56 protein-coding genes and 3 pseudogenes (1 of these 59 running past the window's edge) are annotated in these 57,671 nt (G+C 46.0%); 19 read left to right on the top strand and 40 right to left on the bottom strand.

The genetic code is table 11. From position 1 onward, the window contains the following. On the bottom strand, positions 1-91 hold the 5' end (the start) of the coding sequence (locus tag F0231_RS02505) for an amidohydrolase family protein (protein ID WP_171758136.1). 1,328 nt of this gene lie to the left of the window's left edge; 91 of the gene's 1,419 nt are visible here — the first part of the coding sequence; its start codon is at positions 89-91; the stop codon falls past the left edge of the window. Positions 92-407: 316 nt separating this feature from the next. Here F0231_RS02505 and F0231_RS02500 point away from each other — a divergent pair, with 316 nt between their 5' ends. Both F0231_RS02500 and F0231_RS02495 read left to right on the top strand, forming a co-directional pair. Continuing rightward, positions 408-1,340 carry a helix-turn-helix transcriptional regulator gene (locus tag F0231_RS02500; RefSeq protein WP_171758135.1) on the top strand — a complete coding sequence of 311 codons (933 nt, stop codon included), beginning with the start codon at positions 408-410 and terminating at the stop codon, positions 1,338-1,340. 92 nt (positions 1,341-1,432) lie between these two features. After that, positions 1,433-2,659 carry a dipeptidase gene (locus F0231_RS02495; RefSeq protein WP_171758134.1) on the top strand — a complete coding sequence of 409 codons (1,227 nt, stop codon included), beginning with the start codon at positions 1,433-1,435 and terminating at the stop codon, positions 2,657-2,659. Positions 2,660-2,768: 109 nt separating this feature from the next. On the opposite strand, the gene phnR is transcribed toward F0231_RS02495, so the two are convergent. Together phnR and F0231_RS02485 are read right to left on the bottom strand one after the other, a co-directional pair. Next, positions 2,769-3,473, bottom strand: a complete 705-nt coding sequence (phnR, locus tag F0231_RS02490) for a phosphonate utilization transcriptional regulator PhnR (protein ID WP_171758133.1) — start codon at positions 3,471-3,473, stop codon at positions 2,769-2,771. A 9-nt stretch (positions 3,474-3,482) separates the two neighbouring features. Then, a pseudogene (locus F0231_RS02485) lies at positions 3,483-3,791 on the bottom strand (ABC transporter permease subunit); the annotation flags it as partial. 45 nt (positions 3,792-3,836) lie between these two features. Here F0231_RS02485 and F0231_RS02480 point away from each other — a divergent pair. Then, positions 3,837-4,025: pseudogene (locus F0231_RS02480) on the top strand (HAD-IA family hydrolase); the annotation flags it as partial. 87 nt (positions 4,026-4,112) lie between these two features. Here the strand turns inward: F0231_RS02480 and F0231_RS02475 are convergent. From F0231_RS02475 to F0231_RS02460, 4 genes are all read right to left on the bottom strand, one after another. Then, positions 4,113-5,222 (bottom strand): glycosyltransferase, encoded by a 1,110-nt coding sequence (locus F0231_RS02475; protein WP_171758132.1) that lies wholly within the window; start codon positions 5,220-5,222, stop codon positions 4,113-4,115. 125 nt (positions 5,223-5,347) lie between these two features. Then, on the bottom strand, positions 5,348-6,175 hold the full coding sequence (locus F0231_RS02470; RefSeq protein ID WP_171758131.1) for a hypothetical protein: 828 nt from the start codon (positions 6,173-6,175) through the stop codon (positions 5,348-5,350). Next, positions 6,175-7,044: an ABC transporter ATP-binding protein gene (locus F0231_RS02465; protein WP_171758130.1), complete on the bottom strand. Its 870-nt coding sequence runs from the start codon at positions 7,042-7,044 to the stop codon at positions 6,175-6,177. The genes F0231_RS02470 and F0231_RS02465 overlap by 1 nt, the downstream gene beginning before the upstream one ends. Next, positions 7,044-7,412, bottom strand: a complete 369-nt coding sequence (locus F0231_RS02460; RefSeq protein ID WP_171758129.1) for a GntR family transcriptional regulator — start codon at positions 7,410-7,412, stop codon at positions 7,044-7,046. Before F0231_RS02460 ends, F0231_RS02465 begins: the two co-directional genes overlap by 1 nt. Before the next feature lie 202 nt (positions 7,413-7,614). Between F0231_RS02460 and F0231_RS02455 the strand changes: the two genes are divergently transcribed. Continuing rightward, positions 7,615-9,603: a U32 family peptidase gene (locus F0231_RS02455; protein ID WP_171758128.1), complete on the top strand. Its 1,989-nt coding sequence runs from the start codon at positions 7,615-7,617 to the stop codon at positions 9,601-9,603. A gap of 86 nt (positions 9,604-9,689) precedes the next feature. Here F0231_RS02455 and F0231_RS02450 read toward each other — a convergent pair whose 3' ends face one another. The 3 genes from F0231_RS02450 to F0231_RS02440 form a co-directional block, all read right to left on the bottom strand. Next, positions 9,690-11,039 (bottom strand): TldD/PmbA family protein, encoded by a 1,350-nt coding sequence (locus tag F0231_RS02450; protein WP_171758127.1) that lies wholly within the window; start codon positions 11,037-11,039, stop codon positions 9,690-9,692. Next, on the bottom strand, positions 11,039-12,424 hold the full coding sequence (locus tag F0231_RS02445) for a TldD/PmbA family protein (RefSeq protein WP_171758126.1): 1,386 nt from the start codon (positions 12,422-12,424) through the stop codon (positions 11,039-11,041). Before F0231_RS02445 ends, F0231_RS02450 begins: the two co-directional genes overlap by 1 nt. Positions 12,425-12,598: 174 nt before the next feature. Continuing rightward, positions 12,599-13,147 carry a dihydrofolate reductase family protein gene (locus F0231_RS02440; protein ID WP_171758125.1) on the bottom strand — a complete coding sequence of 183 codons (549 nt, stop codon included), beginning with the start codon at positions 13,145-13,147 and terminating at the stop codon, positions 12,599-12,601. A gap of 134 nt (positions 13,148-13,281) precedes the next feature. On the opposite strand from F0231_RS02440, the gene F0231_RS02435 reads away from it, so the two are divergent. Further along, positions 13,282-13,851 (top strand): TetR/AcrR family transcriptional regulator, encoded by a 570-nt coding sequence (locus F0231_RS02435; RefSeq protein WP_171758124.1) that lies wholly within the window; start codon positions 13,282-13,284, stop codon positions 13,849-13,851. On the opposite strand, the gene F0231_RS02430 is transcribed toward F0231_RS02435, so the two are convergent. The 8 genes from F0231_RS02430 to F0231_RS02395 all read right to left on the bottom strand — a co-directional run bounded on the left by F0231_RS02430 (position 13,852) and on the right by F0231_RS02395 (position 22,457). Beyond that, on the bottom strand, positions 13,852-14,853 hold the full coding sequence (locus F0231_RS02430; protein WP_171758123.1) for a metal-dependent hydrolase: 1,002 nt from the start codon (positions 14,851-14,853) through the stop codon (positions 13,852-13,854). A 95-nt stretch (positions 14,854-14,948) separates the two neighbouring features. Beyond that, entirely contained in the window at positions 14,949-15,551 is a 603-nt protein-coding gene (gene trmY / locus F0231_RS02425; protein WP_171758122.1) for a tRNA (pseudouridine(54)-N(1))-methyltransferase TrmY, read from the bottom strand. Positions 15,552-15,727: 176 nt separating this feature from the next. Further along, positions 15,728-17,551, bottom strand: a complete 1,824-nt coding sequence (locus F0231_RS02420) for a bifunctional sugar phosphate isomerase/epimerase/4-hydroxyphenylpyruvate dioxygenase family protein (protein ID WP_171758121.1) — start codon at positions 17,549-17,551, stop codon at positions 15,728-15,730. A gap of 11 nt (positions 17,552-17,562) precedes the next feature. Further along, positions 17,563-18,633: a Gfo/Idh/MocA family protein gene (locus tag F0231_RS02415; protein ID WP_171758120.1), complete on the bottom strand. Its 1,071-nt coding sequence runs from the start codon at positions 18,631-18,633 to the stop codon at positions 17,563-17,565. A 43-nt stretch (positions 18,634-18,676) separates the two neighbouring features. Next, positions 18,677-19,606 carry an AEC family transporter gene (locus tag F0231_RS02410; RefSeq protein ID WP_171758119.1) on the bottom strand — a complete coding sequence of 310 codons (930 nt, stop codon included), beginning with the start codon at positions 19,604-19,606 and terminating at the stop codon, positions 18,677-18,679. Between the two features lie 9 nt (positions 19,607-19,615). Continuing rightward, the gene (locus F0231_RS02405) at positions 19,616-20,881 is read right to left on the bottom strand and encodes a TRAP transporter large permease (RefSeq protein ID WP_171758118.1); all 1,266 of its coding nucleotides are present in this window, start codon (positions 20,879-20,881) and stop codon (positions 19,616-19,618) included. 9 nt (positions 20,882-20,890) lie between these two features. Then, positions 20,891-21,391, bottom strand: coding sequence for a TRAP transporter small permease (locus F0231_RS02400; RefSeq protein WP_171758117.1), 501 nt, complete (start codon positions 21,389-21,391; stop codon positions 20,891-20,893). Between the two features lie 61 nt (positions 21,392-21,452). Further along, a complete protein-coding gene (locus tag F0231_RS02395) occupies positions 21,453-22,457 on the bottom strand; it encodes a DctP family TRAP transporter solute-binding subunit (protein WP_171758116.1) in 1,005 nt (334 codons plus the stop codon). A 424-nt stretch (positions 22,458-22,881) separates the two neighbouring features. Here F0231_RS02395 and F0231_RS02390 point away from each other — a divergent pair, with 424 nt between their 5' ends. From F0231_RS02390 to F0231_RS02370, 5 genes are all read left to right on the top strand, one after another. Then, the gene (locus tag F0231_RS02390) at positions 22,882-24,099 is read left to right on the top strand and encodes a LysR family transcriptional regulator (protein ID WP_171758115.1); all 1,218 of its coding nucleotides are present in this window, start codon (positions 22,882-22,884) and stop codon (positions 24,097-24,099) included. A gap of 118 nt (positions 24,100-24,217) precedes the next feature. Continuing rightward, positions 24,218-25,141 carry a DUF1932 domain-containing protein gene (locus F0231_RS02385; RefSeq protein WP_253825709.1) on the top strand — a complete coding sequence of 308 codons (924 nt, stop codon included), beginning with the start codon at positions 24,218-24,220 and terminating at the stop codon, positions 25,139-25,141. A 30-nt stretch (positions 25,142-25,171) separates the two neighbouring features. Next, complete coding sequence (locus F0231_RS02380) at positions 25,172-26,125, top strand: Gfo/Idh/MocA family oxidoreductase (RefSeq protein WP_171758114.1); 954 nt, start codon at positions 25,172-25,174, stop codon at positions 26,123-26,125. An 11-nt stretch (positions 26,126-26,136) separates the two neighbouring features. Next, positions 26,137-27,141, top strand: coding sequence for an aldo/keto reductase (locus F0231_RS02375; protein WP_171758113.1), 1,005 nt, complete (start codon positions 26,137-26,139; stop codon positions 27,139-27,141). Positions 27,142-27,205: 64 nt separating this feature from the next. Then, the gene (locus F0231_RS02370; protein ID WP_171758112.1) at positions 27,206-27,940 is read left to right on the top strand and encodes a PIG-L deacetylase family protein; all 735 of its coding nucleotides are present in this window, start codon (positions 27,206-27,208) and stop codon (positions 27,938-27,940) included. 104 nt (positions 27,941-28,044) lie between these two features. Here F0231_RS02370 and F0231_RS02365 read toward each other — a convergent pair whose 3' ends face one another. The 7 genes from F0231_RS02365 to F0231_RS02335 form a co-directional block, all read right to left on the bottom strand. Then, complete coding sequence (locus tag F0231_RS02365) at positions 28,045-28,824, bottom strand: helix-turn-helix transcriptional regulator (RefSeq protein ID WP_171758111.1); 780 nt, start codon at positions 28,822-28,824, stop codon at positions 28,045-28,047. Positions 28,825-28,844: 20 nt separating this feature from the next. After that, on the bottom strand, positions 28,845-29,378 hold the full coding sequence (locus F0231_RS02360) for a YbhB/YbcL family Raf kinase inhibitor-like protein (RefSeq protein ID WP_171758110.1): 534 nt from the start codon (positions 29,376-29,378) through the stop codon (positions 28,845-28,847). Between the two features lie 199 nt (positions 29,379-29,577). Beyond that, complete coding sequence (locus tag F0231_RS02355) at positions 29,578-30,417, bottom strand: class III extradiol dioxygenase family protein (RefSeq protein ID WP_171758109.1); 840 nt, start codon at positions 30,415-30,417, stop codon at positions 29,578-29,580. A gap of 2 nt (positions 30,418-30,419) precedes the next feature. Next, a complete protein-coding gene (locus tag F0231_RS02350) occupies positions 30,420-30,770 on the bottom strand; it encodes a protocatechuate 4,5-dioxygenase subunit alpha (protein WP_105058664.1) in 351 nt (116 codons plus the stop codon). Between the two features lies 1 nt (position 30,771). Beyond that, the gene (locus F0231_RS02345) at positions 30,772-31,650 is read right to left on the bottom strand and encodes an amidohydrolase family protein (protein ID WP_171758108.1); all 879 of its coding nucleotides are present in this window, start codon (positions 31,648-31,650) and stop codon (positions 30,772-30,774) included. 27 nt (positions 31,651-31,677) lie between these two features. Next, the gene (locus F0231_RS02340) at positions 31,678-32,742 is read right to left on the bottom strand and encodes a 4-oxalomesaconate tautomerase (RefSeq protein ID WP_171758107.1); all 1,065 of its coding nucleotides are present in this window, start codon (positions 32,740-32,742) and stop codon (positions 31,678-31,680) included. Next, positions 32,735-33,412 (bottom strand): 4-carboxy-4-hydroxy-2-oxoadipate aldolase/oxaloacetate decarboxylase, encoded by a 678-nt coding sequence (locus F0231_RS02335; protein ID WP_171758106.1) that lies wholly within the window; start codon positions 33,410-33,412, stop codon positions 32,735-32,737. The genes F0231_RS02340 and F0231_RS02335 overlap by 8 nt, the downstream gene beginning before the upstream one ends. 324 nt (positions 33,413-33,736) lie before the next feature. Here F0231_RS02335 and F0231_RS02330 point away from each other — a divergent pair, with 324 nt between their 5' ends. Continuing rightward, entirely contained in the window at positions 33,737-34,576 is an 840-nt protein-coding gene (locus tag F0231_RS02330; protein ID WP_171758105.1) for a shikimate dehydrogenase, read from the top strand. Positions 34,577-34,589: 13 nt separating this feature from the next. Then, positions 34,590-35,033, top strand: coding sequence for a type II 3-dehydroquinate dehydratase (gene aroQ / locus F0231_RS02325; protein ID WP_171758104.1), 444 nt, complete (start codon positions 34,590-34,592; stop codon positions 35,031-35,033). Between the two features lie 86 nt (positions 35,034-35,119). Here aroQ and F0231_RS02320 read toward each other — a convergent pair whose 3' ends face one another. The 5 genes from F0231_RS02320 to F0231_RS02300 form a co-directional block, all read right to left on the bottom strand. Then, positions 35,120-36,367 (bottom strand): DEAD/DEAH box helicase, encoded by a 1,248-nt coding sequence (locus F0231_RS02320; RefSeq protein WP_171758103.1) that lies wholly within the window; start codon positions 36,365-36,367, stop codon positions 35,120-35,122. 129 nt (positions 36,368-36,496) lie between these two features. Then, positions 36,497-36,811, bottom strand: a complete 315-nt coding sequence (locus F0231_RS02315) for a hypothetical protein (protein ID WP_171758102.1) — start codon at positions 36,809-36,811, stop codon at positions 36,497-36,499. A gap of 17 nt (positions 36,812-36,828) precedes the next feature. Next, complete coding sequence (locus F0231_RS02310) at positions 36,829-37,110, bottom strand: hypothetical protein (RefSeq protein ID WP_171758101.1); 282 nt, start codon at positions 37,108-37,110, stop codon at positions 36,829-36,831. Between the two features lie 358 nt (positions 37,111-37,468). After that, complete coding sequence (locus tag F0231_RS02305; RefSeq protein WP_171758100.1) at positions 37,469-38,083, bottom strand: TetR family transcriptional regulator C-terminal domain-containing protein; 615 nt, start codon at positions 38,081-38,083, stop codon at positions 37,469-37,471. Between the two features lie 79 nt (positions 38,084-38,162). Further along, positions 38,163-38,954 carry an MBL fold metallo-hydrolase gene (locus tag F0231_RS02300; protein WP_171758099.1) on the bottom strand — a complete coding sequence of 264 codons (792 nt, stop codon included), beginning with the start codon at positions 38,952-38,954 and terminating at the stop codon, positions 38,163-38,165. A 103-nt stretch (positions 38,955-39,057) separates the two neighbouring features. On the opposite strand from F0231_RS02300, the gene F0231_RS21200 reads away from it, so the two are divergent. After that, on the top strand, positions 39,058-40,026 hold the full coding sequence (locus F0231_RS21200; protein ID WP_171758098.1) for a helix-turn-helix domain-containing protein: 969 nt from the start codon (positions 39,058-39,060) through the stop codon (positions 40,024-40,026). 12 nt (positions 40,027-40,038) lie between these two features. On the opposite strand, the gene F0231_RS02290 is transcribed toward F0231_RS21200, so the two are convergent. The 7 genes from F0231_RS02290 to gcl all read right to left on the bottom strand — a co-directional run bounded on the left by F0231_RS02290 (position 40,039) and on the right by gcl (position 49,649). After that, complete coding sequence (locus tag F0231_RS02290; protein WP_171758097.1) at positions 40,039-41,694, bottom strand: amidohydrolase; 1,656 nt, start codon at positions 41,692-41,694, stop codon at positions 40,039-40,041. A 206-nt stretch (positions 41,695-41,900) separates the two neighbouring features. Then, the gene (locus tag F0231_RS02285; RefSeq protein WP_171758096.1) at positions 41,901-43,037 is read right to left on the bottom strand and encodes a glycerate kinase; all 1,137 of its coding nucleotides are present in this window, start codon (positions 43,035-43,037) and stop codon (positions 41,901-41,903) included. Positions 43,038-43,059: 22 nt separating this feature from the next. After that, a complete protein-coding gene (locus F0231_RS02280) occupies positions 43,060-44,412 on the bottom strand; it encodes a GntP family permease (protein WP_171758095.1) in 1,353 nt (450 codons plus the stop codon). 176 nt (positions 44,413-44,588) lie between these two features. Then, positions 44,589-45,734 carry a sugar diacid recognition domain-containing protein gene (locus F0231_RS02275; protein ID WP_171758094.1) on the bottom strand — a complete coding sequence of 382 codons (1,146 nt, stop codon included), beginning with the start codon at positions 45,732-45,734 and terminating at the stop codon, positions 44,589-44,591. A gap of 392 nt (positions 45,735-46,126) precedes the next feature. Next, positions 46,127-47,026 carry a 2-hydroxy-3-oxopropionate reductase gene (locus F0231_RS02270; RefSeq protein ID WP_171758408.1) on the bottom strand — a complete coding sequence of 300 codons (900 nt, stop codon included), beginning with the start codon at positions 47,024-47,026 and terminating at the stop codon, positions 46,127-46,129. 46 nt (positions 47,027-47,072) lie between these two features. After that, the gene (hyi, locus tag F0231_RS02265) at positions 47,073-47,849 is read right to left on the bottom strand and encodes a hydroxypyruvate isomerase (RefSeq protein ID WP_171758093.1); all 777 of its coding nucleotides are present in this window, start codon (positions 47,847-47,849) and stop codon (positions 47,073-47,075) included. Positions 47,850-47,873: 24 nt separating this feature from the next. Further along, on the bottom strand, positions 47,874-49,649 hold the full coding sequence (gcl, locus tag F0231_RS02260) for a glyoxylate carboligase (protein ID WP_171758092.1): 1,776 nt from the start codon (positions 49,647-49,649) through the stop codon (positions 47,874-47,876). 313 nt (positions 49,650-49,962) lie between these two features. Here gcl and aceB point away from each other — a divergent pair, with 313 nt between their 5' ends. Continuing rightward, positions 49,963-51,591, top strand: coding sequence for a malate synthase A (aceB, locus tag F0231_RS02255; RefSeq protein WP_171758091.1), 1,629 nt, complete (start codon positions 49,963-49,965; stop codon positions 51,589-51,591). Between the two features lie 50 nt (positions 51,592-51,641). After that, the gene (locus tag F0231_RS02250; protein WP_171758090.1) at positions 51,642-52,079 is read left to right on the top strand and encodes a heme-binding protein; all 438 of its coding nucleotides are present in this window, start codon (positions 51,642-51,644) and stop codon (positions 52,077-52,079) included. 89 nt (positions 52,080-52,168) lie between these two features. Here F0231_RS02250 and F0231_RS02245 read toward each other — a convergent pair whose 3' ends face one another. Beyond that, a complete protein-coding gene (locus tag F0231_RS02245) occupies positions 52,169-52,651 on the bottom strand; it encodes a MarR family winged helix-turn-helix transcriptional regulator (protein WP_171758089.1) in 483 nt (160 codons plus the stop codon). Between the two features lie 120 nt (positions 52,652-52,771). Between F0231_RS02245 and F0231_RS02240 the strand changes: the two genes are divergently transcribed. The 4 genes and pseudogenes from F0231_RS02240 to F0231_RS21195 form a co-directional block, all read left to right on the top strand. Continuing rightward, positions 52,772-53,671 (top strand): DMT family transporter, encoded by a 900-nt coding sequence (locus tag F0231_RS02240; RefSeq protein WP_171758088.1) that lies wholly within the window; start codon positions 52,772-52,774, stop codon positions 53,669-53,671. Between the two features lie 405 nt (positions 53,672-54,076). Continuing rightward, on the top strand, positions 54,077-55,453 hold the full coding sequence (locus F0231_RS02235) for an amidohydrolase family protein (protein WP_171758087.1): 1,377 nt from the start codon (positions 54,077-54,079) through the stop codon (positions 55,451-55,453). 85 nt (positions 55,454-55,538) lie between these two features. Beyond that, positions 55,539-56,171 carry a DUF3299 domain-containing protein gene (locus tag F0231_RS02230; RefSeq protein WP_171758086.1) on the top strand — a complete coding sequence of 211 codons (633 nt, stop codon included), beginning with the start codon at positions 55,539-55,541 and terminating at the stop codon, positions 56,169-56,171. Positions 56,172-56,334: 163 nt separating this feature from the next. Then, positions 56,335-56,520, top strand: a pseudogene (locus F0231_RS21195) (hypothetical protein); the annotation flags it as partial. Positions 56,521-56,841: 321 nt separating this feature from the next. Here F0231_RS21195 and F0231_RS21100 read toward each other — a convergent pair. Then, positions 56,842-56,964: a hypothetical protein gene (locus F0231_RS21100; RefSeq protein WP_301337893.1), complete on the bottom strand. Its 123-nt coding sequence runs from the start codon at positions 56,962-56,964 to the stop codon at positions 56,842-56,844. A 127-nt stretch (positions 56,965-57,091) separates the two neighbouring features. Continuing rightward, complete coding sequence (locus F0231_RS02225) at positions 57,092-57,418, bottom strand: hypothetical protein (protein WP_171758085.1); 327 nt, start codon at positions 57,416-57,418, stop codon at positions 57,092-57,094. Positions 57,419-57,671 lie beyond the last annotated feature (253 nt).

Below are 57,671 nucleotides of genomic sequence, written 5' to 3'. Positions count from 1 at the left end.
TTGGTGCCGATGACTCAACAGGCGCAGGCGCTGCAAATGAGTATGCACTTACCATAGCTAGTGATGCTGCAATCAGTGTTTTCTTGAACATATAAATACTCTCTTAGTTAGTGGTGATACCCTGAAATCTGAGGTCATATTACCCACCAACTCAAAAGAGGAATTGCCATTTGGTGACACAAAGATCATCTGTCCGTTTTAGGCGCGTTGACGTGTTTTCAGTCCTCTAAATGGGACTCACAGATCCCTTTCCGAAAAACGACACATCACTTTCATTTTGTTGAGCCACTACTCAAACTCGAACCCATATTCATTCTGATGGTATACCTTTCTAGCTTTAAAATGACGCGCACAACGACTACAGTGTGAGCGTTGTTATTTATTCACACTCAGTAGGAGCAGTGAGATTGATCGCACTCATCAACAAATATGCCGCCATCACCTTTATTGATCAGTTAAATAAAGAAGTCACCGATGCTTGGTCACTGGTGCGTGAGGCCCATGTTCCTATCTATTTGGACACGAGCACAGCGCAGTTCACCTCTTTCGCTGCCTTCATAAGGCTACTTGAGCAAACCCAACGTAGGCTGCCTGCATCCAAATTTATTGCGCTTTTACAGTTGTCAGCGCATCAGTTTGTAGAGCAGTTAGTGTCCGATAACCGTGAAGCGCCCTCTCTACAGCAACTCACCGATGCCATCCCAGTCGAATCGATTATCGCCATAAAAAACGTCGACACCTACTCAGTGGAATTGGCGATGCCATTGCAAAATGAGCTTCAATTCTTAGCAGAGCTTTATTTGCTGGTTACGACGCATTGCTATTGCATCGCGTTAAACTCTCGCTTAACTGCCCCCGTGAGATATCACCTACAACACCCAGATGCGCTCGACTTTGAACAGCTTCAAATCAGCAACCATACTCCACAATATTTAGGTCAGCAGCGCTCAGCCCTTTTCTACAAAGAGGCGATTTATCCTGAAACCAGCGCCACGGCTAAATTCGACTGTGCAGCTCTGAGCTTTTGCGAACAACTAAGCGCCGTACTTGAAGGCTATATCGGGCGAGAAGACCTCTCCATAGAACAGATCAGCGAAATCATCGGCATCAACCAACGCACGATTCAACGACGATTAAAAAGCGAAGGATGTACATTCAGAAAGCTCAAAGAAACACTCAATTTTGCTTTCGCTAAGCGTGTGATGGTGCAACGAAATGCCTCAATCTCAGATGTCGCGGAACACCTTGGCTATGCCGATACCTCTCAATTTATTCGCGCGTTCAAAAAGTCAGAAAACATCACTCCTCTCCAATGGCTTAAAAAGGCTCAACAAGCTTAAGGACACTCCATGTACCAATTGTCGCAAAATGCACATTTAAGCCAATTCAAATCGATATATTTGCACTCGTAAACTAATTTGAGGGTCAACACATGAAAAAGCTTCTTATCGCAACCTTAATCTCTGCCGCAACGTTCGGGGTTCACGCATCAATTGAAACGAAAGATTGGCACGAATCTGCGTCAGATGAAGCGAAAAAATACGTAGCAAGCAACATTGTGCTCGACTTCTATGCACCACCAAGCGGCGTAGGATTTACCAAAGATTCACAGGTTGCCGCCTACATCGACCTTGCGAATCAACGCGGTATTACCGGCGCATCCGTGACTCTTGCTGCTCCGCATACACCCAATCTACTGGCTTTCAAATCTGAGCACGGGAAATGGACTAAAGCCTCATCATCAGCAAAAACACCAATTCGTTACGTCAAAAAAGTCGAAGACTTTAAGCTCGCTCATGACAACGGTGAATACGCGATTATGTGGGCAAGCCAAACAACCATGCCCTTAGAGGGAGATGCTGCAAATGTCGCGGTCATGGCTGAGTATGGCGTCAAAACCATGCAGCTGACTTACAATGAAACAGAGTTGACGGGTTCTGGTGTTATCTCGATGATCAATGGTGATACCAGTGGTTTGACGGACTTCGGTAAAGAAGTGATAGATGAAATGGTAAAACACGGTATCACCGTCGATCTGTCTCACACTTCTCACTATACAACCAAAGACATTACTGACTACATGCAAATGCATCATGCTGGTGTACCTGTTATCTACTCTCACTCGCCAATCGCGTCGACTTACAATTGTGAACCACATGAGACTCTCACAGAGACAGAGCAGCGCATGGCTAAGCAAAACCTTAAAAAAGGTGACCCAAATTACCGACTGGCGGCATGTTATCGCTTGCTCTCGGATGAACAAGCAAAAACCGTTTCAGATATGGGTGGTGTTGTCGCAGTCACCGCTACAGAATGGATGATGGATGGGGTTTGGCCTGAAGACATCACGCCGAAACAGTTTGCTGAAATGATTGATGGTGCGATTGAAGTCGTTGGCATCGACCACGTTGGTATCGCAACCGATGATATGATGACCACAGCACAAGTGGTTCCTTTTAGTATCGCGAATCCCGATAAGTATGCCGATAACGGTTACATGATTGATGCATTCAATCGAGGCGCTACAGGATCCGCTGAGTTATCAAAGCACATGGCAGGAGTTGTCGACAATCTTTGGGCTATGGGCTACTCAAACGACGATTTGGCAAAACTCTTCGGTGGAAACCTAATGCGTGTTTACGGCCAAACTTGGAAGTAATCGCCCATCACTGATGGTAAACATGAAGCACTACCTCTATCGATAGAGGTAGTGCTTATCTGGCGCAAAGGCCCCATCATGGAGCCTTTAGATTGAAGAAAATCAGTGATTAGCGGACAAGTTCAGCAACCGATTCAATGCTGATCGCATCGTGTCGCCAATATTCGATATCACAATCAATAAGATCGCCGTGCTGATTGTAATTAATACGCTCAACAACCATCGCTGGCGTTCCCGATGTCGCACGCAGTGCTTGCGCCATCTCACCTAATAAAGTGCTGGTAGAAATACGATAGCGAATTTTTTGATAAACCACACCGTAATGCTCGCGATAGATGTCCGTCAGTGAATTCGACAGATCATGACCAAGCAAATTAGGAAACAATTCCGGGCGAACATAATTGGTCACAAACACCACAGGGCGGTCTTCGAGATAACGGACTCGATCAACGCGGTAAACATCAGAGAAAGGCTGTAGCTCTAGAAGGCGGGAAGCCTGTTTGTTCGCCAGTATGCTTTTTGCTGCGACCAACTCTGTCTTCGGTGTACGATTTTGCGCTTTCGCCATATTGGGGAAATTCAACGTTTGGGCCGGGTCATAACGCAGCGGTTCAGGCGAAATAAACCAACCTCGGCGATCTTCACGGTAGATACGGCCTTCAGCTTCAAGCAGTGATAAGGCTTCGCGTAGGGTCACGCGAGTCGTATCGAAAGACTCTGCCAATTTGCGCTCCGCTGGCAGCTTCTGTCGTGGTGACAGCATTCCCGATTCAATCTGTTCAACAATCGAGTCTTTAATTTTTACGTACTGCACGAAGTGTCCTTATCTTTTACGCCAAGCTTGAGTGCGATTTTCCAACCACTTACCGAAAGTCATCTGTACCATTTTTGCCATTGCGGCAGCGATCACAATCATCAAAGCCATGGCCGCAGCAGCGCCCGTTTGACGAGCATCATCCATATTCTGGATAGAGTCGGAAGCTGGGCTAGTATCGGTTGAATAAAGGAATACTACCGCAGAAGTGGTGGTCAATGCATTAACAAACAAATAGGTCGCGATGTCTAAAATGGCTGGCAGACATACGGGTAATGTCACTTTAAAGAACAACTCATATTGAGGAAGCTTTAGCGATATTCGAAGAAGCCATCGACGCTATCTACACGGCGTTTATGCCTCTACAAACCAGACTATGTTGTTGCAATGGATGACCTACCACAAGGTGGTCGCCCAGTACCATTTATGGCACTGAAAAACGCAATTGAGCTAAACGTAACTGACGTTAACGCATGTATCAAAGTGGATGACGCCGCACCGGGCATCGATGAAGGTCATAACGCCGGTATCTGGAATGTTGGTCTATTGCTCATAAAAAAGGGAAGTCACATGACTTCCCTTTCTCTAACATCTAAAAATAGTTGGCTATTTGAGCGCAGGCATACTGACTTAACCCCGTTAACTAACAAAAACTTTATCGATGGCAAAAATGAGATTGTTTGTAATTCTCTTATGAGTATTAGAATCGAGATTCGCGCCTTTCAATATCTCTTTCCAAACTTTAATCGACTGAGTATACCTTCCGGTGTAGTAACAACTCAGTGCATATTGATCCATCAAACCATACTCGTAAATGGAGCTTTCCAAGAATAACAAGAACTTAGAACGGTCAATATCAGTGTATTTTTCTAGCAATTCATAAGCGGCATTGTAGTCGCCCGAATTGGTATAAATACAACTTAAATCATACTGCGCTTCAGCCCTTTGAGGACATGTATCAATAGCGAGTTGAAAAAACTGTTTCGCTTTATTGATATCATTTTGATTTAAGTAGAGTCGAGCAACCCTCAAGTATGAGATATACACTTCCTCAAACCATCCCCCCATCGACGCTCTTTTCAAATAATGTTCTATAGCCTCTGGTGTCTGTCCTGAGTCTTTATATGACTGAGCCAAATAAAACTGTGAACGAGCGCAATCTGGTGACACGGCTAACTCTTGCTGTAACAGCGCTATATCATCTAAATATTTCTGACCACTCACTCTTCTTGAACTGTCAGATCCCATCAGATAATAAGCACTATCGGTATCAATAGTCCCCATTTCAACAGAACCTACTGACAAATACTCGTGGGTATAACCGATATACTCGACCTTTAAGTCTCGCTTGAATAATCGGTTGATTCGGTACTCCAAGCCACCATGTTTGCTCGTTATGTAATAGGCTGAATGTTTGAGGTCTCTATGATTGATCTTACCCTTCATTTGGTCATCTGCATCAATCGTCAAAATGTATTTGGCATTACTCAACTCTTTCGCTAGAGCTACCGCTTCATTTCTGTTGTGGGCAAAGTTTTTCCATTCTCGAGAAATGACTTGGCCTTTTTTACCCGCTTTCTTCATAAAACGGGTAATTTTCTCGATGGTGTCATCCGTTGACCCCGTATCAACAATGACAAACTCAGAGATTGACTCTAAAGTGGAGTTTAAACATCGTTCAATGATTGCACTCTCATTTTTGACAATCATCGTCAGACAGATGCCGCTGTTTTCAACTTGTTCCTTCATAACTAAACCCAACTTTAACGATTAGCTTATAGATTCACTCAAATATAGAACATCATACCATATAATAAAAAGCCACCTAATACTAGGTGGCTGTGATTAATTTATAGATAAGGAACTTGATGAGTTTAATCAGCGCTCTTCGATAACCTCAAGCTGACCAATAAGCCTAGCGCGCCAATGAGTGCATAAACGACTAGGTTCACCACACCAGCATTAGAAAATGCGGTCATTGGGTTGTGTGCAGTGAGAAGTTCTAGCGGAAGCAAGAAGACTGCGTTTAGAAACTCATTTAGCCACGATGTACCAATCAAGCTTTTAACCACGAGTTGAGCGACAAACATGGTCACCAAAATGACTAACAATGGCGAGTTCACTTTTTGTGATACGGCCAAAGAGAGCGTCGCAAACGGCAACAGTGCCAACCCGATTAACCACATGCGCCCAACAAACTCGAACCAGTGCGTAATGATGTAGAAGAACGACTCGCCGGTATCAAACAGTGGGAATGCATCCCCCACAACGAAGTTGATAAGCCACATCATAAAGTCTGCGCTAAATACGAGTATCGAACAAATCACTGGCACGACAAGCAGACCAAAACAGAGCTTAACGAGATGAATCTGAATATCCGTTACTGGCATACTGCGCCAAAACATCAGACTGCCTTCTTGGCGCTCTTTGCGTAATGTTTTAGGGAAATATAGTCCCGTTAACATCATCGAAAGCAGGCCAACAAAGCCAAACACTAAACCACTCAACTGTTTGCCTAGCGCAAAGCTCGACTCATAACCATCGCTGTAAGTGAGTTCATAAGTCACATTGCTTTGAATGGTGCTGTTCATGCTAATGCTGAACAGCAACACAAGGCCACAAACCAAAAGCGCCAGTGGGATTCGAGTGATCATCTTATGCTCCAACCACTCTTTCTCTAGCATATAAATATTGGCATTCATTACGCGGCTCCTTTCTGTAGCGCCAAGAAAAGATCGGCAAGTTTTACATTGTAAATTCGTTCCACGTCATCCACCTGCTCGGCTTGCTCTGCACGCAGCAACCAACGCGTGGTGCCCAATGCTTTCTCACTCGACAGTGGGTTTAATGCCGAGATTTTCTCATCTTGATCGTGGTTGGTTTCGACAATCACGTATTCTTGCTCTATGTCGCTCATCGCGGACTGCAGCACTGCCTTGCCTTGTTTTAAAATCAGCACATCAGTCAGCAGGTGCTCAATCTCTGATACTTCATGACTGGCAATAATCAAAGCACGCTCTCCATCATGGAACCACTCCAACAAGTGACGATAAAACGTATCGCGATAAACCAAATCAAGCCCTAACGTAGGTTCATCGAGCACCAATACCTTGGTATCTGTCGAGATAACAATCGCCAAATGAAGCTGTACTTTCATCCCCTTAGAGAGGGACTTAATTTTACTGCGAGGCTTGATGTCTGTTTTATCTAGCACCGCTCGCGCTTTATCGATATCGAAACTAGGGTGAACGCCTGACGTGTAGCGAAGCAGCTGCTGAACACTCATCCAGTCAGGGAGTACGTTCACATCCGAGATATAAGAGAGGTGCTCCATCACTTTGGCGCGCTGCGAGACTGGTTCTAAACCCAGCACTTCAATGTCGCCTTGATAATCGTGTGCGCCAAGCAAACTTTTAATCAACGTCGATTTGCCAGCACCATTGTGGCCAAGCAGCCCTAAAACTTGCCCTGCTTTTAGCTCAAAGCTGATGTTGTGTAGCGCTTCTCGCTCGCCTTTGGTTTTATTCGAGTACTGTTTTGAGACTCGATTGACTGTCATTAATGCACTCATTACTTGCCTTTTACCTGTTGCTTCAGCTGCTCGATAAACTCCTCAAGAGAGATATCCAACTGCTGCAATTTGTTTGCGATTGATGGGATTTGTTGCTCAATAAACTCGATTTTTTGGCTGGCTTTTAACTGTGCCAACGCCCCTTGTGCGACAAACATACCCTGACCGCGTCTTTTTTCGATCAGCGCTTCATCCACCAATAGTTGATAACCTTTCATCACGGTTAAGTGGTTGATCTTTAGGTCCGCTGCGACGGTTCTTACCGATGGCAGCGCCTCTCCTTCTTGCCAAACCCCTTGCAGAATTTGCTCGATGATGCGATCCGCCAGCTGGCGAAAGATGGGCTGTGAATCATTCCAATCTGTCATCAATCTACACTCTGTGAACATAACTAGTGATATACATAGGTATAACACTAAACTTTTTATCAATGATTGCAAGTGGTTCGTCAGCGAATGTTTCGCTGCTGATAAATTGATACAGATTAATAAAGCATTAACTTGTGTCACATCACAGTTCTGAAACCCGTAAGATACGTGCCTATCCACGATATCGAGTAAGAGAACAACAGTGACACGCGATCAATTTGAGTTATTAGCGCCAGGTGGCGATTTGGATTCCATCAAAGCTGCCATTGCAGCAGGAGCTGACGCTATCTACTGCGGGCTTGACCGTTTTAATGCGAGAAACCGAGCGACAAACCTCACCCTAGATAACTTAAATGGCGTTCTTGAACTTGCGCATCAGCATGACTGCAAAATTTTCCTTACTCTTAACGTATTGATTCTAGAGAGCGAAATCCCAGCGATTGTTCGTTTACTTAGCCAGCTTAATACCACCAATATCGATGGCGTTATTGTGCAAGACCTTGGGCTCGCTTATATCTTAAAGCACCACTTCCCAAGCCTAGATGTTCACGCTTCAACTCAGTTGAATACGCATAATGAGGGGCAAATTTTGCTGCTCAACCAACTTACGGCGAGTCGCGTCAATCTTTCACGAGAGCTGAACATCAATGAGATCAAACACCTCGCTCAGTTTGGTAAGCAACATGGCGTGTTAATGGAAGTGTTTGTCCATGGTTCTTACTGTATTGGGTTCTCGGGTATCTGCTATATCAGCTCAGCGCGGAATGGTGCATCGGGTAACCGAGGCCGTTGTAGTCAGCCATGTCGCGAGCAGTACGAGACCACACAAACTGGCAGCCAATACCCACTTAACATGAAAGACAACTCAGCGTTTGGTGACCTAGAAGCACTCGTTGATGCAGGGGTGTATTCGCTGAAAGTGGAAGGGCGAATCAAAAAATCGCACTACGTCTACACCGTCGTTGATAACTGGCGTAAGCAGATTGACCGATTCTGTGACGGGGTCAAATTATCCGATGATACTCGCGAGCTCTACAAGGTTTTTAACCGCGACTTCTCTAACGCCTTCTTAAAAGGTGAGTTTGGTAAAGCGATGTACATTGATAACCCTCGCGATCATGCCGTCAAACACTTCTCCAAGATTTACCAATGCACCAGCAGTGAACAAATTCAGCAGGTGAAGAAAAAGCTCTACGATGACAAGACCAATATCATTGAGACTGTCGCAGAAAAAACCGCTCAAATGGAAGTTCACTCATCTCAAGACAAGGGCGCTAGCTTGAAAGGGGCGATTGATGTACCAACATTATCGCCGCTCGTAGAGCCAGAGGCGCCAAGTGAAACTCGTTTATCGGTACTCATCTCTTCAATTGAAGATCTTGCACTGAGTCAGCGTGATGACGTCGATGTTTACTACCAATTGCCGATGGGTTTAGATGCCGAGTGTGACCATTTGATTGAGCTATTCCACCAGCACCAAGAGTTACTGCCCTTCTTCCCTGCGATTTTAATTGGCGACGATTTTTCCGCGGCTAAGCGCTTTCTTGAAGCGACAAAACCACGCAAGCTGATCACCAATAACTCAGGCGTAGGCATGATTGCACAAGAACTCGGTTTGGATTGGGTTGCTGGGCCGCAGATGAACATCGCCAACTCTTACGCCCTAAAATGTTTAGATGAAGAGTTTTCAGCCGCTGGTGCATTTATCTCTAATGAGATCAACATTAAGCAGATGCGTCATATTAAGCGACCTCAAGCGATGAAACTGTTCTACAGTATTTATCACCCAAACACCTTGCTCACAAGCCGTCAGTGTCTATTTCAACAGACCGAAGGCTGCCGTAAGATTAAGGTCAATAAAGGGTGCTTGAAGCGTTGCGAAAAGCGTACTTCAATCATCAATTTGAAAGATAACCCATATGTGATTCAAAAGCATAAGGGCAGCCACAACGCGATCTACAGCGAACACAACGTATTGAACTTGGACGTTCTGACAGATCTTCCTAACCTGTTTACCGATGTTATGGTCGATTTACGTGATATTCAGACTGAAACCCGAGTCAGCCTTGGGAAGAGTGAGCTGATAGATACCTTTTTAACATTGCTTAGCGAGTGCGATGAACCAAATATTGAAGCACTGCACTCAGCAATAAGACCGACAACCAACGCCCAATATGCCAAAGGCGTGTAATCCAGCCACCAAGAACAGAATTTAGATGTAAAAAAGCCAGTATGACGTTAATCATACTGGCTTCTTAGTTTGGTTTTTCGGTTAGATTAAGCTGACTTACCACCAATGCTCAATCGAGCAAAACGTACATCGGGTGCGAAGAAAGTACGGCTATCGTTGCTCAATTGAACGTCACCGACAGCGTCTACCTCTTGCAGCATCTTGTAGAAGTTGCCCGCCACCGTAATACCACGAACCGGTTGAATACGCTCGCCATTTCGGCACAAGAACCCACTGGCGCCAAATGAGAAGTCTCCGCTAACCGCATCAGCGCCTGAGTGAACACCTTGTAGCTCAACAAGCTCTAGGTACTCGCCCGCTTTTACCTCTGATGCGCTACTTAAACCAGTTGCAATCACTTTGTGGTTTGCCGATACGTCTAAGCTGGATTTCGCACCGCGCGACGCACTGGCTGTCGACGCCGTTCCGAAGTAACTCGCAGTTTGGCTATTGTGCAGCAGCGTGTTCAACTGCCCATTAGCGATAAGCACATTGTCTTGAGTTGCAAAGCCCTCGCTATCAAAACCTGCAATAGCCATACCCTTTGGCATGTACGCCGCATCGGTAAAGGTCAGTAATTCGCTAGCCACAGATTGACCTAACTTGTTACCTAGAGGCGTGATGCCCTTCATTGCACTGACACCCGAGAACGCACTGCCAAAGGCACTAAACAGGCTACTTAACGCGTTGATATGGAAGATGGCAGAGTAGTTTCCTGTCGCCACCGGCGCACCCTCTAGCAAGTCGCGAGCTAGGTTGTAGCCAGACTCAATACAATCGGCCGAATTTAGCTCTGCAAAGCGACGACCAAGAGACATTTTTCCTGCCATCGACTGCTTACCGTCTTTCTCGAACAAGGTATACGCATAACAGTGGAACGAACGTTCAAAGTGCTGACACAGCGAACCTTGGGTATTGGCAATGATCAGCTGACTCTCGCCATCACCATAACCATTGTAAGGTGAGCTTGATGCATGAGGCAGTGACACAACCCCTTGCTCCAGCGCCAAAGAGAGTTCGATTTTTTCATCAACCGACGTGGTATCTTCTTGCGCGATTTCAGCAACATCAGTGGTGATCTGGCTGTTCACGCAGCTGATGGTTTGATGCTCATCTTGTTTGGAAAAACGCGCACTTTGCAGCGCATTGGTGAGCATCAAATCTAAACTCGCAGATTCCAGCGATTCAGAGTAACTGGTCGCCACACGTGCGTCTTTGACAACACGCACACCTAAGACTTGGTTTGAGCTGACTTTGTATTCGTCTAACTGACCTTGGTTCGCCTTGAGTGAAAAGCTGCTGTTACGGTTTACGATCACATCCGCTTCTGCGCCTTGGCGTTTCGCTTCGGCCAGAACATAGTCAACGGCATTGAGAAGTTGTTTATCTTGGCTCATTAGTTACCGCCCCCTACCAGAATGTTATCGACTTTTAGTGTTGGTTGACCAACCGTTGTCGGTACTGACCCACTCACAGAACCACACATTCCCGGAGCCAGCGCCATGTCTTTACCCACCATGCTGATCTCTTTCAGCACTTTTGGCCCTCTGCTGATCAACGTTGCCGTTTTCAGTGGTTTGGTGATTTTGCCATTTTCAATCAGATAGGCTTCACGAACGGCGAAGTTGAACTCCCCTGTTCCTGGTTGTACTGAGCCACCACCCATCTTCTTAGCGTAAATACCACGTTCGATGCCCGCTAGCATATCATCCAAAGAGTGTTCACCCTCTTCGATAAAGGTATTGCGCATACGCGATGTTGGCGCAAACTTGTAGTTCTGACGACGGCCTGAGCCAGTAGGTTGGTAGCCCGTCTTCAGGCCACCCATTCTATCGACCATAAAGCTGGTGAGTTGGCCATCTTTGATCAGCTGAGTTCGCTGAGTTGGCATGCCTTCATCATCCACATGAATCGAGCCCCATTCGTTAGTCATCGTCCCATCGTCTACTGCATTTACCGCAGAATGAGCAATCATCTCGCCCATTTTGTCGTGGAAGACAGACGCTTTCTTAGCAACCGATGTCGTTTCTAACAGGTGACCACACGCTTCGTGGAAAATAACGCCACCAAAACCATTACCAATCACCACAGGCATTTCACCCGATGGACACGCATCCGCACCCAGTTTTATCAATGCCTGCTCTGCGATAGTTTGCCCCAAATGTTTAGCGTCAATTTGCTCACTAAATTCCCATCCAGCTAGCGCGCCTGGGCTTTCGGAACCTGAAGATTGTTCATTGCCTTTTTGTGCAACAGCATTACCTGCTACGCGAATGTAGTGACGAGTGTCGTCAACATGTAAACCGTCTGAGTTAAAAATGGTCACCTGCTGCTCGCGTTGCAAAACACTGCCAATGAACTGGCTGATGTATTCACTTTCAGCGCGCGCTGCTTCGTCAGCTTTCAGTAGCAAAGCAATCTTCGAATCTAGGTTGGCATCTTGACTTAGTGGCTGACGACAACCGTGTTGAATAGGATAGCGGTTGAGATTCAACGATCCTGCGGATGCAATTTGCTCACGCTTGTCTTTGGCTGCGAGTAGTGACGTCACTCGTTTCAATTCAGGCTCATCGGTGCTGTTGGTGTACCCATAAAGCACCTTATGACCAAAGAACAGACGAATGCCAATACCAAAGTCGATACCCGAGTTGACCTTATCAACCTCGCCAGATGCTATCTGAACGGTATTGGTTTGATGGTGCTCTACGAATAGCTCTGCGAAATCCGCCCCTAGAAATAGGGCATGATCAATCACCGCTTTCGCCGTTGCAGAATTAAGCATGAAGTCTCCTTGCTTGTTGTTCGTCCGGGCCTTTTCCCCTTTCAAGTTAAGCGCAAATAGAGAGCGTTTGCGAAAACCAAGGATCAATTTTGGGGAAAGGCGATTGATTTAACTCTACCACTTTTCGCCACTCAAGGTTGCGCATTATTCCGCAGCAACGAAGGAACTTAATCCTTAGTAGACAACGTCATAGCTCATCTGGGTAAAATCATTCGCAAATGCAGTCGCCTTAGCATTGGCAAGCTTCACCGATTTATTCAGATTCGCGAATAGAGGAATGCCGTCGCCAAGTAGAACAGGTGCGTAAGAGATGGTGATTTCATTCAGAAGCTCTAAGTTGATAAACGTTTGAACCGTCGCCCCACCATCAATATAGGCATATTTATGGCCTTCGCTTTCCAGCTTCGCTACCAGTGCGTGAATATCTCCAGAGTAAAGTTCGATTTTGCCCTGCATATTGTCTGGGGCAGTCGTCAGCGTATTGCTCAAGACAATGATTCTTAGATCACCATAAGGCCACTGCTCAGGGGTAAGGTTCATCTGAGAGATCACCTGCATGGTAGAGCGACCCATGATCATACAATCCACACTTTCAACGTAGCTCTGCCAACCAGCATCAACCTCTACTTCTGGTTTTCCTGCGCTGTGTAGCCAATCAAGCCCGTTATCTTTTGTCGCAATGTATCCGTCTAAACTCGTCGCAATATGCACTGAACACTTCATCGTTTTACTCTCTTTTTTGGTGGCCTAGAGACCTAAAGTTAGCGCCTTATTTCATCCATTACTTGGCATTGAATCCGTTGTGAATTAAAATATTCTACACTGTAGAATTAATTGAAGTTTAGCGAGGAGATTGAATGTCTGTCAATCAGAAAAAGCGAGGGCGACCAAAAGGATCAGGTAACCAACTGAGCGCTATCACTATTTTAGACATGGCAAAATCAATAATGAAAGCAGAGGGAAAGATCCCGAGTATTCGTAAACTCGCGACTAACCTGAATGTGGACGCCATGGCGATCTACTACTACTTCGAGAACAAAAACAGACTGCTCGAAGCGATCACTACTTCGCTTGTGGAAGATATCTACCAGCCGGTCACGAGTGAAGATTGGAGACTAGAGCTGCGTAAGCTGTGCATTAGCTATCTGAATTTACACTGTGAATACCCAGGCTTGCTAGACACCATGTTGAAGATGGATGTTCATAGCCCTGCCGCGGTTTTTAACGATAAATTTAAACATGTCGTCTCTACTTTGAATTTAAATGAAGAAGATACCTTTAATGGTGTCAGCCTGTTGGCCGACTATCTGCATGGGTACGCGCTGGCACTCAGTTGCAATAGTGACCGCGAAACACTCAATCTCGATATGATTGAAGGGCCACTCGAACTGTATTGCCTGGCCCTGAAGAGTAAAGCTAATAGATGATTAGCGCCCAAGTAACATATCAAAAAACTGCTGCCTAGATTGTGGCGAATTATCTCTGTGTGTATGGTACTCAACGTGTGATGTTTCACTCGCCGATGGGCTAAGTCGAATGCTCCACAGAGGGTCAATTTGATTGGGGATCATAGAGTAACGCACATCCATGATTCGCTGCTTGTCTTCCAAACCTTGAGCTAAAAAGTCGCTCGAGAAGTGGCGAAAACGTTCAATATCTTGAGCTTGCTGCGAATCGAGGTCGAGCCAAGGAAAATCACGACTCACATCTAACTTGGCAATCGACTCGCCAGGATAGACCATTATTGCGCTTCCAGCTCTTACGGCATCGATGTAGAAGCTCTGTTCAGTCTCATACACCACCTTCCAAAGCAACACGTTGGCGAACGTGGGTTTAGCGAACAGCCTAATCGGCTCATGCTGCCTTTCTTCTGCTAACTGCCAACCCGCTTGCAAAGCTCTGTCTCGTTGAACTGAGCCTAATACAAGATAAGCGAGAGCCCAAACCAATGCGACACGAGATAGCCAAGGCTTACGCTTTATGGTTGCAAATAGAAGCAAGACTAAGATAGGAATGGTAAAAGCAGGGTCGACAACCGAGATAGAGTTCCATGCATAGCGGTTGTCGCTCAGCGGCCAGAGAAGTTGCGTGCCATAACTGGTGCAAGCATCAAGCAGTCCATGTGTACCAAAGCCAAGCGCGCAATATAGCCAGCTCTGCTTAAATGGCAGTCCGCAACGTTTGCCGAAAAGTGGATGCAACATTAGAGCACAGAGTAAACTGCCAAATGGAATAAAGAGTAAGGAGTGGGTGAATTGTCGGTGGAATTGTAATAACAGCAGCGGGTCAGTTGAGGAGCGAATCAATACATCTAAGTCAGGAGTCATTGCGGCCAAAAGCCCCAACCCACCAGCCACAATCATGTGAGGCTTTTTCCCCACCGATTGCGGCACTGCAGCCCCAAGCAATCCCTGTGTTATTGGATCCATTCACCACTCGCTCTAATCAAATCGGAGAAATTCTCGCTCTTTTGAGATTAGAAGTGAGTGGTTTACTTTTCAATAAAGGAAAGAGGCGACGAGAACTAAAACCCGCGTCGGTCAAACTCATTATGGATCAACACAATACATTGAGAAGCGAATAGCATTTGAGGGCCAAGGCTTATCTTTTGCGTGCCTAAACGCTTAAGGCTATTCCAACTCTTTTTCGGCATTGGGATGTGGTCAGTTAAGATAAAGCATGGATTACCGACAAACGGTTCTTCATTGATATCTGTGCCTTTTTTGTCCAGCATGTAAAGCGTGTAGTCTTCTGCCAAACGCTGAACCAACTTTTCAAAGCTGATGGTTTCAACACTTAACCCTTCGCTAACCTGACGGCTCTCTTCTTTCTTCATGCCGACTGAATGCTCAAGACCTTTTGCAATTAGAGCAATCAACGCCGATTCATGGAAACCGCCAATATTGCGCAGGTGAGAGGATTCAAAACAGAGCGTGCGTGAAAAGTCAGACGTGCTTTCAATGACCAAATAGACCGTCACATCATCTCGGTGAGATTGAGCAGTGAAGATCGCATTCATCAGCACATGAGCAAGAATTTCAGAGTGAGCGTCGGCACCCACTCCCGCCACGAAAGTTTTAGGGTCTGTGGAAGCAGCGCGAGCACGGACAACAAAGGCTTTATTCATAAGTAACCATTAGCAAGAAAATTACCCGCTATAATAACGATGTTCCGCGCCCTGTCTATTTGTTGTTGCGATTTGCTGGCTTAGATTTACTCAGTTTTATCACACCGAGTAAATCTTATGAAGCCATCAAGGACTTATGCTCGCTCAATCGCCTTAGGAAAAGGCTGAGAAGCAGATTAATCTCGATAAGATTGTGAAGCTAAGCGAATAAAGGCATTGGTTTCACCGTATTTCTTATACTCGCCCACTCGCTGTACCACTTCAAAGAACAGGCCATTGACTTCCTTGGTATAGAAGTGGAAAAACGCGCCCGTATCATCTTCAGTGTAAAGAATGTTGTTTTGCTTAAGCTGCTCAATTGACTCATCTTCTAAATCGAACTGCGCCTGAATATCGAGATAGTAGTTGTTCGGGATCTTCAGCTGATAAATAGGCGATAGGTTCGCCGCCGCTTTGAAGATATCACGACACTCAATCGCAATCTGGTTGATGCTCGCACCGTTTGAGTCATTTAAGAATCGCTGAGCAGAAGTACGTTTAGCACTGGTGCTGTTAAGCGCGATCTTAATGTTCTCGTTCGGGCTTTTGATCGTGCGACTGGTGATCAAACCGTTGATATCAGGCAGATCAAAGCTCTCTTCAGGTACAAAACCAAAGATCGATTTGTAGAAGAACATGTTAGAAAGCAAAGTCTCTGGCGACACCACCTGACCAATGTGGTCAATACGAATTAAGTTGCCATCCAAAGCTGGAGTTTGCTCCACAGGCTTAAAGTCCACATCGTAAAACTTATCCGCTTGGTTCTCATCCAAAAGGTGAATCATCAAATTACTTGAGCTTTTCAAGGTTGGAATATCAAGCTCATTTTCTTGGCGCGCTTGGAAAATCGCTGGACTGTTGTAGCGTTTTGCTAATTCAACTAAGCGGTCAGAATCTTTTGTTAACACACCCAATGCACAGACCGACTCACCATGCCCATCAAGGTAGGTTTTCGCATTGCTGTTTTTTTCATAGTTAAAGACAAAGTTGATGTCACCGAGTTGGTAAAGGTCAACGTTCTTACTTTTATGACTATGAGTCTTGCTAAAGCCCAGTGACTCGATCACATCAGAAAACGGATTGTCTTCACGCTCTTTAACCGCAAATTCGATGAAGCTCAAATCGGACACGCTAGGTACTTCAAATAGGTTATTGGTTTGGTCTTCCAACCATTTTAGTGAACGAACACCATCGACCGCTTTCTCTCTCGGAGAAGACGAACGGAACTCATCATTAAAGACTTCATGTGATAGATAATCATCGTAGCCTTTGTCTTTCAGAGTCTTAACGAAATCAATCACCGGGAAATCACCCTGACCAGGGAAGCAACGGTAGTGACGGCTATACTGCAAAATATCCATCTGCATTTTTGGTGCGTCAGCCACTTGAACAAGCGCAATTTTGTCCACTGGAATATCTTCACGCAGTGTGTCTAACGTATTGCCACGCGCAAACATGTGGAAGGTATCAAGCACCACGCCAAGGTTCGGATGGTCGACCATTTTGACGAGATTCCAAGCGTCATCATAGTCAGCAATATGGCGGCCCCATGCGAGCGCTTCATAGCCAAGCTGCATATCTTCACGTTTAGCCAATTCGGCAAGCGCGTGGAGATCTTCGGCGCAGCGGTCGAGGTTGTTGGTAGAGAGCGGGTTAACGTTACTGCACATCATCAGGCGTTTTGTGCCCAATTGGTGTGCCAAATCCATCTTGCGCTCCATCATTTTATATTTCTTTTCGCGCAAGCCATTTGGCATCCCTTCCATATCTCGGAAAGGTTGTAGAACTAAAATCTCAAGCCCCATGCTGTCAGCAATGCGTTTTACATCCGCTGCTGATCCTCGGTACTGAGTTAAATCATTTTCAAAAATTTCGATAGCATGAAAACCAGCTTTTGCTGCAGCATGCATTTTCTGTTCAAGCGTGCCAGACAGACAGACGGTTGCGATTGAATACTTCATCCGAAAACTCCCTAGTTAACCAACGCGGTGACGTCTTGAACAGCAACGTATTGCTCTGTTTCTGTTGCTTTGATGATGGCATCAATGACCAGCAAGTTTTGCAGACCGTCATAGATGCTCACTTTTGGTGTTTCCTCTTCACCGCGAATCAATGCGCAGAAATGTTCAAGTTGACGTTTCAATGGATCTTCGCGAGTGACCGCCTCTTGACGTTCCTCCATCGCATTCCACCAAGAAGGTGTCACACCCTCTTTAAACGATTTGATTTGCATCGTTGGGATCGACAATGAACCGTTAGTACCCGCCACGTGGTAGCAATCTTCGGTTTCGTAGGTTGCGTAGGTCTTATTCTCTTGAGAAGTTTGCTCCCAACTACGTGGGCTTGCAGAAGCATCTGACAGCATAAATGAACCAAGTGTGCCGTTGGCAAATCGCAGCGAGATTGCTGTGGTATCTTCCACTTCGAACTCGCGTGTGGCATTGGAGTTAAGCGCCTGAACCCCCACGATGTCACCAACCAAATGACGCAAGTTACCAATCTCGTGAATCATATTAATAAGAATCGGACCACCGCCTTTAACTTTGCGCCACTCACCTTCGTTGTAGTAATAATCAGGTTTGTAGAACATCGCGCTGCCCATGATCGACACCGTTTTACCCAGCTCGCCACTATCAATGATGGATTTTGCGGTTTCGAGCAGTGGGCTGTAGGCGCGGTGGTGGCCTACCAGCATTTTCGCCTTTTCACGATTAGCGTGTTTGAGCAGCTCAATCGCGTCTTCAATCGAATCCGTGACTGGTTTTTCAACAATCGCAGGCACACCCGCATTGATACACTCGTGAGCCTGAATAGCATGTAAACGGTTTGGTGTCGCCAAGATCACCCCATCAGGTTTATCGACTTCAAATAGCTCTTGCAAGCTAGAGTAAACTTTCACCCCATACTCTAGTGCAATCTCTTCGGCAGCAGGCGAAGGGTCGACGATTGCCGACAACTGACATTGTGCGTTTTCTTTTACTAGCTTGATGTGTGTTTTTCCGATCAGACCAGCGCCAGCAACAGCAATTTTAACTTGTTCCATGTTATGACCTTATTTTTTATTCACGCTCTAAAGGCGGTTCTTTTTATGACGATGTTGTGATTGCAATAACGACGGAAAGCGAGAGTCCAGAGGCCACCGTCGTGATAATTAGGGTGTTTAAGCAGAAGCGTTGATGTTGATAAAGCCCACCTAAAATTGGATAGATTGACAACATCGGCGACGCAGCAAATATCAATAAGACGTACTTTAAGTCTCCCTCTACAGGTAACGTCATCAGCAGTGCAACGACCACCAACGGAAAGAACACCAACTTCATTGAAGAGACGAAAGCGATTCGCCTGAACTGCTCAAATTTGAGTGATTGTCCCAGAGCCCCACCGATCGCAAACAGCGCTAACGCCACCGATGTTTTCGCAAAAATGGATACCCCTTCAGTCACAAATTCTGGCAAGCGAATACCCGTGATATTCACGACTAAGGCCAAGCTGATCGCTAAAATAATCGGGTTGCGACTAATACGAGCCGCGACAATCTTTAGCTGAGCACTCAGGCTTGAAGACTTACCTTGAGCAAACTCCAAAGAGATCAAACTCAATGGAATAAACACCAGGTTCTCCACCAACACACACATCAAAAAGGCTTCAATGTATTGGCCGTTATAAAGAGAAAGCACGACTGGAAAGCCAACAAATGCGCTGTTTGGCATCCCACTTCCAAGGCCATTGATAAAGCTCTCTGTCCATGTCGATTTGAGTAAGCATTTACTCACTAATATTGCAAAGGTCATCGCCGACAATCCGGCAAGCGCATATACCAACATAAAGTTAACGTGAATAACCTGACCTAGTTCGATACTGCTTAAACTGCTGATGATCACCGCAGGTAGCGAGACATACAGCACAAACTTGCTCACCTCTGCGACGAATTGTTGGCTAAAAAAGCCTTTTTTGGTCGAGAGGAACCCTACTGCCACGATAAAAATCAGTGGCAGCAAAACTTCTAATACAAACATTGTGTGGCTCTAGTAACCGAATAGGTTCGGCAAGAAGAGGACGCTTTGCGGTACGAACGTAATGAAGAACAGCACCAAGACTTCAAGTAGGAATAGCGGAATCACCTGCTTAGATATTGCAGCAATGCCGACCTTAGAGATCGTGTTGGATACAAACAGACAGATCCCCATCGGTGGTGTAATCAAGCCAATCATTAGGTTAAAGATAACCACAATGCCAAAGTGAACAGGGTCGATACCAAAGCTCATCGCAATCGGGTGGAAGATTGGGATAAGAATCAGCATGGCCGCAATGCCTTCAAGGAACAGCCCCACCGCCAATAGGATTAGGTTCACCATGATTAGGAACATAATCGGATCAGAGATAGTGCTCAGAACCTGCTGGCTGATGTATTGAGGGACACGCGAGAACGTCAGTAGCCAGTTTGCTACAGAAACAACAGCAATCAGAATCAATACGATAGAAGAGTCGCGCATTGAACGCATAAACACTTCAGGTAAGTCGCTCACTTTGATCGATTTGTACATGAACATGCCGACGGTAAGTGCATAGAAGGCAGCAAAAGCAGCGGCTTCGGTCGGCGTTACAATCCCCATTAGGATTGAACCTAGGATAAAGATTGGCATAGTCAGTGGCACAAACGCTTTCACTAAAGCCTTGCGGCGGCTAGTGCGAACACCTGTATTAAGGATCTTATGTTTGGTTGCGTAAAAGAATACAAAGACTGACAGTGCAATCGCCGACAACACACCAGGGACAATGCCCGCTAAGAACAGCGCAGGAACAGAAACACCACTGGCAATAAGTGCGTAGATGATCACTGGAATGCTTGGTGGAATCATCGGGCCAATCACGGAAGAAGCCGCAGTCAATGCCGATGAAAACTCTTTGCTATAGCCCTCTTTCTCCATTTGAGGGATAAATACTCGCCCTAGTGCTGAAGTATCGGCTACCGCGGAGCCTGAAATACCAGCAAACATAACTGAAGACCAGATATTTACTTGAGCTAAACCACCACGGAAGTGGCCAACCAGCGCATTGGCAAAATCAATAATTCGGTTAGTAATACCACTCTTGTTCATCAGCTCCCCGGCCAAAACAAACAGTGGTACAGCAAGAATAGAGTATGAATCTAAGCCGCTAAAAATTCGTTGTGCAACAAGGCTAATTGAAATTGGTGTGCTCGATACGTAGAACGACATTGCCAGAATAATGGCAAACACTAGCGGAACACCAAAAACGAGCATACCGCCCATTAAAGCTATTGATGGCATAGTAGATCCTTATACATCGCCTTGAGTGAGAGAAGAGACTGGCGCAGTTTGACGACGAGCCATTTGTACATACTGAGCTAAACGAAGTAGCGACGCGACAATTAAGCAGATCCCGCCAATAACAAGGGCTGATTGGAAGTAAGACATGCTTAAACCAATACCCGGTGACTCGATAGCACCACGTTTCATGACAAATAGGTAACCGGAGTAAGTCATTATCCCTGCTGAAACAAGGACGGCGATATCAACCACAATCGCTAACACTTTTTGGAAAATCGCAGACTTTACTGAATCAAGTACAGCAAATTTAATGTGCAGCCCTTCAAGGTAACAAAGTGATGTACCAAACATCACACCGTAGATCATTGAGTACTTACACAGCTCTTCGCCCCATAGGATTGAGGTATTGAAGAAATAGCGCGAGATGGTTGTGATCAGCATAACTGCAAACAATACAAACAGAGACGAGCCTGCACAGAATGCTAATAATTTTTTATATTGTTCCATCATGATTCCCTATCTCCTTGGGAAAAGCCGCAACACCGAGCGTTCGATGCTGCGGATATCAGTATTACTTAGATGCAGCTTCAACCGCTTGAAGTGCGCCATCGATCCATTTTGAATCAACTGTGCCTTCTAGCCACTTGATCACTGCAGGCTGAGTCTTGTCGCGGAATTGCTTCTGCTGCTCTGCCGTCAAAGAAGTAATCTTCATGCCTTTTTTACCCAAAGTCTCAAGACCTTCAGCTGAGTTAACTTGTTGCACAGCGCGGCCAACCGTACCTGCAACATGGGCAGCACGATCGATGATTGCGCGGTCAGCATCAGAAAGACCTTGGTAGAAATCATCATTCATTAATAGGAAATCGGTGCCATAAACATGGCCATCCAGTGTGATGTAGTCTTGCAGCTCGTAGAATTTATTTGCACTGATTACACTGACTGGGTTCTCTTGGCCATCAATAACACCGGTTGTTAGAGCTGCAGGTACCTCAGGGAAAGCGATAGGTGTTGGCTCTGCACCTAGCGATTTCAGCAACTCAACATAAAGAGGCGTTGTCATTACGCGAATTTTCAGACCTTTTAGGTCATCAGGAGATTTGATTTCACGCTTAGAGTTGGTGAAGTGACGGAAACCGGTTTCACCGTATGCAAGGTTACGTAAACCTGTCTGCTTTAAACACTGCTCATTCAGCTGTTGACCGAACTCACCATCGAGTACTTCCCAGGCCACTGGCGCTGAAGGGAAAAGGTACGGAATTTCAAGCACGTTCGCTTCTTTACAAAGCTTAGAGTAAGCACCTGATACCATTGTCATCGTCAGCATTCCCTCTTGAGCTGACTGAAGCAACTCTGTTTCGCCTCCTAACTGACCTGATGGGTAGATGTTAACGGCAATACGACCACCAGATTCCGCTTCAACGATATTCTTAAAGACTTGAGTCGCAGCGCCCTTTTTAGAGATCGTCCAATCCTGTGAATCGACATGACCGATTGTAATATCAATGTCGGCAGCGGATGCGTTAGCAGCAAATGCAAGTGATACGGCAAGTGATAGTGTTTTTATAGTTTTCATTATATGGAACCTCCTGTTTCATTGCCGATAAAACTAACACTTAGATTTAACAAAACAAAATTCACTTACTGAAAGCATTATTCAAAAAATAGATAACCCTTGCTTACAAAGTGAAATTAAAGACAAAATATAAATAACCAAAATCAATAACTTAATGATAAAAATAAATCATAATCATCATCAATAATTGGTCAAAAATGCCATTTTACCATTCGGTTAATTTTGGAGAATTAAGTCACACTTTCGAAACAATATATCGTTCAACACTTCATCGAATGCTCGAATTCGGCTACTAATAAGTCCATTGATAGGGTAATTAAGAGTTTCGAGCCATATCATAATTAGAGTTTTCACTCTAAATATTAAAAGTGTGATTTATTTCATATCTCATACCGTATCAACCTTGTAGTGGTAAGGAATCCGAATGTTTAATATCCCAAACTTACGTCATTTACGGGCCATCTCTGAAGTCGTACACACTGGGAGTATTAGTAAGGCATCAGACACGGTTTTTCTTTCTCAGCCCGCCATAACTCAAGCCATTTCTAAACTTGAAAAGAACATGAACAGTGAGCTTTTTGAGCGTACGAGTGATGGAATGACACCGACGAAACAGGGAAAGGCTTTCGCTTTTCGTATCGATCGTGCCTTAGAAAACATCAGCCAGGGCATCTCCAACGCGCTTAAGATTGCCACCAAGCAGCGCAAGAACAGTGTGCAACGTTACCTATTCAACATTACCACCACACAGTTAAAAGCACTGGTGGCTGTCGCGAACGGAAAGAGCTTCACGGAAGCAAGTCGACTGCTCGAGGTTTCGCAGTCCTCTGTCTATCGTGCATCAAAAGATCTCGAAGATATTTTAGGCTTCACTCTGTTTGAAAAAACCAGTACCGGCATCGCTCTTTCTAAAGCGGGCGCAGCACTAGACAAAGCAAGCAAACTGGCTTTTGTTGAAATAAAACAAGGACTTGACGAAGTTAACCTACTGAGCAACAGACACAGCTCTGCGATTACTGTAGGCTGCCTACCGCTGGCTCGAACCTGTTTACTACCAAGCACGATAAACGAGTTTTCCGAGGCTTACCCCGATTGCCAAATTCACGTTATTGATGGCCCATACAAAGATCTACTCAATCACCTCAAATACGGAGAAATAGACATTCTGATTGGCGCACTTCGTTTTCCTGTACCCAGTACAGACATACGTCAAGAGACACTGTTTGAATCTAAGAACACCATCTTATCGCGAGCAGGGCACCCGCTTGCCAAGAAAGAAAAAGTCAGTATTCAAGATTTACAGGAGTCGAGTTGGGTCGTCTCATCCAGTGCGACGCCTGCTAGAAAGATGTTCGAAGATATGTTCACTAAAGAAGAGCTCAATGTCCCTAATCGGCTGATTGAAGCAAGCTCACAAATGCTAGTGAAAGAGCTGCTTATTGGCAGTGATCGATTAACCCTTCTTTCTCAACATCAAATCAGACGCGATCTGGATGAAGGCCACTTGGTCGCTCTTTCCTTCGAAGGAGAAGAACAATCTAGACCTATTGGTTTAACCGTGCGTAAGAACTGGTTTGCCACATCGGTACAAACCCACTTTCTACAATTATTGCGAACCAATGGTGTAAAAATGTCGCTGTAATTATCCAACTTTTTTCAAAATTGAATACCCTTACACTTAATTTGATTATTCGCATTAAAACCGAGATGTTAATGTTTTCACCATAACCAAAGACAACAAATGATTACAAAGGATGGTTATGATGAGGATCAGTAGGATCGCATTCATTGGTTTTGGTGAAGCCGCAAAAACATTTATTTCATCTTGGGATAATAAAGCACCTGAAATAATCAATGCGTTTGATTTAAAAACAAATAGTGTATTTACAAGAGAGAAAAAACTTCTCGAATATATCGAACATGGCGTGCAAGGAACATTTAAAGCAGAAGAAGCGATAGATGGTGCGCAAGTAATATTTTCACTGGTCACCGCTGATCAAGCGGAACCCGCGCTTCAAGCGTTGATTCCCTCACTCAGCGAGAAGCAAATCATCCTCGACTGCAACTCATGTTCGCCAAAAACAAAGCAACGATTAGCACAGCAAGTGAAAGCTCAAGGCGCAGAATACATAGATGTTGCGATTATGGCTCCAGTGCTCGCAGCCAAGCCGAGAATTCCATTGAATATCTCCGGTGAACGGGCAGACAAAGTCTCAGATTACCTCTCTCAAGTTGGATTTGATGTCGAAGTCATCTCTGAGCAAGTGGGTGACGCTTCAAGCATCAAAATGCTGCGCTCAGTGATGGTCAAAGGTCTTGAAGCACTCACCACAGAATGTCTGCTCGCTGCGCGAAAATCCGGTGTGGAAGAACATGTGCTCAAGTCACTAAGTAGTACCTATCCTGGGCTGGCGCTTGATGACCTAAGTCGCTACCACATGGAGCGAATGCTTAATCACGGTGAGAGACGCCATGCTGAGTTAAAAGAGGTGGCAGCGACATTAGGTGAGCTAGAAATGAACCACTCTATGGTAACGGGAGCGATGAATTGGCATCAATCACTCGGGGAACTATCGATTGAGTACATAGAACAACCTCTATCTCAACTATCAGACGAAATTATAGAAAAACTGCAAGTAGCAAACTTAGACAATACTGCAACGCAATTAGAAAATACCCAATAACTTTATCGCTTGAATACAAAAGGAATGATTATGAAAGTGTGTGTAGTAGGCGCAACTGGCGCATTTGGCCAAAAGCATTTAGAAGCGCTGCGCAGCATTGAAGATGTGACAGTGACGGCGATGGTTGCCCCTGAAGCAGACAAGCTAGACCAACTGATCACAGATTACAACCAGACCGCACAGGGCTATGACTCTCTGGATGAGGCACTTAAGTCGGACAATATTGATGCCGTCATCTTAGCAACACCGACCCAAATGCACGCAGAGCAAGCAATCGCATGTATGGAAGCAGGCAAGCACGTTCTAGTGGAAATTCCAATGGCGGACAACATTGAGGATAGCTACAAAGTAGTTGAGACTCAAAAGAGAACTGGCGTTGTCGCGATGGCTGGTCACACACGTCGCTTTAACCCAAGTCACCAGTGGATTCATAACAAGATTGCAGCAGGCGAACTCAACATTCAGCAAATGGATGTTCAGACCTACTTCTTCCGTCGCACTAACACCAACGCAAAAGGTGAACCACGTACTTGGACCGATCACCTTCTATGGCACCACGCTTGCCACACTGTCGATCTTTTCCAATACCAGACTGGCGAGAAGGCATCGAAGATTCAGGCACTGCAAGGCCCTATTCACCCAGAGCTCAATATCGCAATGGATATGAGCATTGGTATGAAAACGCCATCTGGCGCGCTTTGTACGCTATCACTTTCTTTCAATAACGATGGTCCATTTGGCACTTTCTTCCGCTACATCTGTGACGAAGGCACTTACATCGCACGCTACGACGACCTATTCGATGGCAAAGAGACTCCGATTTCACTTGAAGGTGTTGCGGTTTCTAACAACGGTATCGAGCTTATTGATCGTGAGTTCTTCGATGCGATTCGCACAGGTCGTGAACCGAATTCAAGTGTAGCGAGCTGCCTGCCTGCAATGGAAACACTGCACGAACTTGAACAGCTATTAGAGCAAGAGTAAGGAAGTCGGCGATGATTAGAATAGGTGAGCACTCACTTGCACCAATCGCACTGGGTTGTATGAATATCTCTCACGCTTATGGCACACCACCAAGCGAAGAACACAGCATCAAACTGCTCAATAAAGCGTTAGATCTTGGCTATAACATGCTAGACACCGCTGCGCTTTATGGCTTTGGCAACAACGAAAAATTGTTGGCAAAAGCAGTCGGTCATCGCCGTGATGAATTCTTCCTTGCTAGTAAATGTGGCATGTTCAAAGGCCCTGACGGTAAGCGCGCTATCGACGGTCGTCCAGAGACAATTCGCCAAACTTGTGAAGACGCACTGCAGCGTTTAAACACCGATGTCATCGATCTCTACTATCTGCATCGCTGGGATAAAACGGTTCCAATTGAAGAGAGTGTCGGCGAGCTTTCTAGGCTAGTCGAAGAAGGCAAAATCAAGCACATTGGTTTGTCTGAAGTATCGGCGAAAACCCTAGAGAAAGCACATCAGGTTCACCCTATTGCAGCGGTTCAATCGGAGTATTCGCTCTGGTCACGCAACGCTGAAATTGCTGTGGTTGATAAGTGTAGCGAACTGGGTAGCACCTTTGTTTCATTCAGCCCAGTTGGACGCGGAATTCTCAGTGGTGAGTTGCAAAGCAATCAATTTGTCGATGGTGATATTCGAAATGCGATGCCAAGGTTTAGCAATGAGAACTTCGAGTCAAACGTAACGGCAGTCAATAAGTTTGCTTCTCTACTACCAATTTTTGCTGAAGAGAATACCACTCTGCCATCACCCACTCTAGCTCAGTTCGCACTGGCTTGGACACTTGCCAAAGCGCCCCACTCTATCGCTTTGCCGGGGACAACCAGTTTGCAACACTTAGAAGATAACTGGAATGCACAACACTACTCCATCTCTAAGCCGTTGTTGGAGCTGATCGACCGAACTGTACCGCAATCATCTTTCATTGGTGGCCGCTACAACGCGCCAACACAAGCAGAAATCGATACTGAAGAGTTTTAACTGCAAACCAAACATAAAAACAAGCTCACAGAAAAGAGCGCAAAGTAAGTAAAGGATTAATAACATGACAACAAAGAAAACAGCTTTAGTAATCAGTGCCCACTCAGCAGATTTTGTATGGCGTTGTGGCGGTGCCATCGCACTTCACCAAAAACTCGGTTACGAAGTGACTATCGCTTGTCTTTCATACGGTGAACGTGGTGAGTCAGCAAAGCTTTGGAAGCAAGAAGGCATGACGCTTGAAGATGTAAAACGCATCCGTCATGAAGAAGCGACAGCTGCAGCCGCGGCACTTGGAGTGAATGACATTCGTTTCTTTGACTTCGGTGATTACCCGCTAGAGATCGACAAAGAAGGTAAATACCAAATCGTTGACCTAATTCGTGAAGTGCAGCCAGAGTTCATCATGACCCATTCTAAATGGGACCCGTACAACACAGACCATATGTACGCAACTGAGATAACTCTACAGTGCCGCATGATCGCACAAGCTTGGGGTCATAATCCTGGTGAGAAAGTACTAGGCGCCCCTCAGGTTTACCTATTCGAACCGCACCAAAGTGAGCAGATGGAATGGAAACCAAATACTTTCCTAGACATCTCTGAAGTATGGGAAAGCAAGAAGGCGGCAATTGAGTGTATGCAAGGTCAAGAGCACCTGTGGACTTTCTACGAGAACCTAGCGGAAAACCGTGGCAACCACTTTAGACGCAACTCAGGCGGTCAAGCGGGCGGCAGAAGCTGTCAACACGCTGAAGGCTTCCAAGCTATCTTCCCACAGTGTGTTGATTCGTTGTAAAGCCTCTCATATCGACCTATAAATAAACTAAAGCCCCGCTACACTGCGGGGCTTTTTGTAAGCGTTAGCTATCTACTTTTTGCTATGCGCAGCAAACACCTAATCTAAGCCGTTATCGTTCTGAAATAATCCGTAGGCGTTAACCCAAACTTGTCCTTAAAACGCTGACTAAATCGCCCCTCAGACTGATAACCACACGCCAAAGCCAACTGAGCAACATTGCTATAGCCACTCTGTATCAGAGACAAGGCATGAGCCAAACGAACTTCAGTAAGCACCTCGCGAAACTGAGTGCCTTCTCGCTTTAACTTGCGGATCATCGTCGCGCGACTCATAGCAAATTGTTGCGCGACTTCATCCAGAGCATGCTTATCACTGGGTGATCGAGCCAAGTAACGGCTCAATTGCTGACGAAAAGTTGTGTTAGTACTTGGAAACAGTTGATGCAGAACGCCTTTTTCTGCCAACTGCTGGTACAAGCCAAGTATCCAAAAACGCTGAGTCTCATGACTTATCGCTTGGGATTGAAACGAAAAAAGCGTATCTAGCGCAGTTTGCAGTGCAGTATCAGTACGAAAAAAAGGCTCCGCCTGTTCGTAAGCTCTGCTGTGACTCAACTCCAGCATCGCTTCTGTCGGAGAGCAGTGAAAAGTAAATACCCGAGAAAGGAAACGTCCTTTCTGCGGTAGATTTTCAAAGCTCAACGAGGCAGAAGCTTCACACAGCAGCAGCTCAGTATTCGAGAGATCTTGAACAGCATCTTTCCAGAATAGTCGCTTACTCCCAGCCATTATTTGAATAATACTCGGAGAGTGAACTCGCACATTTCTGAGTCTCTGCAGTTGTTCAGCTCGAAACAGAGTCACTTGATAATGAGTGCTCATTACATCTCCTATTTGATACCCTAACGTGTGTACGTTGCCGTTAGCGTTGCCGTATCAATAGCAACACTGTTAAGTGTAAAGCCAACCACGGCTGGCGGAGTATTCTCATCGAGGCCTAAGGTCGCCTTTGGTAGTGCCCAAACCGTAAATTGATAGCGGTGCATTCCATGACCTTTCGGAGGGCAAGCGCCGCCAAAACCTGTGCTTCCATAATCGATTCGAGCCTCCTTGCCACCGAGCTTGCTGATATCAACGCCTTGTTCTAACTCAGTTGTTTTGCTCGGGAGATCAAACGCGACCCAATGCCAAAATCCACTGCCCGTTGGTGCATCTGGATCATAAGCAGTTACGGCAAAACTCTTGGTGCCTTCCGGGACATCTTTCCACATCAATTGCGGCGATACATTGTCACCATCACAGCCCCACCCCTGATATTCGAACGTCTTGGCCATTGGGTGACCTTCCTGAATATCTTGGCTAACCAGTTCAAATGCTTGTGTTGAGCCTGCGGTAAACAAACCTAATGCCAAGAGAGATAATGATGTTGCTTTCATAGTTCGATTCCTTTTTGTAAGTTCGGAACCAGTCTATCGCCGCCAGCATCAGAGAATGCATCTATAAGTATCACATTGAATTAAATTTAAGCAACAAATGATACTTTTAGATATCACGCATGGCACTCGAGCAAAACAAAGAAAAAGCCCCAGAGTGCGATACTCTAGGGCTTTAGAAAGGTTGAATCAGCGATTAAATTTAACGGTTTTCTATCAACATGGTGCCAGCGCCGGTATTCGACACAGGAGCGTGATAGCTGCTTTTCAGCACATTTAACTCACCGGTTAACGCACCGCGCATGCCCAGCCACATAATGAACTCAGCACCTTGTGCACCGCCCTGCTCAACCAAGTCATAGATAGACAGCTTGGTTAACGTCTCAGGATCGTCAATTAGCTTTTCCATGCAGTAGAGATCAAACTCTTTATTGATAAAACCTGCACGTTCGCCATCAAGTTGGTGAGATAAGCCGCCAGTGCCAAGCACAACGACCTTCAGGTCTTTGTCGTAGCTTTCTACCGCTTTACCAATCGCCTGACCTAAATTAAAGCAACGCTTAGGTGATGGCATTGGGTGCTGCTCTACGTTGATACACACAGGGATAACTTTCATGTGACCGTAGCTGAAGTTTGGCCACATCAGCTGCATCGGCACAGTTAACCCGTGGTCAACTTTCATCTCTTGGCAGATAGTAATGTCAAACTCGTTCTCAACCAGTTCGTTACAAATATGCCATGACAGCTCTGGGTCACCGTTAATTTCTGGAATGGTTGGGATGCCCCAGCCTTCATCGGCATTCTTATAGGTAGGTGCCGCGCCAATCGCAAAGGTCGGTTTCTTATCAAGGAAAAACTCTAAGCCATGGTCATTGTAAAACACGATAGCCACATCTGGTTGTACTTCATCTAACCAGTGGTGAATCGGTGGGTATGCATCGAACAGAGGTTTCCAGTAGTCCGTTTGTTGAAGGTTATTCTCAATTGCTTTACCAATTGAAGGAATGTGGGAAGTGGTAATTCCGCCAACGATCTTTGCCATAACTATTTCCCTGCCTCTACTAACATCTGTTTAAATTCTTCAACTGTCATACCCGTTTGCATCGCACCAATATCTTGCATGTTGAGTCCCAACATACCGACGAATTTGGCAAGGTAATAGATACTGCCACCTTCTGCGATCAACCCTAGAACATCACGCTCCTTGATTGCCGTCTTTTGAGCTTCCGTCAGGCCATACTTGTCGCAGTAAGCCATTTCATCAGCTGAAAACGCATCACGTCCTGCCTGTTCATTGAGTGAATGGCACATCTTGTTCAATCCGTAGCCTTTACGTGCCATTGCGCCATCAAACATGGTTGTGCCTGGAATCGGCTTATTGTTTAAGTAAGTCATGTTACACGCTCTCCGGCCAGTAAAGTTTCATTGGGTTAGTAACAAGTAGTGCTTGCTGTTGCTCTACCGTAGTGGCGATTTGTGGAATGACATCCACTAGGTGGCCATCATCTGGGGTATGAGACTTCATATTTGGGTGTGGCCAATCCGTACCCCACAACACACGATTTGGGAAAAGGTCGACTAACGTTTTGGCAAACGGCACCACATCAGAGTAATCCGGTGGCGTTTGAGTCAGACGCTCAGGACAACTCACTTTGCACCAGATATCTGGGTTGCGCTCCATTAGCGAGATGAACTTACCAAACTCTTGGCTATCAACGCCTTTAGCCACATCTGGACGGCCCATATGATCAATCACGACCGTCATCTTGAGTTCTTCGAGGAATGGCGTCACATCATCAATATCTTGCGCTTCGAAATAGACCACAACGTGCCAACCTAATGGGCGGATCTTCTCAGCGATCGCTTTGAGCTTTTCTGTTGGTACTGTATCAACTAAGCGCTTCACAAAGTTAAAGCGAACGCCACGAACGCCAGCTTTGTCCATCGCTTGTAACTCTTCATCTGTGACAGTTTCGTCAACGAATGCGATACCACGAGCCAACTCACCAGCGGATTCCAGCGCATCCACCAGCGCACGATTATCAGTGCTATGGCAAGACGCTTGAACAATCACATTGCGGCTAAAGCCTAGGTGATCACGCAGAGCAAAAAGCTGCTCTTTTGAGGCATCGCAAGGGGTGTACTTACGCGCCGGAGAGTAAGGAAATTTAGCCGCAGGACCAAAAACGTGACAGTGGCTATCCACTGCGCCTTCTGGCACCACAAACTTCGGCTTGCTTGGATTTGGGTGGAACGGTAGGTAATCAGCGTCCATGTTTCTTCCTTGTTATTTTCAGCAGGCTTACAGTCCAAATACGGTGCCATCAAACAGCTTTCTTGCTGTACGAAGGATCGCTGCGGACTTCACTTGATTTTGCTCGACGTCTAACACCACACTCATTTTTCCAATAGGGTGTTCAACATCGATTTTTATTTGTTGTTCTATTTCTACGTCAGCAAGCTCACTTGCTGGCGCGTTACTCAATATGCACGCACTGGCGACACTCACGGCACCAAGAACACCTATCGACGCATGACAGCGGTGAGGAATAAAGGTACGTGTTGAAATACCCCCACCATACTGCGGTGCACTCACCAGTGTCATTTTCGGCACACTTAGCTCACGAACATCGCCAAGATTCATCATTGGCCCAGCCTGTAAACGAATCGATTCCAAACGCTCCTTTAGCTCCGAATTACTATCAAGCTGTTCTCGAGATTCATCCCCAGTCAATCCGAAGTCGAGTGCCTTTAACACAACAACTGGCATGCCGTTATCGATCAATGTGACTTCTAAACCATCAATCACATCGACTTCATTGCCTGTTGGCAACAACGCACCACAGGTTGAGCCAGCCGTATCTTCAAAACAGACAGCAATAGGCGCTGAGGTGTTAGGGACACCATCAATCTGACAATCGCCTGCATAGGTCACCTGCTTGTTTGGGGTTTGCACCGTGACAGTTGCAATCTGCTGCGTGTTCTCCATGAAGATACGGACTGGTGTTTGACCCTCTTGCGCTTCAACCAATCCACGTTCGATAGCAAACGGAGCAACACCCGCTAAAATATTGCCACAATTTTGCTTAGCACTAATAAGCTTTTGGTCAACAAATACCTGTTGAAATAGGTAATCTACATCGACGCCTTCACGTTTTGACGATTCTACAATCGCGACCTTTGAAGTGAGTGGGTCGGCCCCACCAATTCCGTCGATTTGCCTTGGGTCAGGCGTACCCATCACTTCGAGTAAAAACTGATTGCGTGCTTGCTCAGAGCTAGGGAGATCTTCTCGCAGGAAATAAGCGCCCTTTGAAGTACCAGAGCGCATCCACATGCATTGAACAGCCAAGGGAGAGTTAGACATACTTCAAGCCTTTCTCTTCCAAACGAGCACGCATCTGATAGATATCAAGCCCCAGCTCACCGTTAGCTAAACGGACGCGCTTTTCTTCTTCACGTTCCATACGTGCTAGTGATTCGTGGAGAACTTCTTCCACTTCTTCACGGCGTACAACCACAACGCCATCTTCATCAGCCACCATAATATCGCCGGGGTAAACCAGTGCGCCCGCGCAGTTCATAGGTACATTGACTGAGCCAAGCGTCTCTTTAATCGTTCCTTCACTAAAGACCGCTTTCGACCAAACTGGGAAATTCATTTCACGTAGGTCACGAGTATCACGCACGCCACCTTCAATGATTAATCCCACCACACCACGTGCCTGCGCTGAGGTTGCTAGCAAATCGCCAAAGTAGCCGTGGTTTGATGGTGAGGTTGGAGCGAACACCAAAAAGTCACCCGCCTTGGCTTGTTCGATAGCCACATGCATCATCCAGTTGTCCCCTGCTGCACCAGAAATGGTCAGCGCAGAACCTGCAACAGCATCGCCTTGAAAGATAGGGCGCATGTAGTGAGCTAATAACCCCTTTCGGCCTTGCGCTTCATGAATAGTAGCGACACCACATTGGCGAAGGCCTTCGATGATGGCCTTATCTGCGCGTTGGATATGTTGAACTACGACGTTGTTTTGCATTTTGGGTCCCTCTTATGCCTTTAGGCGGATAGACACGATGCATACGTTACGAAAACGTGGTCTTGGCAGTCATCACCACAACTCTTTGTCGTACTATCCGTAGATGCAATTACTATAAAGAGGCGTTCTCGACTGCGATATTTCAATTATTTTTCAAGGTATAAGATTTTGAGATAGAGAGTGCAATCGCATACGGCATGACTCATCGACTCAGCCATGCTCCATAAGCGTTCTCCAAAAATTGAATAGGTGTAAAGAAAAAACAATTATCGCCACAAAGGTCATTTTGCTAGCGTAGATAAAAATAACGATAAGGAATGAACCATGATTCAATGCCGACTCATCGGACAGAACATCCAACGTTCACAGTCCCCTGCTTTTCACAACGATCTCGCTTCACAGCTCAATATCGCCTTAAATTATCAATTAGAAGAGTTCACGACAGACAGTGAGCAGTCGCTCCATAAGCATGCTTCAGATCTTTTCAAACGCGACATAGATTCAGCCAACGTTACCTACCCATACAAAGAAACAATCTTGTCGGTCGCGGATGAATTAGCGCCTTGCGCACAACGAGTCGGCGCCGCCAATACGCTGATAAAACGTGGTGACAAAATCGTCGCTTACAACACCGACTACAGTGGTTTCATTGCTGCATTTAACCAGTTCAAGCAACCTTCTCCGGGGCGCGTGGTCGTTTTAGGGTGTGGTGGTGTGGGCAAAGCAATTTGCTTTGCTCTCGCAGATTTAGGGGCAACAGAGCTCGCAATATATGACCGAGATCTAACAAAAATGAACAGCCTTGCGAAGCTACTTGCTGCCGAGAACATCGATACCGTATGTTTGAATGAAACAACGCTAAAAGAATCGGTTATAGCGGCTCAAGGCGTCCTCAACTGTACGCCAATCGGTCACTACCAAACATCGGGCTGCCCCATTGATACTGCATGGCTAGAGAGCCAATCATGGTGCTTTGACGCGGTTTATACACCCAAAGAGACCGAATTCATTATCGCCGCTAACGATAAGTCCATTGCAACTCTAAGTGGCTTTGAGCTCTTTTTCCATCAAGCGAATGATGCGTTCACGCTATTTACAGGAACCAAGGTTTCAGACCAACAACTCGATACTTTTAAGCAAACACAGCTTGCGAAATTACGTTAAGGACAATGAAATAATGAAAAAAATCTTAATACTCAACGGACCAAACCTAAATCTTCTCGGCACGCGTGAGCCAGCACAATACGGCTATGAAACCTTGTCAGATGTCGAAGAAAATTGTCGTAAAGCGGCAGCAGAATATGGTTTCGACGCTGAGTGTTTCCAAAGCAACACCGAAGGCAGCTTGATCGATGCGATTCATAAAGCGGGACGCGAGTTCAATCAAGGTGAATGTGTCGGTGTTGTCTTTAACCCGGGCGCGTACACGCATACGTCAATCGCACTGCATGATGCAATCAAAGGTGTGGAAGTCCCTGTGGTTGAAGTGCATATCTCAAACGTACATGCTCGCGAGTCGTTCCGTCATCACTCTTACATTTCGCCTGTAGCGGCAGGCACCATTATTGGTATGGGTACGAGAGGGTACAAACTTGCACTCGATTTTTTGCTTGATAAGTAACGTCGTTCGTACGCTCTCACAGTAGTCAATTTCAAACCGTCTAAATAGCCGATCCATTTCATTTGGATCGACCTTTCCATCACCGCTTATCTAGCTGGCTTAGATTTCGAAGCCGACTCTTTCGATTTAGATTGAAATTGCTTAATGCTCTTTTTGTTATTGGTACGACGGTTAGCTTTTTTATCACGCGGCGCACGCTTACTTTCACCCGTTGACGGTTTGTCGGTGACAGGAAAACCATCAAGAGCCTGTAATGTCAGCTCCCTCTGAGTCAGTTGACGAATCGCATTTAACGCCTCTGTTTCACCATGACACACTAAAGAAAATGCCACACCTTGCTCACCTGCGCGAGCGGTTCGTCCAACACGGTGAACGTAAGTTTCAGCATACATTGGCAGTTCAAAATTGACCACAACCGGAAGCTGCTCAATGTGAATACCACGCGCCAGCAAGTCGGTTGCAATAAGTACGTGAGTCTTTCCTGCTTTGAACTGAGCTAACGCTTCTTCACGTTCTGATTGGCTTTTATTGCCATGCAAAGCATTGGTTGAAATGCCCGCTTTATTCAGTTTTTTCGCCAAACCATCTGCGTTTTCTTTTGCGCCAATAAACACCAATACCTGTGTCCAAGCATGTTGCTTAATAAGCTCAACCAAGGCTTTAGTTTTGCTGCCTTTATTAACTAAGTAGAGCGTTTCAGCGATGTCTTGATTGGTGCTGTTTTCTTGGTGCGCCGCTAGTTGTTTTGGTGAGTGCATCAGCTGTTGGGCTTTTTGCTTGAGCTCATCAGAGAATGTCGCAGAGAACATTGCCGTTTGGCGCTTGCTTGATGTTTTCATCGCAATGTTTTGTACATCTGGCCAGAACCCCATATCAAGCAGGCGATCCGCCTCATCCAGCACCAATGTAGACACTTGGCTTAGATCCAAACCGTCGTTAGCCAAATCAACCAAACGCCCCGTTGTTGCCACAAGAATACTTGGGTTGTTCGCAAGAGCTTGCTGCTGTAGCTCTTTATCAACACCGCCACACAGGCATACGACAGTTTGGTTAAGTGGTTGAGCAACTTGCTCGATCGCTTGGCTGACCTGAGTTGCTAGCTCACGTGTCGGAGCCAAAATAAGCGCTTTATGTTCTGGATTACGGGTAATCTGCTCAAGCAATGGCAGTGCGTAGGCTAAGGTTTTACCACTGCCCGTGTTCGCCAATGCCAATACATCTTTGCCACGCAACAATTCAGGGATCGCCAACATTTGAATGTCGGTAGGTTTCGTGAACTCTTTGGGTAAGGCGCTTGTTAGCTCAGAGCTCAATGAAAGGGAAGAGAAAGACATCTTAGGATCCTTAAACGTAAGTAGACTCAATTAGTCATGTGGCAGTGCACAAGGGGAGCGGAGTATACCATTGAATAAGGAGATGGGCGGGCTCTCTTTTGGTTAGAGAGCCCAATGAACCAATGGAAGCTACAAGCGGTACTCTTTAAGCTCACCATGGTCAGTAATGGTCGCATTGCATAACTTGTTGCCATAAATGTCTTTAAAGCCAATATCGACCGTGTTGTTGGCATGGACAATCTTAGTAATTAGAGTTTCGCCTGCGTCATTGTTTAGAGTGAGGTAGTAGTGGACATTGCGACTGCATGGAATCACCTTCTCTTTAAAAGTCTTACTAATGTAGTAAGCCGACTCTCGATTGAGTTCGACACCATGCTTTTTCACTATCTTGATTAGACTTGTCATGATAGTGCCAACTTTCTTTAAATCGCTAGGTAAAATCATAGGTTCGCTCCTTTTGATTAGTCTAGTTCTGCATGGCCATTTTCAATGGTACAAGTCACGCCATCTTTTCTATGGAATTTGCCATCTTCACCAACGAACAGTAGGTGATCGACGTTGTAGTGATCAGGGGAAGTTTCTTCAAACTCAGCAAGCGTCGTTGCCACCTCTAGTTGGTACTCTTGATGTAGAGCATCGATGCATGGTTTTGTATCCGCTTGTGCATATTTAGCACCTCCGTATACGGTTAAAACCAGAACCCACAAGGCAGCATATAAGTAAGGAATCGTCTTTTTAGTCATAGTTATTATCAACGTTATTAATATTTGGTTACCCTTTGTTTCAAGTTAGCCGCTGAACTCATGCCCAAAAAGTAATTTAAAATTGCGATTTAATTCGGAATTTTCGAGGTATTTTGACGAATAGGTAGGAAAGGCCTTTATTTTCAGGCGTTAGAGGCGAACTATTGATTAGCGAAATATTTGTTTTAAAGAATGAAATAATAACAATGGCAGGCTAAAACATTGACCCAAGTCATGAAATGAATAGTTATACATTTCAAATATATGTTTATTTCGCAGCTAAAAGTATAAAAAAACCACACCATTTAGGTGTGGTTCGTCACATTTTATCAGATAACTTTTCGGCAATTAGAAGCCGCTAACGGTTACTTTTCACGCCGCAACCATTGATCACGAGTTGAGTTAAAAACTCTGCAGCGTGATCGAAATCTTGTTTATCGAGCTTCTCTTTCTTCATTACGTTGCAAATCTGCCAACCAAAATCCGCATAAGTTTGTGTTGCAGCCCAAATGGTGAACATTAGATGGTGAGGAGGGACATCATTCATCAAACCTTGCTGTGACCATGTTGCAAACTTATCAATGATCATCTGGGACTGATTAAACAGCTCATCGGCGATATCTTGCGGTAAGACTTTTGCTCCAGACATGACCTCATTCGCAAACACTTTTGAGGCGTAAGGGTGCTCTTGTGAGATTCGAAGCTTCGCCGCTATGTATTGGCTGAGCGCTTCAACAGGATCTGTCAGCTCCTCGATTGGGCGAGAAGCTTCTAACAGAGGCTGAGTGACGGTTTGGAGGACAGCGTAATAGAGTTTGTCTTTGGAGCTGAAGTAGTAAAAGACGTTCGCTTTGGCAATGTCGGCCGCTTTGGCAATATCAACGATTTTTGTTGCTGCATAGCCGTTTTGAGCAAATTGTTCGCTGGCGACTTCAATAATCAACTGCTGATTTTTCTGCCTAATACGAGTCATCCGATATCCTTATAATTCCTACTCTGCTCCAGTGTAAGCATTATGGTTCGGATGACAAGCCTAATACACTCTAGACGCCTTATAGCTCTAAGGTTTCTCCGTCTTGTGGGATCAACACTTTCTCACTCAGTCCATGCTCATCAAGAGAGCGGCGCAGAGTGCCACGATCGACAGGGCAATGGTTCAGTGCTTCCATGTGGTTTGCGATCACTTTACCTGGCGACAATCTAATGAACTCCAGCACCTCATTACTGTTCATCAATAGTGGTTGACCTACATCCATCTGCGCATGTCCAGCAGCCACAACTGTGATGTCTGGTTTTAGCTCGGACAACGCTCGTTTAACGTCTTCCGTCAGTACCGTATCACCGCTAATGTAGATTGAAGGCTCATTTGGCAGTGCAAGATAGAACCCTGAACCATTCGCCATAACTTTGTGAATCCAACCATGGCCATGCTTTGCAGGGATCGCTGTAATTTCACCGCCTAAGAACGGCATAGTTTGCCAATCTTCAACGCCATGAGACACGGTCATCTTGTATTTCTCTAAGTACGCTTTGTCTTTACTTGGCGTCACGATTGGAATGTTTCCATCAATCAGTAGCTTCTCACCAGCAGGGTCTAGATGGTCACCGTGTTGGAGTGGCTTAAAACCGAAAGTCTGGCTGTGAGTAATGATTGAGTGCGTCACTTTACTCAATAGCTCACTGGCGATAGCAGGTAGCTCAACGGTTGGGTTGCGCTCTGATTTAAAGCGGAAATGAGAAAACGCGGGTAGCGACCCTTTTTCACCCAGCATGGGATCAATCAAGATAAAGTGCTCGCCAGATTCGATAACAAACGTTGCGCTACGCAGGTGATGAATTTTCATAATGCTTTCTCTTACTCCAAAGTTGATAACCGCTATTTTGCTTAAACTTAGATTTGTGTAACACTGTCCATATGGACATCTAACGCTCAAATCGGGTCACACTGTGTTAAACAAGTCAGTACATAAGGTCGCTTTAGTCGCCTTTGAAAATATTAGTGCCTTTCATCTCTCTGTGCCTTGCTTAGTATTCCAAGATGCTTTTTTAGGACACGCGCCCAAGTTCGAGCTTGAACTATGCAGCTTGTCAGAAAAAGCGTTCTCGACTGGGTCAGGGTTTGATGTGCTGTTGACCAAAGGCTTAGAGCCACTCGATAGCGCTGATATTGTGATTGTTCCCAGTTGGCCCAATTCATTGCCTAGCCCACCGACTTTGTTACTAGACAAGCTACAAGCCGCTCATCAGCGAGGGGCGATTGTGGTAGGTCTTTGTCTCGGAGCGTTTGTTGTTGCGAAGACAGGCTTGCTTGATGGGAAAACGGCCACCTCTCACTGGGCGTTTGCAGAGCAGTTCCAGAGTCAATTTCCAAATGTAGAGTTTGATAGTGAGCCGCTGTTTATCGATCATGGCCAATTGATTACGTCAGCAGGAACAGCCGCCTCAATTGATTGCTGCTTGCACCTCGTACGTCGCCTGTGTGGCAGTGAAGTCGCCAACGATATTGCGCGGGTTATGGTGACAGCACCGTTTCGATCTGGAGGTCAAAAGCAGTACATTCCGACCCCCGTAACCACTAAGCCAGAGCGAGTAACGAGTCTTACTCAAGTTATCGACCAGATATCAGAAACAATCAATCAACCGCACTCGTTAGACAGTTTGGCTGAGCGATGTGCAATGAGCCGCCGAACCTTTACTCGTCAGTTTAAGGCCTCGTATGGCTGCACATTTAGTGAATGGTTGTTGACGCAGCGACTCAAGCTCAGCCAGCAACTGCTCGAAAGCAGCCACTATCCGATAGCTCAAGTCGCTGAGTTGTCAGGGTTTGGCTCAGAAAGCGTTTATCGTAAGAACTTCAAAACCGCTTTTGAGATCACGCCTTCCCAGTGGCGATCCCAATTTCAAGGTAACCAGTAAGATAGCGAGCACTTACTCGCTTTGATAAACAACCTCACCTCTTAGTAACGTCATCCAGACTTGTGTCTCTTTAATCTCTTGAGGGGAAAGCTGAGTAATATCGTCTGATAACACAGCAAAGTCGGCTGACTTACCGACCTCGATTGAACCTGTAATGTCATCAATCCCCAAACTACGAGCAGCATTGATGGTGTAAGCTTCAAGCGCGGCGTTTACATTTGGCAGCCCGATTTTGCCCATGATGACGCTATTGGCGATCCCGACTAGCGGATTAATGTCATGTACGTTCCAATCACTGCTTAGGGTAACGTTGGCACCTGAGCTAAAGATGGCTTCGAGATTCATTAAAGCACGAGCCCGCTTTGCTCCTAAGAAGGCTTCCGCCCACTGATGCTCGTGATAAGCCACGTAATCGGAGCCCACTTGAAAATCGGCCGTTACCTCTAACTTGGCAAAGCGACCAACATCTTTTGAATTGACCAACTCGACATGAGTTAAGGTGTAATCTTTGTCGCTTTCATTGGCTCTCATCGCCTCTATCGCATTCAAGGACTCACGAATCGCTCCATCACCAATGGCATGGATGTGAGCGCCATAACCAATTTTATTGAGCTCTACCAACCACTGCTTCATTGCCTTCGGCTCAATGTAGTTGATGCCGTAAGGTTCATCTGGAATGTAGGTATCCAAGTACGGCGCTAAGGTCTTGGCGGTACCATTGATTAAGATGCCGTCGCTGTACATCTTGACTTGATCCACCAGCAATAAATCGGACTTATCCGAAGATTGAATACCTTTGAGATACTCTAATTGTGTTGCCATCGGCTCGGTTGGATAAATCCAAGGGCGCAGCGATACACGCGCCGTTAACTCACCTTGTTTTTCGGCATGCTGCCATACTTCATACCAGCCGCGTTTCCAATACAATCGGCCATCCCCAATCGTAGTAATACCGTGTGCTTTCGCCTCCGCTAACCCTTTCATTAAGCCTAGGTAGCTTTGTTCAAACTGATTGTTCAAGCTATTCCACGCGAGCTCTAAAACTATGTCGCCTGCATTATCGAGCAAGACGCCGTTTAATTCTCCGCTGTCGTCATCTTTAAGAATTTTTCCACCTTGTGGTTCTGGCGTTTCACTTGTGATGTCAGCAAGCTCCAATGCTGCTGAATTGACCCACATCGAGTGAGAAGTTTGCTCCATAAAGATAACGGGCTGCTCAGGAAAAATCGCATCAATGACTTGCAGTGGGGTTTGATTGCTCTCTTCAGCTAGTATGGAGTCAATGGAGAAACCATAGCCCATCACCCAGCCACTGCGTTGAGTCTCTTCTCGGCACGCTTTTAGAAACGGTATTTGTCCCGCAAGGTCTTCCTCTACACTCAACTCACACTGAGCACCCGCTTCTGAAGCGGCTTCAAACACATGATTGTGGTTATCGATAAAGCCAGGAGAAAGAAAACCGCCCTCAAGATCGATCACCGTCGCGTTCGAGCTTTGAAGCGCATCTATATCTCGCGCATCACCAATCTCGGCAATTTTGCCCTCAGAAATAGCCACGGTATCTGCATTTGAGTGACCGTAAATAATGGCGTTAGTCAGAACCAAGTCTGCGCCAAATACACCTGTGCTTAACAGTGCACTGGCAAGAAAAGTGAGTTTGAGTTTCATCCACGAATTCCTTTTGAGACTCCCGCTGTTCAAAGTATAGGGAGTTTGCGCGAGAGCGTATCAGGTAAGAAGATGCACGAGAAATAGAGAACCATCAGAATTAGTGATAACTCACCCTTTCAATTATTTATAGAAACCATTCTAGGCAGTACTGAGAAATAAAAACGGCCGCTATTTAGCGGCCGTTTACAGTGTAAAATAGGAAATTATTTAAACGTCATCGCCAGAGCAGCAGCCACATTGCGTGACGTCATCTCTACGTTAAATGCCGCTTCCTTCAAGGCGGTCGGTAAATCTGTCGCGCCCAAAACCACACTGAAGACGGCATCTAAGCCATGGTCATGCACCACTCGACAATCTTGCGCAGTACTTCCTGCGATACCAATCACAGGCAAGTTGTACTGCTTCGCAGTGCGCGCCACACCAATTGGCGTTTTACCATGAATAGTTTGGCTATCAATACGTCCTTCACCTGTGATGACAAGGTCAGCGTCTTTAACCACTTCAGCAAGATTAACGGCATCCATAACGATATTGATACCAGGTCTCAGGCTGGCGTCAAACAGCCCAAGTAACGCAGCACCTAAACCACCTGCAGCACCTGCGCCAGCTTGATCAATCACCTCTTTGCCGTTGGTTTGGCGAATAATGTTGGCATAATGCGCTAAGTTGGCATCCAGTTGTTCGACCATCTCTGGTGTGGCGCCCTTTTGTGGACCAAACACATGAGAGGCGCCTTTAGGGCCACAAAGCGGGTTATCTACATCACACGCGACTTCGAGTTGAATATCAGCCAAGCGCTTATCTAGGCCCGAGAGATCAATCGAATCAAGATCCGCTAAAGCCCCGCCACCAAAAGATAATTCGTTACCTTGAGAATCCAGTAGTTTCGCTCCCAGTGCTTGCGCCATACCAACACCACCATCATTAGTAGAACTGCCACCAATGCCAATAATGATATGACCAACACCTTTATCTAACGCCGCTTTCACCAATTCTCCCGTACCAAAGGTGGTCGTGAGTAGTGGGTTACGTTGATCGGGTTCTACCAAGTGCAAACCAGACGCTGCGGCCATTTCAATGACAGCTGTTGAACCATCACCGAGCAAACCGTAGAAGCCTTCAACGGTTTGGCCGAGTGGACCAGTTACCGCAACCGAGACAATTTCGCCTCCTGTTGCGTCAACTAAAGACTGCACCGTGCCTTCGCCTCCGTCCGCCATCGGCAATTTAACGTATTCTGCGTCTGGCATGATTTCTTTAAAGCCGTTTTCAATCGCCATTGCCACTTCCATAGCGGTTAAACTTTCTTTGTAAGAATCAGGAGCGATAACTACTTTCATATAAGTTTCCTATTTGAGCTTGCTATAGAAGAACAAGACTTAGAATGTAAACCAATGCCATTGCAGTCACACCTTGTACCAGCGTCGCCATGGTTTGAGCTCGGTAAGCCAAGCCAACCGACATGCGACTGAACTGCGACACGACCCAAAAGAAACTGTCATTGGCGTGCGATACCGTCATAGCACCAGCGCCAATCGCCATCACTGTCAGCACTCGTCCCATTTCAGAGTCTAGGCCTAATTGAGCCAACATTGGTGCAACCAATGCAGACGTGGTTACCAAAGCCACCGTTGATGAACCCTGCGCAGACTTCAGCGCGGCAGCAACAATGAATGGCATAAATATACCCACACCCAGTGCCGATAACGTGGTTCCTAGATACTCACCAAGAGGCGTTGCTTTGAGTACCGCGCCAAATGCGCCACCTGCACCCGTGATCAGTAGAATTGGCGCAGCAGCGGTAATGCCTTGACTGATACGCTCACCAAACTCTTCCACCTTGTTGTCACTTTTCAGTAGGCGAACCGAAAGGAATAGACCAATAATTAGCGCTGTGAGCGGTTGTCCTAAAAACGACAGCACATCAAATAGTGCACCATCACCTAGCGGTAGGCTTGGGAACTTAGCAATAGAGCCTAAACAGATAAGTAGAATAGGAACAAAGATTGGTGCAAATGCTTGGCCTGCCGTTGGCAGCTCACCGTATGACGCTTTCAGCTCTTTCCAATCTTGCTTCACTTCTTCAATTTGATCGCCACCATCTGGCTCTGCGTCTTTGAAACGGTTTGCCCACAACATACCGGCAATCGCCGCCGTTGCTGCAACGAAGATACCGACACCAATTACCAATCCAAGGTTCGACTCTAAGCCGAGATTACCTGCGGCCGCAATTGGACCAGGCGTTGGTGGTACAAAGGTATGCGTCGCGTATAGACCCGTTGCCAAAGCAACACTCATCGCTACGCTGGATGTCTTTAAGCGGTTCGCTAGTGACTCTTTCAGTGAGTTCAAAATAACGAAGCCAGAGTCACAGAATACTGGTACCGATACGATGTAACCGATGATGCTCATCGTGAGTGTTGGGAAGCGTTCTCCTAACACTTTGATCACCGTGTCTGCCATGGTAATCGCCGCACCGCTTTTCTCTAGAATGACACCAATAATAGTACCAAGCACAATTACTAGGCCGATGTAACCTAGAATGCCGCCGAAACCTGATGCGATGGTTTTCGCAATGCTGTCAGCAGGTAGACCGTAAGCAAAGGCCGCTAAAAAGGCTGCGACAATCAGTGCAAGAAAAGGATGCAGTTTGAATTTGGTGGTTGCGAGGACGATAAAGGCTATCACCCCCAACAGTATTAAGATAAGACTCATGATAACTCCGTTTATAATTGTATTCGTACGAACGCTAAGCTAATGCCTTACGTTCAGAGTGCCTGTAGGGACGGTGTTATTATTCAGAGAAGTGAGCGCCATTCCTTTATGCAAGCTGACAAATCTATCAGCCTTAACGTGCTATAAAATTGTCACCTTGCACAATCAACCACCCTCTATTGGAAGCATTTAACCGCCAAATACAGCTGCACTTTATTCTCTAATCTATTGATTTTTAAATGAGTTATCTCTTCTATCTTTTCCAGTCGGTAACGAAGTGTATTTCTGTGAATATGTAACGCCGCACAAGTTTGAGCCAGATCGCAGTCCTGTTCAAAAAATACTCTCAATGTTTTTAGCAATGCCCCTTTATCGTCTTTCTGTTGCAGTAACTCCAACGGTTCCAATAGCTGGGCTCGCCGCCATGGGTCTTGTTTTAAGCCACCCACTAAAACGGCCAATTTATGTTCCTGATAAAACAGGATCGCTTGCTTACTTTTATTTGCTCCGGCCATTGTGGCTTTGGCTGTCTCATATGATCGGGCAAGGCCATCAACCCCTGGGAAGTATTGCCCTATCGCGATTCGGATCGAAAAGTCGGTCTCTTGTGCGATACGCCTCAACAACTTTTTGACTCGTGCTTTCTCTTCAGCTTGATTCCACTTGTCATTCACGACTGACACAGGCTTCAACACCACGACTTCGTTATTTGATACCGACACAATGCCAACAATATTGTCTCGCTCTGGGTACTCCAGTAAGTGCACCAACTTTTGTAAATGCTCTTGGGTAAGCGGTTGTCCCTGCTTTGGTATGACTTTAACCGTTGCCGCGATTCTTGGCTGAGAGAGATTTAAGTCCAAGCGTTCAGCAATCGACAGTAACTGGTTGTCACTTAGCGTTGACCCCTGAATCAATTGTAATAACAACTCTTCACGGTGGCGTTTGTTCCACTGAATCTGAGCCATTAACGCTTCTTGTTCAATGATCAATTCAGCAGCCATCTTCACCAGTTCACCATAGCTTCTGACTTCATCTGGCTGACCAGATATTCCGACCACACCGATAACACTCTCTTGATAAACAACAGGTAGATTGATGCCTTCTTTCACGCCAATCAACGTACTGGCAACAGTCTGATTAATTTCAACGATGCGATTATCGTGTATCGCCAGCAGCGCCCCTTCATGAGTGCGATGTAAACGAGAGGGGTCGCTCGAACCAATAATGACGCCATTCTCATCCATCACGTTGACGGGAAACTGAATAATTTTCGTCGCTCGTTCAACAATTTGACGAGCAATCAGGGTGTTTAACTGCATCTCTTTTGCCTTGTGATAATGGCCTGTCGGCACACCCAAGTAACATATCACAAGCTTTAGCATGGTGACGGTTCGGCAATTTCGCTCAGGTCACATTGAAAGAAAAAATCCCGAAGTAAGGCGATTCGGTGCCTGCTAAGACGGAGCCCGAGGAAACTCCTACCTATCTTCTTACAACGGGAACGCGTACAAAAGGAGACAAAAACTACGCGATTTATTACCAAACTTAATAGCTCACGACATACGATGTATCAGTCTGCTCAGCGACCTATTCCGATTGGTCGCACCGCTCATGTTCATCACCCCCACAGTGGTTAGCGAACTTTCACGGCACTATTTGGGATAGAAAGGGAGAGGAATCCTGACTATCCCAGACGGAAACTCCTTACCGTTTAATCACGAATTGTGTGATTCGAACGTTTCTCGATGGCTTTAATCAACGCTGAGTGATCCCACGCTTGGCCACCGAGTGCTGCGCAGTCTTCAAACAGCTCTTGTGCAGTTTGCGTATTAGGCAGTGCCACACCAAGCTCTTCCGCCCCAGATAGCGCCAAATCAAGGTCTTTCTGGTGCAGAGAAATTCTAAAGCCTGGGTCAAAAGTGCCTTCGATCATTCGCTCGCCGTGAACTTCTAAAATCTTAGAGCTTGCGAAACCGCCCAGTAAGGCTTGACGCACACGTGCTGGATCAGCGCCCGCTTTAGAAGCAAATACCAGCGCTTCTGATACCGCTTCAATGTTTAGCGCCACGATAATCTGGTTGGCCACTTTACACGTTTGACCCGCACCATTTTCACCCACTAACGTGATGTTTTTACCCATCACCTCAAACAGTGGGCGCGCTTTATCAAACGCTTCTTGTGCACCACCCACCATAATGCTTAGAGTAGCGTTAACCGCACCGACTTCACCGCCCGAAACTGGCGCGTCTAGGTACTGAGCGCCACTCTCATTGATACGAGCAGCAATCGCTTTGGTCGCCATTGGTGAAATGGAACTCATGTCAATAACCAGTTTGCCTGTCGCACCACCCGCCGTTAGGCCAGCTTCTACGCCTTTATCACCAAACAGAACATCTTCAACTTGTGGCGTGTTTGGCACCATCAAAATTACAACATCCGCCGCTTCAGTCGCAGCCTGCGCCGAGTTCACAACCTCAGCGCCTGCTTCCACAAGGTCTTTTGGTGCTGGATTAAAGTGGTCAGACAGAACCAACTCATATCCCGCTTTTTGCAGATTAGCCGCCATAGGTCGACCCATGATGCCTGTACCAATAAATGCAATTTTCATAATCTGTTCTCCGTAACGTTAACCCATCGCTTGATAGGTGATCACCGCATTAGCGGTATAGGTTGATCCAATCTAGACCTTCGGTGGTGGTGGTTTTCGGCTTGTATTCGCAGCCCACCCATCCTTGGTAACCCAAGTCGTCTAAATGTTTTAGGACGAACGGGTAGTTAATTTCTCCCGTACCCGGTTCATGTCGACCTGGATTATCGGCCAATTGAACGTGAGCAATCTGTTCGATGTTGGCGCTCATGGTTGGCGCCAAATCGCCTTCCATGATCTGCATGTGATAGATGTCGTATTGGATAAACAAGTTATCGCTGCCAACTTCTTTGATCACGGCTTTCGCTTGCTCAGTGGTGTTGAGGAAAAAGCCCGGTATATCACGAGTATTAATCGCCTCAATAACCAGTCGAATGCCCTCTTTTTTCAGCGCTTGCGCGGCGTAACGTAAATTGATGACAAAAGCGGCATGCGCGTCTTGCTGGCTTACCCCTTGTGGAACGATCCCTGCGAGGCAGTTGATTTGGGCATTACCCAATACTTTGGCGTATTCAATGGCCTTGGCGACACCCGCTTGGAACTCTTCAATTCGGTTTGGGTCCACCGCGATACCGCGCTCCCCCGCCTCCCAGTCGCCGGCCGGAAGGTTGAACAGCACTTGGGTAAGTTGGTTCTCATCAAGCTTCTCCTTAATCTGATTCGCTTCTAGCGCATAAGGGAACAGATACTCCACCCCTTGAAAGCCCGCTTGCGCTGCGGCTTCAAAACGGTCTTCAAACTCAAGTTCGGTAAACAACATAGATAGATTTGCTGCAAACTTTGCCATTACAATGTCCTTATACTTTTCTCGTTAATCGCGATGAATCAGAGCCGTTGGTGCGTCATCAGCGTTTTCAGCCAAGGCTTCAAACTCGTTGATTGAATCGATTTCAACGCCCATTGCAATGTTGGTGACACGTTCCAGAATGACCTCAACCACAACAGGTACTTTATGCTTATTCATGAGCTCTCTCGCCTGTGCAAACGCTTGTTGCATCTGCTTTGGATCTGTCACTCGAATCGCTTTACACCCAAGCCCTTCAACCACAGTGACATGGTCAACACCGTAGCCGTTTAGCTCTGGCGCATTTTGGTTTTCAAACGCAAGCTGAACACAATAATCGATATCAAACTGGCGCTGAGCCTGTCGAATCAAACCAAGGTAAGAGTTATTCACCAATACATGGATGTAAGGCAGGTTGAACTGCGCACCTACGGCGAGTTCTTCAATCATGAACTGGAAGTCGTAGTCACCTGAAATGGCCACGATGTCACGATTAGGATCCGCTGCTCGTACACCTAGTGCTGCCGGTGTTGTCCATCCAAGTGGGCCAGCTTGACCACAGTTAATCCAGTGACGCGGCTTGTACACATGTAGGAATTGCGCAGCAGCGATCTGAGACAGACCGATCGTGCTTACGTAACAGGTATCGCGACCAAACGCTTTGTTCATCTCTTCGTAAACACGCATTGGTTTGATTGGCGCATCTGTGTAGTGCGTTTTACGTAGCATGGTGGCTTTACGCTGCTGACATTCGCCTACCCATGCACTGCGGTTTGGCAATTTACCCGCATCACGCCATTCACGAGCCACTTCGACTAAGAGTTCTAACGCAGCTTTCGCGTCCGATACAATGCCTAAGTCTGGGCAGAACACGCGTCCAATTTGCGTCGGTTCAATATCAACGTGAACAAACTTTCGGCCTTTGGTATACACATCAAGTGAACCTGTGTGACGGTTAGCCCAACGGTTACCAATACCAAACACAAAGTCCGATTCGAGTAACGTCGCATTGCCATAACGATGAGCCGTTTGTAGCCCGACCATACCTGCCATCAGTTCGTGGTCGTCCGCGATAGAGCCCCAACCCATCAGTGTTGGAATAACTGGTACGCCCGTGATCTCAGCAAACTGCTGCAATAGTTCCTCAGCGCCAGCATTGATAACACCACCACCCGAGACAATTACTGGGTTCGCAGAGTCACACAACATCTCCATCGCCTTGTCGACTTGTGCGCGAGTCGCTTTAGGTTGGTAAGCTTCTAACGGTTCATAAGTGTCGATATCAAACTCAATTTCCGTTAGCTGCACATCAAGCGGCAAATCAATCAGAACAGGGCCTGGGCGACCACTGCGCATAAGGTGAAATGCCTGTTGGAAAGCACGAGGGACTTGCGCTGGTTCTAATACCGTTGTTGCCCACTTGGTTACTGGTTTGGCAATCGATTCAATATCAACCGCCTGAAAATCCTCTTTATGTAGGCGGGCTCTTGGCGCTTGGCCGGTAATACATAGGATTGGGATTGAATCCGCCGACGCGGAATACAAACCGGTGATCATATCGGTTCCCGCAGGACCGGAAGTACCAATACACACCCCGATATTATCTTGGTTTGTACGGGTGTAGCCTTCTGCCATGTGCGATGCACCTTCAACGTGGCGAGCCAACACATGGTCAATACCGCCAATCTTCTTCATCGCTGCGTACATTGGGTTAATGGCTGCGCCAGGGACGCCGAAGGCAATATCTACACCTTCTTTTTTTAATACCTCTACCGCGGCTTCAATTGCCTTCATCTTTGCCATACGAACCTCCATTTCGATTGTATACAATTAAAAGATACTTTGTGTACTATGAATCAAAATCAGATTTTGGCAACCCCTAAATGCAACATTTTTTCAACATTGAATAGTTACTCTAAGTGTTCACTAACCCCTAAAAGCCTAGAAATCATTGCTTTATATAAAATATCTTTACATAAAAATATTTTTCCAAACGAGTAAATGAAAAATAATTGTTAAATACCCTTTGCTTGTTTACATGAATTGAAATATAAGTATTCATGAAAGGTAGATTTTGTACACAAAATCATTCGATATTGTTTAAAGGAGACGAACAATGAGTCTGAACGATGTAGCAGAAAAAGAAGAAGCTGCTTGTCTGCGTGTAGTCGGTAGTATGGACAACCCAGAATACCAAACCATCCTCACTAATGAGGCCTTGTCCTTCTTAACCAAGTTGGTGAAGAGATTCGGTCCCCGCAGAGATGCCCTACTAGAAGCCCGTAAAGAACAACAACAACGCTATGATGCGGGTGAATTACCTAACTTTAGAACCGATACAAAGTCGATTCGCGACAACCAAAGCTGGAAGGTCGCGACACCACCAAGTGAGCTATTGGATCGACGAGTCGAGATCACAGGTCCTGTTGACCGAAAAATGGTGATCAATGCTCTTAACTCTGGCGCGAAGGTCTTTATGTGTTGCTTTGAGGATGCCTCTTCTCCAACTTGGGAGAACATGGTTCAAGGCCAGATTAACCTGCGTGACGCCAACGACCGAACTATCAGTTATCACGATCAAGCAAAAAACAAACATTATCAGCTTAGTGATAACCCTGCTTTACTGATTGCCCGTCCACGAGGCCTGCACCTGCCGGAGCAATCAATCCAGTTCGACAACCAGCCGATTCCTGGCTGTTTGATGGATTTCGCTCTCTACTTCTATCACAACTATCTTACCCGTGCTGAGCAAGGTATAGGGGTGTACTACTACATTCCAAAACTGGAAAGCATGGAAGAGTCACAGTGGTGGGCAGACGTATTCTCATTTACCGAAGACTACTTTGGTGTTGAACGCGGCACGATTCGAGCAACGGTCTTGATCGAAACCTTACCGGCCGTTTTCCAGATGGATGAGATGCTTTATGCCATGCGAGAACACATCGTCGCAATGAACTGTGGCCGCTGGGATTACATCTTTAGCTACATCAAAACATTGAAAAACCATGCTGACCGCATCTTGCCAGACCGTCACGTTGTCGGAATGGATAAAGAGTTCTTAAACGCTTACAGCCAACTACTCGTCCGTACTTGCCACCAGCGCGGCGCATTGGCGATGGGCGGCATGTCAGCCTTTATCCCTTCGAAAGATCCCGCTGAAATGGAGCGAGTAACAGCGAAGGTCATTGAAGATAAAGAGCGTGAATCGCGCAACGGCCATGATGGCACTTGGGTCGCTCACCCTGCGCTCGTCGACTTAGCCATGTCGATATTCGACAAGAATCTTGAAGGTAAACCTAACCAGTTAGATTTTGTCAGTCCATCGCATGAAATTGGCGCTGACTTACTGTTGAAACCTTGTGATGGAACGCGAGATGAAGCGGGCGTGCGTAAAAACATCCGTATCGCTTTGTACTACATCGAAGCGTGGATTCAAGGACACGGCTGTGTGCCAATCTACGGCTTAATGGAAGATGCAGCAACGGCGGAGATCTCTCGCGCAAACATTTGGCAGTGGATCCACCACAGCGTTGCACTTGATGATGGCCAAACTTTTACTAAAGAGCTTTTCCACACTTGGCTTTACCAAGAGCTCGACACTATCAAACAGGAAGTGGGTGATGCTCGTTATGCAGCAGGCCGCTTTGAACAAACCGCTGACCTTTTCTTCAAGCTGTCTACCGCAGAAGAGTTCGCCACCTTCCTGACCTTACCAAGCTATCAGTTTCTTCATGGGACTGAGTAATACCCGAATGGCTCATCATGCCTGACAGGTAGAACATTACAGGAGATAACATGGGAAGTTTAACTCTAGAGCAAGCATTGAGTGTCATTGATGGCACGTTTCAAACTGGGTCAAAATCCAAAAGTGCCCCACTGACCGTCGCGGTACTCGACAGCGGTGGCAAGCTGATCTCACTTCAACGTCAAGATGGCTCAAGCATGATGCGACCAGACATTGCGATTGCGAAAGCATGGGGAGCGCTCGCACTTGGCTGTTCTTCACGCAAACTCGCGCAAGATGCCGATAACCGACCTGCGTTTATCTCCGCCGTCAATGTACTGGCTCACGGTAACATGGTGCCCGTTCCGGGAGGGCTGTTGATTCGTGACGCTGAGAAAAACATTCTTGGTGCGGTGGGCGTCAGCGGTGATTTGTCTGATATCGATGAAAGCTGTGCACTCGGCGGAATTGACCATGCTGAGCTCTATTGTGATGAAACGATCTCGTAGCAACCTGTAGTTAGTTCATAACCAAAACGCCCTGATACCTTTAAAAAGTATCAGGGCGTTTTTACATTCGCTATTTAACTCAATGAGTCCTACTCATATTGAGTCATCCAACCCTTCAATAGAGTATTGATCTGCTTCTTCTGGTTGGTATTAATACCTTTCACTAACTTAGCTTGAACGGCAGCGTGTTCCTCAATGATCTTGTCAATCAACACAAAACCATCTTGAGTCAGCTCAACCGTCACGCTGCGGCGATCTTCTTTGCTGTGTTCACGAATAATCAGCCCTTTCTTCTCTAGCTTATCAAGGCGATTGGTCATAGCACCTGAGGTCAGCATCATGGAATCAATCAGCTCAGATGGTGTTAAACGGTAAGGCTCACCACTACGACGCAATGTTGCGAGTACATCAAACTCACCCAGCTTGAGATCATAACGCTTGTGTAACTGAGCAACTTCCGTCTCCATATACTTAGCGATACGCATCAATCGACCCATGATAGCCATAGGTTCGGTTTCCAATGCTGGCTTTTCCTTAGCCCACTGCTCAACTACTCTATCAATAGCGTCCATGAAACATTGTCTCCACTTAACAAAATGTCGTTCGAGTTATCTTAACATAAAGATACTTTACAAACATCGACTTTAGGCGTACATTCACCACAAAAGTATCTTAACGTAAAGATAGTTGTTATGAATATATTATTAGCGATGATTCCGGCGTTCTTTTGGGGAACGACCTATGCCGTCACACAGTTCACGCTGGCTGACTGGCCACCTCTACTCCTAGGAGCAATACGTGCTCTTCCGGCGGGATTACTGCTGCTTGCTTTTCGACCAAGTTTACCTAAAAAAGGCGATTGGCAAATCCTGTTCAGCTTAGGCCTTATCAACATTGCGACCTTCTTTGGTTTGATTTTCGTCATGGCCTTGACGCTGCCTTCTGCCATTTCCGGGGTAGGAATGATTTCCGTCCCTGTCTTTGCCATGATCTATAACTGGCTGATCAATAAACATCGCCCAGGCATCATTCAAGCGGTCAGTGGTGCTGCCTTGATCATGCTTGCGTGGATGTTGTTTGATCCAAGCTCGATTACCCTAAACCCGATAGGCCTTGGTGCCATGCTGGCTGCCATCATGTGTATCGTTGTGGGGAGTTCGCTGACCAAGTCGCTTGGGAATCGTATGCACTGGTGGACTGTACTGACCTGGCAGTTAATTTTAGGTGGTGCCATTTTATCTGTGGCCGCTGGCGTTCAAGCCACCATGGAACCAAGTAAATACGCACACATCATCGAAAACTTCTCGATGACGAACCTATCCGGTCTACTTTGGGTCGTTGGCCTAAACACCGCGCTTGGTTATGGCATGTATGTGTGGCTACTGCAGCGTATGTCGGTGGTCGACTTTACCTTCGGTGGTATCGCCAACCCAATCGCTGGCATTGTGTCAGGCATGGTATTACTCGGTGAGTCATTCACGCCTTTCCAATACAGTTTGATGATTGGCATGATTGTGATGTCGCTATTACCTCAAGCGATACTGGCGATTAGACAAAACCGTCCAAGCCCAGCGGAATGTCAAAGCCAGTAACCGATTAACAGCAGCCAAAACCACTAACGCTTTGGCTGCTTTTCTTCTCGATCAACACCGTTAACCTACTCGAAAATTCTTGCCTCTTCCCGTTTCCCCCAGCTCCAGTTACCCGCTCAAACCGAGTTCATTTAAGCCATAAAGTGTCATTAACTCATTACGTTTGACTAATGCGGCGCACTTATCACATCTATGCAAATGATTTTGTAATCGATCGTCTTAGATTTACCGTAAAAAGTGTTCAAACTAGCAAGGTGTCTAGCCTGTCACCAAATGGCTATTTCTTAGACAGATTTACCTGCTATTCTTTTAGAATTGTTATGTTTTATAAACGTTTAGTGACTGGATCTCTACTGGGCTTTTGGTTCTAACATCTTGAGCAACATCGATTATAAGGATATAAAAATGAAGAGAACATTACTCGCTTCCTCATTGGCATTGGTGGCTTCGGTGGCTTTTGCAGAAGAGGCTCAGCTCCCACAAACATTGTTCCAAAATGTTGATATCTTCAATGGCACAGACAATAAGTTGTACGAAGATCATTTTGTCTTGGTTGAAGGGAATATCATTTCCGCCATCTCGGCTAAAGAGATCAATGTGCGTGATGATGCCGTGATCATCGACGGTACAGGCAAGACATTAACGCCTGGCTTTATCGAAGCTCACGCCCACCTGATGTTAATGGGACCAAGTTTACCGTCAATGGAGTCCAACACCACATGGGAAGATTTCGCTATACACGGAACTCGTATGGCAGAGATGTACTTGATGCAAGGCTTTACGACCGTTCGTGATGCGGGTGGCGCAAATGGTGGTTTAAGAAGAGCCATCGATGCAGGCCAGATTGTCGGCCCTCGCTACTACCCATCTGGTGCTTTTTTAAGTACACGTGGTGGCCATGCTGACTTTGCAAACTACACCGCCCCTGTTGGAGAAGACACCAACTTTAGCCGCTTAAACATGGCTCAAGAAGTGGACAGTGTCGCTGAGGTTAAAAAGTATGCGCGTAACAACTTCCGTATGGGTGCGACTCAGCTGAAATACATGCAGTCTGGTGGCGTAGTCTCTGCATTTGACCCTTGGCAGCTTTTAGCCGGTTCCCCAGAAGAGGTCGGCGCGGCTGTTGAAGTCGCTGAGACTTATGGCAGTTATGTCATGGCGCACTCATACCGAAAAGAAGCGATCGTTGACGCACTTAACGCAGGTGTTAAGTCGATTGAACATGGCTTCATGTTTGACTGTGAAATCTCGGACCTAATGAAAGAGAAAGGCGCTTACATCACAACCAACCTCACAGCCTTTGACCCTAATCTACTTGAGATCCCAGCCATTAAGAACGTCCCATCAAGCTTAGCGAAAGCAAAATCGGCTTCGGCGGCGTTTAAAGACTACATCCCTAATATGAAGAAGTGTCCTGCACCTCGTGCTTTCCAAACGGACTGTGTCGGCTCAGTTGACGCTTGTAACATTCAAATTGCTTACGAGAAAAAGCTCAACAATGACTTCTTTGGTCCTTATGAGTCGCTGAAAACGCTGACTTCCATTGGTGGTGAACTTGCTGCACTTAGTGGTGATTTCATGAACCCATATCCAGAAGCAAAACTGGGCGTGATCGAGAAAGGTGCATACGCCGATATTCTTCTTCTCGATGGTAACCCGCTTGAAGATTTCTCTGTTGTCGGTACGGGCGAAAAATGGTTTGGGGCTGAAAAACGACCTGAATCGCCAGAGTCCATTCAACTGATTATGAAAGATGGTGTTATCTACAAAAACATCCTTTAGTTAGGGGGTATGGCCCATCGGTAATCAAAAACCGATGGGCCGATTAGATAACCATGTTCCACCAGCCAAAAAGTGAATCTTCGCATTGAAAAGACTAATCGCACTGTTTGTATGCTTTTTCTCGTTCAGTAGCGCTGCTGACGAACCGATGGAATTAGATTGGCAAGATCTGAGACCTGCCTCTACTCAAAATCAAATTGTCTTACCAGACCTAACTTACCAACAAAGACAGACCCTACAGAAGATCTTCACTCTGACCCAATATGACGACCCTCGGGCAACCAAAGAGCTGTCTCGACTCAAAGAAGAAATGAAAACTGAAGGTTTAAATGCAGACGAATTGCTAGCACTACGCTCTGAGTATATTAAAAGCCAGCAACGCGCCGCAGAAACCGTTACCCATGACTTCAACGGGAAAAGCGTTCGTGTCCCGGGCTTTCTGGTTCCGATTGAGTTTTCCGCGCCTTTAATCGCCACTGAATTCTTGCTAGTCCCAACTGCGGGTGCCTGTATTCACATGCCACCACCGCCTGCAAACCAAATCGTCAGAGTCTCCTACCCTGAAGGCTACCAAGTTGAAACCGTTCAATACCCTGTGTGGGTTGAGGGCGTGATTTCATCAAACCTCACAACCGACAGCGTTTACCTTGTTGATGGTGACACTGACTTGACGATGGGATACACCATGAGTGCGTCATCTGTGGTGAATTACCACTAGTTTCTTAACGACTAAAGATTCGAGGGTGGTGAAATGGCTATTTTGCTAACCAGAAACCCTTAAGATTGACCTCAACGAAATGCAGGGAGCTAACCGAATAGGAAAGCTCTTTTTTAATTGGGGTTAATCATGACAAAGAATCTAGTGCTTACACTGGACAAATGACCAAGCTGAGATCCCGATTAACGTAAGTGTCACCAAGACAGTTGTTATGGGTGGCCGGCCATGAAAATTTGGCTTAGAGGCGAACTACTACTTAGAGAAAGATGAGAAAACCCGACCTGACTTTATGCAGGGTTTCAATATTACGCCTGTTGTTGAAAACAGACTAATGGGTCTTTTTAACTAGTCGTGGCGAAAGTTTTGGTCATCTTTAGTCGCTTAAGACTGGAGCTTTCTTGAACATACTGTCTATAAACTATCTTAACATCGTTAATTTATCCACCATTGTCTAATGGAACTAAAATACATCCCATACAAAATGAACGATAGTACGGCTAAGCGACCTTGAACCGCCGCTTAGGGGTGATAACGTGTATATGATGGACTGTGTCGCTCGGCCGCACATGTTTAGCCCAAAACATGTTATCCGTATTTGGCAAGTTTCTACTGGAGTGTTTAACAAGGCTTTTTCAGAATTTAAACTAGATTACCACCGCAGATTGAGGGTTCAAAACTGCTTGCCTAACTCATCGGTGATCTCTTGATACAATGACTGTAGATGATTTATCCCGCTTACTTTATCCAAGGTAAGGAGAGGACCTAAGCAGTGGTCAAACGTGTATTTTTTCATATTTTCATTCTATAAAAATGTTGATTTTTATGACTTACAAAGTGAGGTAATCTATTTTTGGTGCCCAAGAAAAAATTGCTTAATAGCAGCTCTCATGTGTAATCGCTAATTAGAAATTTAAAAAATATTACACGTCACCATTCACGTAATCATGATAATCCCAAGGAGTTTCGGGCTCGCCGTCTCTTCGATATCTAGGGTCTGATGCATGATCAGAGGATTGTGCCCCCAAATCTCTTAATCGCATTTCCTCGCGTTTACTACGCATTTGGCTAGCAAGTTCTTTAATTGCATCATTAAGATTGTTGGCTGACGCTTTGGCGACCTCTCCTCCATACCGTGTTGTTAAACAATACAGACCAAAACGGTTAACATAGAAATGCGCTTCATGATAATGACCTTTTGCATTTTCTCGATTGACTAAGTTTCGGTTAATTTCTGGGATAAATTTCATCGTAATCTCGTATAAAAAAGCCCCGCAAAATCGAGGCTCTATGAACAAATATATGCTGATTATCAGCGGTTACCACTACCTATCGCCCACTAGCGACAAAAGAAAATTTTTGTTTAAATTTTTATACCCCGTCGTTCGGTTACACTCGTTCTCTTTCACGTCATGGTTAGTTAAGAACTACATTTACATATTCAGCAAGCGCTTCTGATTCCGAGAAATGCTCTGACGGATATTTAGCGACAACTGAGACTCC

The organism is Vibrio sp. RE86 (assembly GCF_013114545.1).
Classification (GTDB): domain Bacteria; phylum Pseudomonadota; class Gammaproteobacteria; order Enterobacterales; family Vibrionaceae; genus Vibrio.
The sequence above is the reverse complement of the archived record's forward strand: the minus strand, read 5'-3'. Positions and strand labels throughout refer to the sequence as shown.

Excerpts from the sequence above, each read along its gene's own strand:
- trmY (WP_171758122.1), bottom strand. The coding sequence starts at position 15,551 with ATGAATAAAGCCTTTGTTGTCCGTGCTCGCGCTGCTTCCACAGACCCT.
- gcl (WP_171758092.1), bottom strand. The coding sequence starts at position 49,649 with ATGGCAAAGATGAAGGCAATTGAAGCCGCGGTAGAGGTATTAAAAAAA.
- F0231_RS02250 (WP_171758090.1), top strand. The coding sequence starts at position 51,642 with ATGGGAAGTTTAACTCTAGAGCAAGCATTGAGTGTCATTGATGGCACG.
- aroQ (WP_171758104.1), top strand. The coding sequence starts at position 34,590 with ATGAAAAAAATCTTAATACTCAACGGACCAAACCTAAATCTTCTCGGC.
- F0231_RS02290 (WP_171758097.1), bottom strand. The coding sequence starts at position 41,694 with ATGAAACTCAAACTCACTTTTCTTGCCAGTGCACTGTTAAGCACAGGT.
- F0231_RS02235 (WP_171758087.1), top strand. The coding sequence starts at position 54,077 with ATGAAGAGAACATTACTCGCTTCCTCATTGGCATTGGTGGCTTCGGTG.
- F0231_RS02470 (WP_171758131.1), bottom strand. The coding sequence starts at position 6,175 with ATGAATGCCAATATTTATATGCTAGAGAAAGAGTGGTTGGAGCATAAG.
- F0231_RS02460 (WP_171758129.1), bottom strand. The coding sequence starts at position 7,412 with ATGACAGATTGGAATGATTCACAGCCCATCTTTCGCCAGCTGGCGGAT.
- F0231_RS02450 (WP_171758127.1), bottom strand. The coding sequence starts at position 11,039 with ATGAGCCAAGATAAACAACTTCTCAATGCCGTTGACTATGTTCTGGCC.
- F0231_RS02345 (WP_171758108.1), bottom strand. The coding sequence starts at position 31,650 with ATGGACGCTGATTACCTACCGTTCCACCCAAATCCAAGCAAGCCGAAG.
- F0231_RS02365 (WP_171758111.1), bottom strand. The coding sequence starts at position 28,824 with ATGAGCACTCATTATCAAGTGACTCTGTTTCGAGCTGAACAACTGCAG.
- F0231_RS02280 (WP_171758095.1), bottom strand. The coding sequence starts at position 44,412 with ATGAGTCTTATCTTAATACTGTTGGGGGTGATAGCCTTTATCGTCCTC.
- F0231_RS02275 (WP_171758094.1), bottom strand. The coding sequence starts at position 45,734 with ATGCAGTTAAACACCCTGATTGCTCGTCAAATTGTTGAACGAGCGACG.
- aceB (WP_171758091.1), top strand. The coding sequence starts at position 49,963 with ATGAGTCTGAACGATGTAGCAGAAAAAGAAGAAGCTGCTTGTCTGCGT.
- F0231_RS02495 (WP_171758134.1), top strand. The coding sequence starts at position 1,433 with ATGAAAAAGCTTCTTATCGCAACCTTAATCTCTGCCGCAACGTTCGGG.
- F0231_RS02370 (WP_171758112.1), top strand. The coding sequence starts at position 27,206 with ATGACAACAAAGAAAACAGCTTTAGTAATCAGTGCCCACTCAGCAGAT.
- F0231_RS02395 (WP_171758116.1), bottom strand. The coding sequence starts at position 22,457 with ATGAAAACTATAAAAACACTATCACTTGCCGTATCACTTGCATTTGCT.
- hyi (WP_171758093.1), bottom strand. The coding sequence starts at position 47,849 with ATGGCAAAGTTTGCAGCAAATCTATCTATGTTGTTTACCGAACTTGAG.
- F0231_RS02305 (WP_171758100.1), bottom strand. The coding sequence starts at position 38,083 with ATGACTCGTATTAGGCAGAAAAATCAGCAGTTGATTATTGAAGTCGCC.
- F0231_RS02225 (WP_171758085.1), bottom strand. The coding sequence starts at position 57,418 with ATGAAATTTATCCCAGAAATTAACCGAAACTTAGTCAATCGAGAAAAT.
- F0231_RS02445 (WP_171758126.1), bottom strand. The coding sequence starts at position 12,424 with ATGCTTAATTCTGCAACGGCGAAAGCGGTGATTGATCATGCCCTATTT.
- F0231_RS02420 (WP_171758121.1), bottom strand. The coding sequence starts at position 17,551 with ATGAAGTATTCAATCGCAACCGTCTGTCTGTCTGGCACGCTTGAACAG.
- F0231_RS02330 (WP_171758105.1), top strand. The coding sequence starts at position 33,737 with ATGATTCAATGCCGACTCATCGGACAGAACATCCAACGTTCACAGTCC.
- F0231_RS02335 (WP_171758106.1), bottom strand. The coding sequence starts at position 33,412 with ATGCAAAACAACGTCGTAGTTCAACATATCCAACGCGCAGATAAGGCC.
- F0231_RS02320 (WP_171758103.1), bottom strand. The coding sequence starts at position 36,367 with ATGTCTTTCTCTTCCCTTTCATTGAGCTCTGAGCTAACAAGCGCCTTA.
- F0231_RS02245 (WP_171758089.1), bottom strand. The coding sequence starts at position 52,651 with ATGGACGCTATTGATAGAGTAGTTGAGCAGTGGGCTAAGGAAAAGCCA.
- F0231_RS02375 (WP_171758113.1), top strand. The coding sequence starts at position 26,137 with ATGATTAGAATAGGTGAGCACTCACTTGCACCAATCGCACTGGGTTGT.
- F0231_RS02285 (WP_171758096.1), bottom strand. The coding sequence starts at position 43,037 with ATGAAAGTAGTTATCGCTCCTGATTCTTACAAAGAAAGTTTAACCGCT.
- F0231_RS02400 (WP_171758117.1), bottom strand. The coding sequence starts at position 21,391 with ATGATGGAACAATATAAAAAATTATTAGCATTCTGTGCAGGCTCGTCT.
- F0231_RS02435 (WP_171758124.1), top strand. The coding sequence starts at position 13,282 with ATGTCTGTCAATCAGAAAAAGCGAGGGCGACCAAAAGGATCAGGTAAC.
- F0231_RS02350 (WP_105058664.1), bottom strand. The coding sequence starts at position 30,770 with ATGACTTACTTAAACAATAAGCCGATTCCAGGCACAACCATGTTTGAT.
- F0231_RS02240 (WP_171758088.1), top strand. The coding sequence starts at position 52,772 with ATGAATATATTATTAGCGATGATTCCGGCGTTCTTTTGGGGAACGACC.
- F0231_RS02405 (WP_171758118.1), bottom strand. The coding sequence starts at position 20,881 with ATGCCATCAATAGCTTTAATGGGCGGTATGCTCGTTTTTGGTGTTCCG.
- F0231_RS02355 (WP_171758109.1), bottom strand. The coding sequence starts at position 30,417 with ATGGCAAAGATCGTTGGCGGAATTACCACTTCCCACATTCCTTCAATT.
- F0231_RS21100 (WP_301337893.1), bottom strand. The coding sequence starts at position 56,964 with ATGAAAAAATACACGTTTGACCACTGCTTAGGTCCTCTCCTTACCTTG.
- F0231_RS02390 (WP_171758115.1), top strand. The coding sequence starts at position 22,882 with ATGTTTAATATCCCAAACTTACGTCATTTACGGGCCATCTCTGAAGTC.
- F0231_RS02475 (WP_171758132.1), bottom strand. The coding sequence starts at position 5,222 with ATGAAGGAACAAGTTGAAAACAGCGGCATCTGTCTGACGATGATTGTC.
- F0231_RS02310 (WP_171758101.1), bottom strand. The coding sequence starts at position 37,110 with ATGACTAAAAAGACGATTCCTTACTTATATGCTGCCTTGTGGGTTCTG.
- F0231_RS02430 (WP_171758123.1), bottom strand. The coding sequence starts at position 14,853 with ATGGATCCAATAACACAGGGATTGCTTGGGGCTGCAGTGCCGCAATCG.
- F0231_RS02385 (WP_253825709.1), top strand. The coding sequence starts at position 24,218 with ATGATGAGGATCAGTAGGATCGCATTCATTGGTTTTGGTGAAGCCGCA.
- F0231_RS02465 (WP_171758130.1), bottom strand. The coding sequence starts at position 7,044 with ATGAGTGCATTAATGACAGTCAATCGAGTCTCAAAACAGTACTCGAAT.
- F0231_RS02380 (WP_171758114.1), top strand. The coding sequence starts at position 25,172 with ATGAAAGTGTGTGTAGTAGGCGCAACTGGCGCATTTGGCCAAAAGCAT.
- F0231_RS02415 (WP_171758120.1), bottom strand. The coding sequence starts at position 18,633 with ATGGAACAAGTTAAAATTGCTGTTGCTGGCGCTGGTCTGATCGGAAAA.
- F0231_RS02340 (WP_171758107.1), bottom strand. The coding sequence starts at position 32,742 with ATGTCTAACTCTCCCTTGGCTGTTCAATGCATGTGGATGCGCTCTGGT.
- F0231_RS02315 (WP_171758102.1), bottom strand. The coding sequence starts at position 36,811 with ATGATTTTACCTAGCGATTTAAAGAAAGTTGGCACTATCATGACAAGT.
- F0231_RS02360 (WP_171758110.1), bottom strand. The coding sequence starts at position 29,378 with ATGAAAGCAACATCATTATCTCTCTTGGCATTAGGTTTGTTTACCGCA.
- F0231_RS02440 (WP_171758125.1), bottom strand. The coding sequence starts at position 13,147 with ATGAAGTGTTCAGTGCATATTGCGACGAGTTTAGACGGATACATTGCG.
- F0231_RS02300 (WP_171758099.1), bottom strand. The coding sequence starts at position 38,954 with ATGAAAATTCATCACCTGCGTAGCGCAACGTTTGTTATCGAATCTGGC.
- F0231_RS02410 (WP_171758119.1), bottom strand. The coding sequence starts at position 19,606 with ATGTTTGTATTAGAAGTTTTGCTGCCACTGATTTTTATCGTGGCAGTA.